We start from the raw sequence: 45,969 nt of genomic DNA, 5'->3' as shown, positions 1-45,969 counted from the left end.
GGGCGCGCCGCTGGCCTTCTTGGCCTTGCCCTTCGTCGGTTCCGCCGCCGTCGCCTTGGCGGCGGCCTTCTTCGTGGTCTTGTTCTTCTTGCTCTTACTCATCGATCTACTCCTTACAAAAGGTTCTGCCGCGCCTACGCGACGCGGCGTTGTTCACAATCATTCGCCGTAGATGAATTCTGCGAGGCCGGCAGCCAAGAGGTCGACGATCTTCTGGGCGAGCGGCGTGGCGGCGGGGATGTCCGCGCCGCGATCCCAATTGAAAACCGTCGCGCGGTCCTCGCTCCGCCGGAGCCACAACTTGGAGATGCGGCTGTCGTCCAGTTCGTAGGATTCCGATTGGGCGTGCTCGGCGAAGACCAACGCCTCGAAATGGTGTCCGGCAATCGCTCCTGTCACCCACGCCCCACCGCTGTGGGTGCGGCGCTGGAGCTTCTTGATCTCCATCGAGTCCAGCAGGTCGAGGGCGTCGTCTTCGTGTTCGGTTGGGTTGGCGTTCTCGGTCATCATCGTTTTTTCCTTCGCATGTACGCCCCATGCGTACAATCCCATGAGGGCGACTCTCGCGACCGGAAGCAAGGCCTTTTGGCCGTAATTCCGGCCGGAATTCGCAGAATCTTTATTGGTTATTTACGCCAGATCGCCGATCGTCAGGCGCGCCAATTGCATGGCTGCGGTCCCTGGCCACGCGCCCCGGCCCAACCGGCGTACCGATGCCACGGCCATGACATTGACCCGGCCTTCCCAAAGTCCTGGAGGGCGGCGTAATGGCGGCGGAGGTCGCAAGCCCGGCCCGGCCCGCGCTGAATCCCAATGCGCTTTCCGTGGATGATGCTGCGCGAATGCTTAGCGCAGCGGGTGGACAACTCATCACCGCCGAGATGATCCAGGCCGACCTCGCCGCCGGCGCGCCGGTGAATGGCGACGGCACGATCAATCTCATCCATTACGGGGCCTGGTTGGTGAAGGAGATGGCTGCCGATGCCAATTAACCCGGCCAGCCTCGGTCCGACGGAAGCGGTCATCCTCCTCAATAGCACGCCCGTGGGTGAAGTCGTCAGCGAGCGGCAACTCTATCGCCATCGCGAGCGAGCCGGCTTACGGATTACGGCCTCCGGCGACATCGCGAAGATCAATTTATTGAAGTACGTGGCCTGGCTGGTCTTTGAGCGCCACCGGCCCCGCCCCGAATTCGATGGCCTGAACAGCTACGAGGCCCAAAAGCAGCGGGCCCTCGATCGGGCCATCGTCCTCTCGCGGTCGAGCCGCGACATCGGCGAGCTGCCGGCCGTCGTCAAGCCCGAGCGCAAGGCGAAGGCCGAAAAGGACTTCCGGTACTTCTGCGAGCAGTATTTCCCCAAGACCTTCTGCCTGCCGTGGTCGGACGACCACCTGAAGATCGTCAAACTCATCGAGCAGGTGGTTCTCGTCGGCGGTCAGTTTGCCATCGCGCTGCCCCGCGGCGGCGGCAAGACCGTCCTGTGCGAGACCGCCAGCGTCTGGGCGCTGCTCTACGGGCACCGCCGCTTCGTCGCCATCGTAGGGCCGGACGAAGGCCACGCGATGGACCGGGTGAAGAACCTGCGGACGGAATTCGAACATAACGACCTGCTTTACGAGGACTTTCCAGAGGTTTGCGTGCCGATCCGCAAGCTCGAGTGCGTCAATCAGCGGCGATTGCTCTATCGGGACGTCTATGTTCACCTCGAATTCACGGCCAAACGGATCATTCTGCCATCGATCCCGGGTAGCAAGGCGGCCGGCGCCATCATCGAAACGGCGGGAATCACCGGCCAGATCCGGGGAATGAACTACAAGATGCGTGACGGAACCTCGCTGCGCCCGTCGCTATGCATCGTGGACGACCCGCAAACCCGCGAATCCGCCCACAGCCCGAGCCAATGCGCCCAGCGCGAGCGGATTATTAACGGCGACATCCTCGGCCTCGCCGGGCCCGGGGCCAGCATCTCCGTTCTGCTGCCCTGTACCGTAATTCAACCCGAAGACCTGGCCGAGCGGCTCCTCGATCGTGAGAAGAACCCGCAGTGGCACGGGCAGCGGACCAAGATGGTCTATGCGTGGCCGAAGAACGACGAACTGTGGTCTCGATACGCGGCCCTGCGGCGCGATGCGCAGCGAACTTGCGGCGGAAACCTGGTCCAGATCGCCGAGGAATGCAAGGCTTTCTACGCGAAACACCGCGAGCAAATGGACGAGGGAATGGCCGTCGCCTGGTCTCATCGCCGCAAGGATGACGAGCTTTCGGCCGTCCAGCACGCGTGGAACCTTCGAATCGACCTCAAAGACGAGGCTTTCATGGCCGAATATCAGAACGAACCGCTCAAAAGCGAGTCGGATTCACTGCCGGCACTGACCGCCGACTTCATCGCCGGCAAGACCAACGGCATCAAGCGGGGGATCGTCCCGCTGCAGGCCCACCACCTCGTGGCCTTCGTCGACGTCCACGACGCCCTGCTCTACTGGACGGTCGCAGCCTTCGGCGACGACTTCACCGGCTGGGTTGTGGACTATGGAACCTACCCGGATCAAAAGAAGCGGAGCTTCACGTTGGCGAAGGCGACCCAGACGATGGCCCTGCGGGCGCCCGGGGCCGGAAAAGAGGGAGCGATCCGCGCCGGGCTGGATGCCCTGGCGGCGAGACTGCTCGATCGCGAGTGGCATCGCGAAGACGCATCGGGCGTGCGGGTCGAGCGGTGCCTGGTCGACACCGGCTACGTCCCCGACGTGGTCTATGATTTTGTCCGTCATTCGGCCCACGCCTCGATCCTTCTGGGCTCGCGGGGCTTTGGGATTGGGGCCAAGAACCGGCCGATCACGGAATACAGCCGCAAGGCGGCGGAGCGGTTGGGCTGGAATTGGATCGTTGCGCCGACGGCGGACCGGCGGACGCGGTACATCCGGTTCGATACCAACCACTGGAAGTCGTTTCTGCAGGCCCGGCTCGCGGCAACCCACGGCGACCGAGCCTCATTGTCCTTGTTCGGGCGCGACCCGCGGGACCACGACCTGTTCGCCCAGCATCTGACCGGCGAGTACGCCGTGTTGGTGACGGCGAACGGGCGGACCGTCGCGGAATGGTCGCCGAGCCCGCAGCACGAGAACCACTGGCTGGATTGCGTGGTCGGCTGTTGCGTGGCGGCGTCCCTGTGCGGGGCGAAGCTGGAAGGCGCGTCGAGTCAGCGTGTGGTCCGCAAGCGCAAGAGCTTCGCGGAATTGCAGCAACAGGCGCAACAGCGCCGGGCGGCGATGGGGTGAGCGTGGCCAGGGGCAGGAAGCCGGTGAAAAAGTACTGCGTCGTCGGCGGCGCCGTGACCGCCTCCATCCAGGGCGAAGAGTTTAAGCAAACTGAGTTTTCGTGGGTGACTCAGCGAGGGTGAAGATAACGACTTTTTCGCCTGTGTCGGTGCTGATGTCGTGGTGCAGGCTCAACACCTTCGTTCCGGTTATCATTTCGATGATGGCTTCCAGCGCCGGCCGCGCCGCCTCGATCAGTTGAGCCCGGGCATATTTGAGCAAGTTCCTCCCCTTTTCGTTTGGGTGCGACATGACCAGGTGCTTTTCAGCCGCGCTCAAGAAGCCAATAAGGCGCACCACGATGAGATCGCCAATCAGGTGGGCGCGAATGTCTTTGGGGTCCCGGCCCATGTATTCTTGCTCGAACCGGCCGACCCCTTGGGATATGGCGGATTCGATTTCTTCTCGCGATTTGATAGAAACCTCCAAGCCTTGGGAATACTCAACCTCGCTTATCCCAACCTAGTTGATACAAACATGCAATAGCCAACAGGACCGGCACCCAAGCATCGGGAGCCGACGAGCGGCCATGGGCTCCAGGCGTGTTCTTGGGGTTGGGCCGTCGCCGCCTCCATCCAGGGCGTGGAGCGGGCGGAGATGAAGTTCAACGCGCACGTCTGATACTCCTTCTTATGTTGCGGCAATCGATCCCAGCGCCGGCGGGTTCCCCCCCGTGTCGATGGCCTCGACAACCACTAGGGACAGCCGATTAGCATGGCGTCTACGAATCCGGATATGTCCGCGGCGGTTACCATACCGTCACCATTCATGTCACCGCAAGCACATCCCGGCGGCGGGTCGGCGATGCAGACCATGAAGGGATGAATGTCGCCGCCGTTCAACTTTCCGTCTCCATTCATATCACCCATGCAGGGACACTTGCATTTTCCGCTCGAGCCGGCGGCGTAGATCGCATAGACCTCCGCGGGCGTCAGGGCCCGATTAAAAAACTCCACCTCGTCGATCGCGCCCTGGAACGCTGCGGAGGAGCTGCGGCCGCCGATCTTGAATGTTTCGCCGTTGGAGATGTCGCCGGCGGCATTCGTGGGATCAAACGTCGTCGGAACTCCATCGACGTAAACCTTCCCTCCCGTCGGACTGTTGCGAATGACGGTCATGGCCACATGATGCCATCGGGCATCGTCAATTTGGCCGGCCTGGGCGCCGGCATTGCCATTGAAAAAGATACTTGTGACGAGTGATCCATTGAGTCGCCCCTGTCCATCAATTCCCAACGTGTAGCCTATCATGTCGCCCGGATCGGAGGGCGGGTTTGGTGCACGGACATAGAGCTTTTCGACGATGGAATGAGAAACCTGACCGACCGGATTGGTTTTGACCCATGCGTCGATGGAAAAGTCGCCGGTTCCGGCATTTAGAGCGTCGGCATCAGGGTTCGGCACGATGCTGGGCGGGGGATTTCCGCCATAGTTTCGTGCCAGCCCGACCACGCCGGACACGACCGAGGGGCCGGGATCACCCGAATTGATCGCGTTCTGCGGCGTGCCGGAGATGTCGTCATAGACCGTCGCGCCGATTGCCTCATCCAGCGGCCACCAGCCGATCATTCCGCTGGGCGGCGTGACGCACGGGCACAGCGGCGACGGACAGCAGCGGCCGGTAGGGTCATTAAATGCTCCCTGAACGTTGATCCCTCCTGGTCCGCTATCGTGGTCGACGACTACGTCAATCTGGTTTTCACCAGGGCGAAGCAGCGGCTGAAGAAATGCGGCGGCATACACATGATTTGTACAGGGGCCAAAAGCAGGATCGACGTCGAAGAGAAAGTGTCCATTCAAAAACACCGAGGCGCCAAATTCAGAAGAGTCAGCCATCACGCAAAGAGACATGCTGGGATTGGAGAAGCGGGAGTCGAGACAGAATGAATATCGATACGTATACAACCCGGATGTGAGCGTTACGTCGTTAGGATTCTGCGATGCGGAAATCCACCCGCCGCCGCAGTTTGTGCACCACCCCGCCGCCTGCGCTACCGCATTGGGCACATTGGTTGTCGCGAAGGGCGTTAGGGGGTTTCCCTGAGCCGGTGCGGATACGACCTGCCAGGAATTAAGCAGCGGGCCAGATGGACCTCCGACTAGACACTCCGTACATCCCCCCCCAAGGCTCACACTCGAGGCGTTTGCCTGGCATGGGCAGTTTCCGAAGTCGATATTCGTTTGTGGTGCGCAACCAAGCGCCACCGTTCGTGCATTGCAACGCGGCAGCGTTTGGACGTAATTGGATTGGGCAGTTTCTAGGACTGAATAGGATCCGGTTGGCAGACCATTGATCGAATACTGACCGAGAGGACTGCTGCTTGTGACCGCATGATATTGGGCGCCGGTGGCTTCGTTGATGGCGGTGATGGTCCACCCCGCCAGGCCTGGTTCATTTGAATCGTGGACGCCGTCGCAGTCGTTGTCGATGAACTTGGTGCCGCTGATCGAAGGATTGCACAAGCAAATCTTGATGTTGTCGACCATAAAGTCGTTGTTTGTGGAATTCAACTCGGCAGCAAGTTGCAGGACCATGGAGGACGAGGTCGCTGTGAAAGTTTCGGAGAAGTGCTGCCACTGGAGCAGTGGCGTTGGTACATACGTCCAAGGGGGTAAATCGCCGATTGAAACCGAGAACGACCGTGTGTTGATCGAGCCTGGCGGGTTGTCATTGTAAAGTCGGCTCGCGTAGTCCCCCGATAGCTCATAGGAACGCCCGACCGACAAGGAGGTGATCGTCTGTGTAAGAATAGGGTCCGAATTTAATGCCCCGAAGAGCCAATAAGCGGCCGACTGATTAATCGAAGGCGGGAGTAATCCGCCGCTTGGATCGACGCCGGATGGTGTCCATCCAAAGTTGAAGTTTGGCCAGGGTTCTTCAAAAGCCCCATTGACTACATGCATGCAGTCCATCGTTGAATCGTGTGCGCGAAAGCAGACGTTATCGAGTCCTCCTGTGTCAAACCCGCTTGCGTATTCCCCTTTAATATCCAGCCATTTCAAATCCTTCAGCACGGAGAATAATTCGCCTGGGGCCAACGGCGATGAATCGCAGATATGATGCCAACCTGCGGACTCGTCCAAAGGAATGCGTACTCGCATCCACGTGTTCAGCGGGAAGCAAGAAGGGCCATGGTGGGCGATTGGGGGACCGGTATTGGGCTCAAGAATCAGAATGTTTGGCGAGAAGAGGAAGTAAGAGGGGTCGCAGTAATCCGCACCGCCAGTCTTGACATCGAACCATAAGTCCTCGCCAAAGTGCGCGGACTGATCTCCAACGAAAGCGGCCGGAGCACGAAAATAGAAATCCACGTTTGAGAAATCATCAGACGCACTGATGTAGCCTCCTGGATTCCCTTCAATGGGTTGGGGAAGCACTGTATGAGGATTGGGGGTATCGACAATTGCGCAATCATTACCCGGGCCGTTGATATTTTCGCGATCTATCGCGGTCCAATCTTGAGTCCCAAATCCGGAACTAAAATGGGAGCAAGGCGTGGCCGATGACGAATTATCAATGTCGATCACGTTGCGATCTTCACTTACGATGAGAAGTTGAGTGTCTTTGGTCACGAGCCGCAGCGTGTAGACCCCAGAAAATGAGGATGTATCCCAGGACGCCAGTACGCCAAAAGGCTGTGGCGCAGTTCCCTGCGGAGACACCAGGGTCCAGGTCTCCGGAAGATTACCTTCGCCGTACCAAACTTCATAAAACTCAAAACTGCTTGCCGTGGCCGAGCCAACGATTTCGATGGTTCCGCTGACGGTTTGGCAGTTGTATGGCGTAGTGATGGAGGCGACGGGTGGCGGCGTGTTTCCCTGCAATGGCAATGCTCGATTCAATGCCGCCTGGGCGTCAATGAGTCCGTAGCCAGAGTAGAGGTCAAAATCCGGAGGAATGATATTGGGGTTAGCGCTCTGCTGAATGACGTGTTTGACCTGCTCAGAGGTCCATGTCGGTTGCATTTTCCTGATAAGCGCGGCGAGGGCCGAGACGTAAGGAGCGGCCATGGAAGTGCCGGCATGGGGTTCATAGCCTCCACTGAGGACGGTCGAAAGAACGTCGGTCTGGGAAGTGCCTCCACCTGAGCCCCCCGGCGCGCCCACGTCCACCTTGACTCCAAAGTTTGAATAGGTCGCCTTGGAAACGGGTACGTTGGTCAACGCCGACACGCTCATACTGTTTTCACTGTTACTCGGATTAAAGAGGCATGTCTCGAGGTTGGAGTTTCCGGCGGCTGAGACAACCAAAACGTTGTTATCGCGCGCGTAATCCACCATCGAGTCGATCGTGGGGTTCCGTCCCAATCCCCCCCAACTGTTGTTGATCACGCTGGCGCCGTTGTCCACGGCGTACTTGATGCACGGGGCGAGGGTCGATGTGTAGCCAATTCCGTTGGCGCCTAGTCCTCGAACAACCATAATCCGGCAGTTGTAGGCCAGCCCCGCAATGCCGATGCCGTTGTTTCCTACGGCGCCGATGATCCCGGCGACGTGCGTGCCATGTCCCATGAGGTCCTGTATCGCGTTGTTTCCGCCTTGGATGGGGTTGCCATTGGCGTCGAATCTGGCGAAGTTCCAGCCGTTGGTGTCGTCTATGAAGCCGTTGCAATCATCATCAGCGTTGTTGAAGCCCGCGCAAGAGATGCCCGGCGGATTATCGCCTGGCGGGTCATTGTTAACCCAGATATGGGCGGCGAGGTCCGGGTGGGTGATGTCGACGCCCGTGTCGATCACTGCGACGATGACATCAGTCCCGGTCGAGTTGTCCCACGCCTGACTGGCATTGATCATGTCCAGAGCCCATTGAGAGCCGTCAACATAGAAGGGGTCATTCGGGGTTACGAAGGCTTCGGCTATGAAATCAGGTTGGGCAAAAAGTACATCGGGGTCGCCGCTCAGCGATACCACTGCCGCGGGAATATCCGTTTCTTTAGCGATGGAGATAGTGAAAATTTGATCGACTTCAGTTGCTGCGGCTTTGGACGACGGGATGAGAGGATCAACTCCAGTTGCCCTATTCTCGGTAAGCTTAGTTCTGAGTGCGGCCGGAATAGGCAGTGCCGGAAATGCGATTTTTTGTGCGACCGCTGCGCGAAGAGGATTCGCGGCCTCAGGCCGAAGCTTCACGATGACCACTCCGGGCCTAAAGCCTTGATTCTTGACGGGATCGGGTATCACGTCGCCCTTCGCGTTCCTCGCAGACACCGTCAAAATTATCGAAAATGACACGGCGAGAAATCCAAGCACGGAATAAAGCAATGGTCTGGATTGCAACATGGCGGAAACTCCTAGGACAGGCGATACGATTCCTCAGATGGTGGCCCGGCTACGCCATGCCCGGCACTACTTCCAATACTGGAGTCGACTTTGGTTCCTGACAGATCGGGCCTAGTTTTTTCAGTGGCCGCGCTTTTGGCTTTTTTTTCCAAGAAATGTGATGTTTGAACCCGGAAGAGGGCGGGGTAGAGTCCGAAGTAGCCCCCGAATCTTAGGCCGCACCAAAAAGCTTGGCGATTAGGGAAGCTAATTCGCGTTTAGAACGGCCGCTTTCGGCTATACCGGACAGAACAGTCCATACCCACCAACCCACTGTGCCCGCCGGCTTGAGGAAAACCTCAGGAGTTGCTATCATGCAAACCGCCTTTCCCCTTCAGGTCCGGGCTATGCAACTCACCTCACGAACCACGACCGCGCTGTTAGAAGATTTGCTGAACCCCGCCGCGCAGGAAGTCTGGGAAGCGCTCGATGCGCGGTTTAGGCCGATTATCCGGGGGTTTTCACTCAAGCTAGGCTTGGGAGAAGCGGATGCTGACGACGTCACCCAAGAGACCCTTACCCGGGTCGTAAAGTACTACCGCCAAGGCAGCTACGATCGCAGCCGCGGGCGTCTTTCGTCGTGGGTGATTGGCATCGCCCGAAACTGCATCCTCGACTGGCAAGGGGCGGCCTCGCGGCGGCGGGAGCGCCGCGGCGAATCCGCCTTGGTCCAGCTGTCAGATCACGAGACCTTGAACGGTATATGGGATGAAGAGTGTCGCCGGGTAATCCTCGAAAACGCGATGCGCGAACTGCGGGAGGAGACCCGGCTGGAGGCCAAGACGATCCGGGCGTTCGAGATGATTGCCTTCGAGGAACGCTCCGCCTCCGACGTATCCGCGGAGCTGGGGTTGAGCCTTGACTCGGTCTATGCCGCGAAGAACCGGTGCCTGACGCAATTGCGTGAGATCATGTCCCGGCTCACCGACGTTTATGAACTGGTCTGAGAGGAGCGGTCATGTCCGCCTGCCCGCCGCTACATGTTCTGGAGGATGCGGCGGTCGGCAAGGCGAACGGCGACGGGGGGATCTCCTCTCACTTGGCGTGCTGCGCGCCCTGCCGCAGCACCCTTGAAGACATCCGGCAGAACAATGCGCTGTTGACCCAGATCACGACTGTCGCGCGTGCCACGCGCTCTCGTCGAGAACGTCGGCTCGATCCGCTGGTCATGGATGACTACGAGATCCTGGAGTGCGTGGCCCAGGGCGGCCAAGGGGTGGTCTACCGGGCGATTCAAAAGAGAACCAAGCGGTGTGTGGCACTCAAGATGCTCCACGGCGGCCACTTCGCCACCCCGCGTCAGCGCGGCCGCTTCGAGCGGGAAGTGGAGCTGGCCGCGGGACTGCATCATCCCAACATTGTCACCGTCCATGACAGCGGCATTACGCCGGATGGACGGCCCTTCCTCTCCATGGCGTTCATCGAGGGCCGTCCGCTCGACCAGTGGGCACGGTCATGCCGAGCTGAAAGCACAGTTGGGCAGACTCGGACCCGGCTGCTCGAAGTCTTCATCAAGGTTTGCCGGGCCCTGAGCTTTGCGCATCTGCGGGGAGTTCTGCACCGCGACCTGAAGCCGGGCAACATCCTGGTCGACGCCAACCACGAACCCCACATCGTTGATTTCGGTCTCGCCAAGCTGGTCGATGGCGAGGCAGCCTTCAGCGCCACCTTAACCGGGGAATTCATGGGCACGATTGCCTACGCCGCCCCCGAACAGGTCAGTTGCGGGGGTAGCCAAGGCGATGCCCGCAGCGATGTCTATGCCCTCGGGGTTCTTCTCTACGAGGTACTGACCGGCCAGCTCCCTTTTCCCGTTTCCGGCGCAATTGCCGACGTGGTGCGCCAGATCACGACCACTGAGCCATCTGCTCCATCGCGGGTGATCGCGTCGATTCCGGCTGATCTCGACACGATCACGCTGAAGGCTATGGCCAAGGACATGAACCGTCGCTATCAATCCGCGCTCGACCTGGGCGAGGACCTACGGCGATTCCTGGCCAACGAACCCATCATTGCCCGCAGCGACAGCACCTGGTACGTGCTGCGCAAGGTCGCTCATCGTCACCGCAGAACGCTCGTCGCGGGAGCGGCCGTCACGTTTGCACTTCTCATGGGTGCGGTCGCCATGACGGCCTACGTGGTCTTCAGTGCCAGAGCCAGCGCCGCGCGATCCCAGGCCATTGCCGAGCTGGAGCGGGCCGATGCCCTGTCGCTAGTGATGCATTCGATCGTGCAGCCCCGCTCGGCAAATAGCGGAAGGGAAGACTACGCCTCTCGCGACATGAACCGTTTCGAAGAACAAATCCGGCTGGGATGGCTCGCCGGCAGCCCTCGACGCGAATCGATCGCGGCATCTTTACTGGCTGGAGTCTACCTTGAGGGCGGCGCCCTCTGGCCGGCCGAGGAATTGACGCGTAAGGCCAACATTTGGGCGCCGCATGAAACGGGAGCAAACCAACGAGAAGCGGCGCGCGGTCTGAGCAACCTGGCGGAAGTCCTCCTCGCCCGAAAGCGTCTATCAGAAGCTATCCATTATTGTGAAAGGGCACTTGCGATTGATAAGGAAAGCACCGGCAAAGGAGGCATTGAGGCCGCGCGAGATGCGGAGCTGCTTGCGCGTATTTATTTGGCAAAGGGCGAATTCGATACGGCCTCCGTCCTCGCCACTGACGCGGTGAGCGTTCAGTCTGCGAAGTTGGGCGAAGAAAGCTCCGACTTGGCCCGAAGCCTCGATACTCAGGCCGCGGTATTACTCGCCTTGGGCCGATTCGAGGCGGCCCAGTCTGCGTGTCTTCGGGCACTGAAGATTCGACTTACGGTACTCCAGGACGAAGATTCGGCGGTCGGCCAAAGCCTGCGCCGGCTGGCGGCAATTATTGAGCGCTCATCGGGAGACGCCGTTCATCTGGCGATAGCGAAATCGATTGGGGCCGAGACATATACCGAGTTGGGGGCTGGACTTCGTAGCCTGGCCGACGACCTCGGCCACCTCGAGATGCCTCGCGGCGCGGGCGCCACTTCGCCAACGCCGGTTTCCGTCTTGCACCGGATGCTGGCCTTGAAAGAAGCCCTCCTGGGGCCGCTCCACAAGGGGCTCCTTTCCACCTTGGCCTCCTTGGGAGTGGAAGCCCATTTTCTTCAGGACTACGCCGGCGAAGTAGACATCATGACCCGGGCGTTGACGGTCATCGAGAAAATCCAGGGACCCCGCAGCCTGGCCTTCATTAATTGCCTAGATGGGCGGGCGGACGTGTTGGCGGGGATGGAACGATATTCCGAAGCAATCCCCGACCGAGAACGATCGCTGACGATCTGGTGGACGCTGCCGGCCGACCAGCGCGACGACTTCCATGCGGCCGTGAACGAGCGGGCCCTGGCGCTATGGATGTCACTCGATGGCCGCTACGAACAGGCGGCACAACGTTTCGGCCACTGTATCGAAATTATCAGCCGCGCGCAAGGCACAGACCAACACGTGGTCGCGTACTGTCACGCCGGGCGAGCCTGGGCGCTTTCGCGGCTCGGTCGAACGGAAGGGGTTGAGAGCGAGGCAAGAGAAGCCCTCGAGCTTGGGGAACAGTTAAAGGAATCAATGCCGGTCGGCCAAAGGAGTTGTCTTACTTACTTCGCGGGAAGCGTTCTGGCCGCGCAGGGCAAGCTCGACGAAGGCCAGCAGCTTATCCAGCTGGCTTGGGAGGGCGACGCTTATCATGTCCCGTTGCAGAAAAGGCTTCCCGACGATCGTTTTCGCCGTCAGGTGGTCGAGGACATGATCCGGATCTGCGTCACCCGCGGCGATGCGAACGGTGAAGGCCGGTGGCGCAAGGAACTCCAGGGAAATCGGAAGTGATTTCTGCGAATCCTAACCACGCTGGCCAAACAGAGCGAGCCGATTATCGGCATACGCCCTACCGACAAACGGCCTCCGCGAGCACAAATACGCGCTAGGCTTCTTCAAGCCGCACGGTAATAGTGCCGGAGCAGACCGCCTAGAAAACGTTGGCATTTGATCGGCTTGTTATCAGCGATCGGCACCTCTTCAATGCCTACTGGCGGACCCGTCGCGGCCTCTGGGACCGTGCGATTCCCCAGGCTCTGATGCGGTCGATACGTGTTGTAGAAAGCTGCATAGGTCTGGGTGATGTGGTCGAGATGCCCACGACCGAAACAAGTGAAGTGATTTAGGCACTCTCGCCTAATGGAGGCAACCCAGGACTCGGCAAATGAATTGGCCTCGGGCACCAATCTGGGAATTTTGACGATCGTGACGTCGGCATCCTTAAAGAGCCGATCGAAGGAACCCGAATACTTGGTGTCTCGGTCGCGAATAAGGAACCTGGGCTTTACGCCCCGATCCTCCAGCCACATCATCACATTCCGGGCCTGCTGCTCGACCCATCGACCATCCGGGTTGTATGTCGCGGGACTTAGGAAGACTCGGCGAGTACCGACATGGATGAACATCAGGACATAGGCCAGCTTCGGGCCCAGGGGCGTAATCACGGCCTTGGTGAAGAAGTCACAGGCCACCATGGTCTCTAGGTGCAGGCGGAGGAACTTGCGCCAGACGGTCTCCTCCCCGCGGCTTCGTCGAGTCGGTGAGGGCGTCAGACCTGATTGTCTCAAGATTCGCTTGACCGTGGTCTTGGCCACTCTCAACCGTAATTTCCGGAGCTCGCCCACAATACGGCGATATCCCCATCCGGCATTCTCGTTGGCGAGGCGCTTGATCAGGGCCCGGACATTACGGGCAATCTTCGGCCGGCCGACCGGCTTGGGACAGCGCCCTTCTCTTTGTTCGACCAGCCAGCGGCGGTAGGTCTGAGGGGACACGATTCCAATGACACCAGCGACGTCGTGCTTGAGTTCAGCGCCAATGGCCAGGAGACGAAGGCGGTCGTCTGGACTGGGGATGACCCGGTTGCCACCCAGCTTTCGACGCAGTATGTCTACTTGGGCGTTGAGGAACCGAACGCGGGCGTCGCGACGGGCGGCGTTGGCTTCGAACAGGAGGTGCATGACGGCATAAATCCAGCGTGACATGACGAGCTGTGCCTCTTTTCCAGATGATCACAAACGAAGCAATGACAAGCCTCCGACATTTTGACACCCCTCTCACGCGATGCCAACCCGGCTTCGGCTCGCTCTGTGAGATCCGACCGATCCACCTCAACATTTCACAGCCCTCTTGGAGAGTATCCCGCGCCTCGTAACTTGATGGGGTTGGGTTCGCCCGAGTAAACACAACAGGAAAAGTGTCTCTGTTGCGCGCATCGCCTTTGTTCGAAGACGGTGTGGTCCCCTCTACGCCGGGGTACGAGTTTGGGTTCCTTGCGCAAAGCCGCCGATCAGATTCCCGTCCGCGGAGAGCACCGACGCGCGGTCGCCGCCGGATCCGACCGGCGTCAGGAATTGCAGTTCCTGCATCCCCGTCGCCTCGGTCCAGCGATATCCGCGGCCGCGGCAACCATCCCAGGATAAGCCGACCGCGACGCTGCCATCGGCGGAGAGTTCGTAGCCGTTGCTTCTGCTGGGACATTCGAGGGCGTTTGGCAAATAGCCGAGGCTCTGCCAGCCGCCTACAGCCGTCCAGATCGCCGCGGTCTCGCCAAGATCCGGGTCAGGGCTTTCGGGATCGGGGATGTCTCCGAGGACCGTTGTGCCGTCGTCCGAGACGGCTGTCGCCCTGGTCCCCTCCACTATTCTGGATGCGCGACGCATTCCCAGGTGCGCCACTACAGGAGTTTGAGGCCGTTGCGGTCGATGAAGCGAACAAAGTCATCTACATCGGCGACGAAAAAGGGCAGGGCGTTTTTGTCCTGACAGCACCGCCGCCGTTCTCGATCTCAACCATCTCCCCCCTTTCCCAGGGTACATCGAGTCAGCCCTATTCCCAGTCCCTCAGTGCGACGGGCGGTTCAACGCCGTATAGTTTCTCGCTCATCAACGGCTCGCTTCCGACCGGTCTAAGCCTCTCTCCGGCCGGCGCCATCTCGGGCGTGCCGACCACCTGCGGCAGTTACACCTTTACGGTCCAGGCACAGGACTCGTCAATGCCATTCCAGTCGGATTCAAAGTCGTTTCTTATGAATATTTCGTTTTCCGGCCCCGCCGGCGATGTCACGACCGATGGGCTCGTAAACGGGAATGACGTTCAGGGATTCACTGCCGCGTACCTCGACCCCAACTCGGGCATCTGCGGCGCGGACCTGAACGGCGATTTTTCGGTAAACGATGTGGATGTCCCTTTGTTTGTGAGCGCCTTGTTGGCTCCGTGAGCGGCTCACGAGATTTGCAATTGGACTCCATTCTTCCCGGAGAGATGCCATGCGAGTAATGGCAGTATGTCATGACAGTGTCGGAATCGGTCATATTCGCCGCACGATGGCCATTGCTGAACGGGCGACTCAGGCCATCCCCTCCTGCCGCGTGCTCGTCGTGAGCGGCGAGGCGCACACGCCTTTTTTTGCATTGCCGGAGCGTGTGGACTACGTCAAGGTTCCCTCGATTTGCAAGGGCCCCGACTACCGTTATACCGCTAAGTCGCTGGGGGTCAGCTTTCAGGACGCGTTGAGGATTCGATCGGCGATTCTGACCGCCACTACCGCGAGTTACCGCCCCGATGTTTTTTTGATCGACAAATCGCCCTTGGGCGTCCAAGGGGAGGCGGAATCGGCATTAAGGCTCGTGCGCGATCGCTCGCCCAACTCGCGCGTCATATTCGGCATGCGCGACATCGAGGATGCCCCGGAACGTACGATCAATGAATGGCGCAAGGGCCGGCATCTGGATGCGCTCAAGCATCTCGTCGACGAAATCTGGGTCTACGGTAGCCGTAACGTCTTTGATGTCGTGGAGGCTTACCAACTTCCGGACGCCATCTCCGAAAAAATACGCTACATGGGCTACATCGCGCGCCGATCCTGTCAACATACATCGTGCAGTGCCGGCCGGGGGGCATCTGAAAGAAGATTGCTGGTAACCGTTGGGGGGGGCACGGATGGCTACCGACTGATTGATCAGTACCTTTCGAGTCCCGTCGTTTCGGCCAACGGTTACTCGGTCCAAACGACGATTGTCGGCGGACCGGACCTGCCCAGACCCCAGGCGGAGAAGTTGCGTGCTCGTGCCGCAGAGTATCCGTCGATCCAATTCGAAGATTTCGTGCCCTGCATGGATTGTGCTTACAAAGAGTCCGACGCGATCCTGTGCATGGGGGGATACAACACGATGGTCGAGGTCGTCAAGTCGGGCAAGCCGATGCTGGTGTATCCGCGCGTCGAGCCTCGATTGGAACAGTACATTCGCGCGCGCCGTTTTAACAATCTCCATTACTGCCGATTGCTGGATCCGAATTGCATGACGCCGGCGACCATCCAAGCGGCCGTGCAGGACATCCTGGCGAATGGCAATGGTACCCCGACTAAAGAAATCGATCTCGACGGACTCACGGCAGTCGCTTCGCGGCTGTCGGAATTGGAGGCCTCGCTCCGTGACGAAATGGCTGTATTTGTCTAGCGATCTGGGAATTCCCCTCGACGGGACCAAGGGTGCGAGCGAGCACATCCGCGCGATTACGCGGGCCCTTGCTTTCGCCGGCGCCGACGTCACCGTGCTCGCTCCGCGGGGAGAACTGCCGCCCGATCATCCGGCGTCACGAAGGGAAGTGGCTGCTGGAATAGAGGCCCGCGTTATCGGCGATGAACTTCGGCGGTGGCTGGATGACGTTGACGCGAATACGGGCTTGGCCAGCGAATTTTCGCAGATGCTCTACGACGCCCGCCTGGCCGACGCCTTGGCACAGCCCGATTTCCTGCCGCCGGTCGATGTGGTCGTCGAGCGTCTCTCGCTCTTTGCCACGGCGGGCCGGAGGTTCGCGAAGTCGTGCGGCGCTTCCTACCTCGTCGAGATGAACGCCCCCCTGGCCCAGGAAGCCGCGACCTACCGGGAGTCGGGATTACAGGAACTTGCCCGCGACTTGGAGGCTCGCACTCTCCGCGAAGCCGACTTAGTCATGACCGTGTCGGACGCCCTGCGAGAGTACGTCGTGGACCGCTTTCATCTTCCGGCGCACCGCGTCGTCACGGTCGCCAATGGCGTGGAGCTGGAGATGTTCTCCGCGTCGCGAGACGCGGAGTCGGCGCGTCGCGCGGCGGGAGTCCCTCGCGAAGCGGTCGTCTTTGGATTCGTGGGGACGCTTCGACCGTGGCACGGCGTGGATGTGCTCATGGAAGCGTTTGCCAAAGTTTGCGTCGCAATGCCAAACGCGCACTTGTTGATTGTCGGGGACGGTCGAAAGGTGGAACGCTATCGTGCCCGCGCCGGTGAGCTACAGATCGGCGACGCCGTGACGTTTTATGGAAGCGCGCGTCATGAAGAAGTGCCCTCGCTCCTTGCGGCCATGGACGTCGCCCTGGCGCCGTACCTGCCTCAGCCGACCTTCTATTTTTCACCGTTGAAGCTCTACGAGTACTTGGCCGCCGGACTGTGCGTGATCGCCAGCCGAGCCGGGCAGATCGCGGAACTGATCCGCCACGATCACAACGGACTGCTCGTTACCCCGGGCGACATCAATGACCTCGCTCGCGCCATGCTGCGAGCCGGTCAGAGTCCCGAGCTGCGGAAGCGGTTGCAGCTTCACGCCAAGTCAAGCGTTTCAACGAGAGGATGGAGCCAGGTCGCGGCGACCATTATTGAACTGGCAAACACCGTACGCCGCGCATTGCCTTGCCGGATTCAGGAGCACGCCCATGTCAGCTGACAACGCGACATTGCGGGTCGGTGAGCCGGCGGTCGCCTACCTGTTGCAGGTGTTCCCAAAGTATTCGGAGACGTTTATCGTCAACGAGATTCTGGAACATCAGAACCAGGGCCGGCCCGTTCGGGTGCTATCCCTTCGGCTGCCGAGGGAAGGCCGTTTCCACGGCTGCCTGAAAGACCTGGAGAGCGCCTCCGAGTACATCCCCGAGAGTTTCTGGGACAGCCCCGCCAAGATTCGCGAGGCCGCGTGGACTGTGATGAAGCACTCCGCTTCCGGCCTCCCCCGCATTATTCGTCGCTGGGGGGCCGGGGACGTGACCTTTCGAGACCTATGGCAAGCGATGCTGGTTCGTCGCTGGGCGGCGCGTCGAAATGTCCGCCACGTTCACTGCCATTTCGGCGGGTTCGCGGCGACGGTGGCCGCACTCTCACGGATGATCGGCGGTCCGACATTCTCTGTAACGCTGCATGCCCATGAGATCTTCCGCGAAAGCGTCAACCGGCGGCTGCTCCGCCGCATCATCGAACTATCCGCGTTCTGCGTGACGGTGTCTCAGTTCAATGCCCGCCATCTCGAACAACATGTCGGCGCCGACCCCGCCAAGATTCGTGTGCTCTATAACGGTATTCCCCTCGATCGCTTCACATTCCATACGGGTTCTCGCGAACCCGGCACGATTCTCAGCGTTGGACGACTGATTGAGAAGAAAGGATTCGTCTATCTGGTACGCGCTTGCAGGTTGCTCGCCGACAAGGGTCTGCTCAAGCGGTGCGAGATTGTCGGCGAGGGACGTGAAGAGGATCGGCTAAGAAAGGAAATCAAACGGCTTGATCTCGGGAGTTTCGTTCAGTTGACCGGACCGTGGCCACAGGAGAGAGTTGCGGCCGCTCTTTCTCGATGTGCTGCGTTTGCGCTTCCCTGCATTCGCGCGGCAGACGGAAACATGGATGCGCTTCCGACCGTGCTTCTGGAGGCCATGGCCGCGGGGTGCCCTGTGGTCTCCACCCGTCTATCGGGAATTCCGGAAATCGTAGACGACGGTCGTAGCGGCCTACTCGTGGAGCCGAATGACGAGACCGCGCTGGCCACCACACTTGAAACGGTGCTTAAGGACGCAAGCCGAGCGCAAGTAATAGCCGAGGCGGGGCGCCGCCGCGTCGAGGAGTTGTTCGACGTCCGCAAGAGCGTGGCCACGCTGGGCGAGTGGCAGCATCGGGCCGCGGGACCCACGCGCGATTGCCGCGCTGCGCTTCCGAGTCACGCCGAGGCAGTCTTGGTTACGGAGCAAGCCCGGTGACAAGGTGGCGAATCAAAACCGTCCGCGGTTCACTTGACCTGCGGAAGTTCTGCGGAACGCTGATCTACTTCATCGGCATGTTGCGCGGTCATGGTTGGGTGTTGACGATCGCGTTTCTCGTCAATCTCGTGACCATCGGGCTGACGCTGGCCGCGCCCTGGCCCGTGCAGGTGGTCATCGATCACATCATTCTCGACAAACCGTATACGCGCTGGCTGACCACCGTGCTGAGCCACTCGAATTCCCCTGCGTCACTGTCGATCGATTCGCTACTACTGGTGAGCTGCATGGCCGTGGTGGGCATCGCCGCGGTCATTGGGTTTACCGACTACGTCGCCCAATTGCTCCAGGCCGGGGCGGCGCATCGGATCGGCAATTCGCTTCGCCGACGGTTGTTCAAGCACCTTCAGTGCCTGTCGCTCAACTTCCATCAAAGCGCCAGGACCGGCGATCTGCTACTTCGGCTGACGGGCGATGTGACGATGGTGCGCGATATGCTCGTGGATTCGCTCTTCGATCTCGCCCAGTCCCTCCTGCTGACCGCGGCCTACCTCTTCGTCATGTTTCAATTATCGCCGCGGCTCGCCTGGATCGCCCTTGGCACCCTTCCGCTAGTCGTTCTCATCTCGATGATCATGTCGATCAAGCTCCGCGCCGCTGTCAAGAAGGCTCGCGAGAAAGAAGGGGATCTGATCAGTGTCGCCGGAGAGGTCCTTGCAAGTATTTCCCTGGTGCAAGCTTTCACGCGCGAACAGGAGGAAAAAGAACGATTCTCGCGCATGGGTCGCTCCTCCCTCCGCGCCGGGCTTAAGACAGTACGGTTGGAGACACAGCTGGCCCGGTCGGTCCAGATCGTCACGGCCTTGGGCACCTGTGGAATCCTGTATGGTGGCGTGGGAGAAGTTCGGATGGGGATCCTGACACCGGGAATGCTCATCGTCTTCCTGTCTTATTTCAACGGATTACTCAAGCCGATTCGGCAGATTTCAAAAACCGCCGGTCGAATGGCCAAGGCCTCGGGTTGTGCCGAACGAATAAAAGAAATACTGGAAACTGAACCGGAGATCAAAGATAGCCGCGGTGCGGTGGCGGCGCCGCCCCTTGCGGGCCGAATCACATTCGACGACGTCTCGTTTGGCTATCGAAGCGACCGCGAGGTTCTCCAGGATATCCGCTTTGATATCCTGCCGGGGCAGCACATTGCCCTCGTCGGGCCCACCGGCGCCGGCAAGAGTACGCTGATCAAGCTCCTGCTGCGCTTCTTTGACCCAACCCATGGCGCCGTGTGCTTCGATGGCGTTGACATTAGAGATTACACGGTCGAATCTCTCCGTCGCCAGATCAGCGTCGTTCAACAGGAGACCGTGCTTTTCGGTACGACGGTTGGTGAAAATATCGCCATGGGCCGCGCGGGGACGACCCTCGCGGACGTTCGCGCGGCCGCCGGCACCATCGGCATTGACGACTGGATCATGGCCATGCCGAATGGGTACGACACCAAGGTCGGCGAACGGGGCGTGAACTTTTCCGGCGGCCAGCGCCAACTCATCGCTTTGGCCCGCGCGGTCGTGCGAAACGGCCGGATTCTGATTTTCGACGAACCTACCACGGGATTGGACAGCCGTACAGAAGCCACGGTGCGCGCCGCCCTGCGGACCGTCATGCGGGGCCGGACCACGTTGATCATTTCCCACGGTGCACGCCCCCTCGCGGATGTCGACCGGGTCTTCGTTATGCGCGAGGGTCGAATTGTTCAGGAGGGCACCGGCGCCCAACTGCTGGAACAAGCCGGGCTTTTCCGCGAACTCTTTGCAAGCGAAGAACGCGAGCCCGAAGACCTCCCCGCGGAGAAGGGGGCAACGTGGTGAAAACCCGCACGTCTACGATCTCAGAACTTCCGCACGACGTGGCCCTGCCGGGGCTCGCCGTCGCTGCTCCCGACCGCATGCTGGAGATCCTTCGGGATTCTCCGTCTTTCGCGCCCGCCAACGAGCGCGAAACATGGCAATCGTGCACTATGATGGAAGCAATCTACCAACCCGGTCGCGCGTGCCGGATTGCCTATGCACTGGGCCCGGACGGCGCGAACGAACGGCAAGATCTTCTTTATGCCCGTTGGGACCCGCAGACCCGCCAGCATGAAAGTGCGGTTCAGCTCTGGGGGGAGGGCCATGGTTTTGAGGTTTATCGCTATCCTCGTGATCGACGCATGAGGCAGATTCGCTCGATGCGGCGGGATACGTGGCTGCGAAGGGCATCGGAAACCTGGTTTCGGCAGGCATGGGGTGAGGGCCGCTTTGCTGACGAAGGGTGGAGGTGCACACCCATCAAGTATGTGCCCGAGTCACGCCTGGTGTGCCGTCTCAAGGGCCATTGGACGGGCGCGGGCGACGATAAATGGGCCAGGGCCTATGTTCGAATCTCGCGGCGCAACGATGCCGAACAGCACCATCGCGCCCTGATCAGGATTCGCGACGCCTTGGCGGCCGGAGGAGCCGCGGTCACGACGCCGTCCCCTCTGGGGTGCATGCCCAATCGACACCTTTTGGCCACAGAGTTTGTTCGTGGGCGTTCGCTCAAGGAGCTGGCCCAGAATGGTTCAGCGGATGACGTTGTTGCGACAGTAGGAAAGCTGGCCTCGCTTTACGGATGCCGTCCTGATTTGGAGGGACAGGAGTCTGCGTTCGGCACTGATCGAACCCAGGACATGCTGCGCGATCTTTCATACGGAGGCCATGATCGGGCCGACGCGTGCAGAGAATTGGATTCGTGGTCTGAACAGCGGCCTCCCCAACCACTTTCAACCGGACTTGTCCATGGCGACCTGCATTGTGGACAAATCATCCATCGCGGCGATCGGGTATGCGTGGTCGATTGGGAAAGGGCAGCGCTGGGAGATGGAACGCAGGACATTTTAAACCTCGCCTTGGAGCTTTCCGAAGCCTCTTGGTTGCAGACAGATTATCCCGACTCCGGCATCGATCTCGCCTCGGCTTGCGTTGAAGCATGGCGGTCCGCCGGTGGACCGTGGAATGAAAACGCCGTGCGCTGGTGGGCCGTTCGATCGCTCGTATTGCGCGCCTGGGGACTGATGCGCCACCTTCGACCTCAATGGCCATCGTCGGCGCGCCATCTGCTTGATCGAGCCGTACAAGTTTGGAATTGCGGCCTTGGATTTGTGGAGTCCTAGTTTTGAAACGGATTCTGGAAAGTCCAAAGTGCGATTCGGACGGTGATCACGCCGCGCGCTGGATCGAGCCGGCCGCCGTGCTGGATCGACTCCGACGAGAGGCACTCATCCCACGAGGGTGGAAGGTCCGGGAGCTACTTATTCAGCGCGTTTTTCCGGCCAAGCCCAGCAGCTTCGGGGTCCAGTATCGGCTCGTCGTGCACCATGCGCGGCAGGGGACGGCACAGGGCTCGGTCTATCTTTCACCCCTTGTGCAATCGGTCTCTCGGCCAATGCCTGCGTTGAAGATCGATCCGACCGGCGTGTTCACCCTTACGGGGCTCGCTGTTCCCGTCGATGGCGGCCGTATGCTCCTCCATACGGCGGACCGAGATCCACAACTCCCCGATCTTCGCGCCGCAACATCACCGCTCGCAATGTCGCGCCGTTTGAAGCTGGGGTACCGGGCGCGATGCAGATGCCTCAGTTACCGTCCAGGAAAGCGGTGCACCCTGGCCTATGTCGACAAGCACCAGAGCGAGCGCTTCGTCGTCGGCAAGGTCTTTAGCAACGGACTGTTTGATTCGGCGCCGGCCCTTCATCGCCGCGTACGGGCCGCTCTGCAAAAAGCGACATCGGACCCCTTCGAGATTCCGCGGGTGCTGCGGTCGCTGGCCGACCTTCGAATGATCGTCTTTACGGGCGTGCCGGAGGTAAACGGTATGTGCCGGACAGATCTTGCCGTCGCTGCCGGGAGGGTACTCGCCGGACTGCACGAGATTCGCAATGCCACGCACACGCCTTTTCGCATTGAGGACGAGACAAAGGCCGTAGAGCGTTGGATTATCCTGATCGACCGCCTGCGCCGGCTGGATTCGCGAACGCGGCGACTCCACTTCTGGATGAAAAGGGTTGGCCGTCGTCTACAGCAGGGTCCGCGGGTTCTCTTGCATCGAGATTTTTACGACGCACAGCTCGTGGCGACGCGCGGCGGCTGGGCACTCGTCGACCTCGATACGGTCGGCGTCGGCGATCGGGAGCTGGACATCGCCAATTACGTCGCCCATTTGATTTGGAATGGCATTCGGACCTATGGCCCGCGAAAAGCGCGGCGCGAGGCGGCCACCTTTCTCCATAGCTATCTAAAGCGCCAACGCGGCAAATTCCCTGGACTGAACGGCCGACGCTTGAGATTCTACCTCGTCAGCTCCCTCGTTCGGGTCTCTCTGATTCATTCGCTGCGCTCGGGCGAGCAGGTCGCTGCGAAATCACTCCTGCGCGTGGCGGAGCGCTGGGCTCGATGCCCCGCCCAGCGATGCCTTCCCCGGCTCGTCAACTCACGAAAGGATTAGAAATGAACCACAAACTACAAGCTCATTTTGGCGGGACGAGAGTGAACCGGTTCGGCTTTACGATCATCGAATTGCTAGTTGTGATGGCCGTAATCTCGCTCCTCACGACGATCCTACTTCCCGCATTGTCCAACGCCCGGCGCAGCGCGCGACGAACGGAGTGCAGCGCGCATCTGCGCGAAATTGGCCTCGCTGCGTCGATGTACTTGCAGGCTGAAAAAACCTTTCCATCGCTCAACAACGAACCCGAAGACGGACATTGGCAATACAATTATGTCATTTGGGATGGTCGGGACTTTGATCACAATTTCGGTCCGATGGTCCAGACGAACCTTTTTCCCGATATGCAAGTTCCCTATTGCCCCACGCAGGAATCTCCCTACCATCGCCTCAACACTTTTGTAAACCCCTGGCCCGTCAAACAACTTCTTGATACCCGCGCGGGCTACGGTCGTCGTCCCAGGGTGACGGGGATGGACGTGACGCAGATGCCTGTGGGCTGGGCCCTTTACGCCGACCTTTTCCACACGCCGGACTATATCGCTTCGGATCATCGATCCGGCATAAACGCCGCGCATGTCGACGGAAGCGTGAGGTTCGTGTCGAATTTCGAATCACTCATCGATAATGACATGACCTTACCCACTTCTCTCATCGATAACCCAACGATGATGAAAATTTGGACCCGGTTGGACTCCAAATAGGTCTGAGGAGGAAGCATGGCGGTCATGAAATCAAAACGAATCCTCGTCGCGTTCTTGGTCGGCATTTTGCTCCTCGGGGGCGCCATCGCCGCGGCTTTCGTCTCCTCTAATGAGGGCGCCAGCGACCCCGCACAACAATTCGCCGGCGGAGGAAAAGTCAGACGCCTCTCAGGGGATCGCCTCAAGCTCAGGGATGGTCGAGACGTGGAGTTTGCCGGCGTGCGACTACCCTACGACCATGAGCCTTACGCCGAGGACTCCCGCCGCGTCCTGGCAAAATGGGTGGACGATGAAGGCGTCCGTCTCCAGTTCGACGAGTTGCGGGAACATCGCAAGGACCGCATTCTCGCCTATGTCTACGCCAACGATACTTTTATCAACGAGCGGCTGGCGCGCGAAGGCTTGGCGTTTGTGAAATTGCGAGCCGGGAATCGGCAGCACGCCGAGTTACTCCTCGAGGCCCAAGAGAGTGCGCGGGCGGAGCGAAAGGGCATTTGGAGCATCCTAACTCCCACGACCCAGGGTGAGATCCGGGGCGACGAAGCAGGTGCGACCTTTCATCGGCCTCATTGCGACAAGCTCCCGCAAAGTGTGACGTTGATAGAGTTGCAGGGAACCGCCGCGGCGTTCTCCAAGGGGATGGCCCCTTGCGGGAATTGCCGGCCGTTGGACGACACCGCTAATTGAGTGACGAATGGACCCAATACCGAACCATGTCCCAAAGTGTTCTTTCGTCTCAATGTGTACGTCGAGGTTCAACAGCACACCCCTCGCGGTGTCCAACCACACCGACCCCCCTCCGCGAACCCCGCCGATTCCGCACATTGGCCGCCAAAATCTGCGATTACCCTGAATCACGACGATTAACAAGCTCTGGCACGTGTCTTGCTTCTATGGGGGTCTTCATAGTGACCGGAACGGACCAGGCATAGGCCTCGAAACTCTAACTTGGGAGAAGTCGAATGATTAAGACTCATGTAATGGCTTTGATATTTCTCGGAACAGGCACGCTCCTGTTTGGACAAACGCAGGGATGCGATCTGTCGGCGGTTTTCAATGTGCTCCGGCCGAATGCCACAGCGGGTGCAGATGACAACTCTCATGAATCGGGAGACGACACCGACGACACTAGCGGATCGCCGGACGATCCGAGTGGAAACTCCGAGATTATTCTCGTCGCTCAACTTGGCGGCGGCGGGGCTGAACACGGCGATGCCGAATACCGTGAACGATCGGGCCGCCTGAAGCTCAACGTCGAACTGGAGGATGCGGTTCCCGGGTCGAGCCACGAGATCCGGGTCAACGGCGTTTTGATTGGAACGCTGATGATCGGACCGCTGGGAGAGGCGGAAGCTGAATTTGATACGAACGTAGAGCCTGAACATCTGCCCTGGCCGGACGCCCTAACCGAAGGCCTGAACATTGGAGATGTTCTCCAAGTGGGTTCGACCCAGGGAGCCTTTTCCGCACTCTGATGGGAGGAATCAACAGGGGAAGCTCGCGTCAATTGAATTCGGACCATCGGAAGGGTCAAGCCGTCGAGCGTTCCGAAGGGCCGGGGAATGCCGGCCCGCGTCTTGCGTCCGACCCCCCGGCGGCGACGGGTAGCGTCACGCGGAAGATACTGCCTTTCTCGCCGGGGGGGGCGGACAAATGCTCGATTTTCCCCAGGAGCGCTTCAACCGTCCGTTTGACGGAGGCGAGGCCGATTCCGGTGCCATGTTCTTTCGTCGTGAAGAAAAGGTCGAAGATATGTGATGCGGATTGCTGCGGCACGCCCGGGCCTCGGTCGCGAATATCAATGATGACCTGCCGGCCCTTCTTGCGGCAAAGGGCTGTGACGATTTCGCCGGTCGGCGAGTGGTCCAGGGCATTCGACAAAAGCTCGATCAGTATCGTGGCGAGTTCATCGGGGTCGGCCAGTATCAGACAGTCGCTTTCGCCTTGGATCTCCAGGCGGATCCCCTTAGTGTCGAAGGAGGTCTGCACCTCCCGACACGCATCCCGAATTGCCGCGGCGGCATCCAGTCGTGTCCGCGCCCGCTCCTCGCTCCGAGCGAATTTCAGCAAGCGGCTCACGCGACGGCTCAACTGGCCGCAAGCAATCAGCACGTTTTCCGCGCGGCGGCGCGAGTCGCCGTCGACCTGGCCGAGGTCCACGATCAACTCGGCGGAACTGCGGATCGCAGAGAGTGGGTTTTGGATGCCGTGCGCGACACTGGAGCACAGTTCACCGATGGTCGCCAGCCGTTCGCGACGCTCCGCCGCCAGTGACGCGTCGGTCTTCTGCAACTTCATGAAGAACCAGAAGATGCCGCCCAGTACGAGGACGAGCGCGCCAACGAATACCAGTTCATACTGTTCCTGTTGAAGAAGGATTTGTTGATGGCTCAAGAGCATCGACGCCGTGTGGTTCATCGTCGCTTCGTGCTCGCGACCCACAAGCTTCAGTGCGCTCGCCTGGTGCGCATCCATCGTCGCCATCGACTTGCCGGCCTCGACCAACGCCTCCGCCTTGGCGGACGGGTCGTCCGTCGAGGCGGCTCGCTCCATCCATTCGAATATCTTCTCTTCGGCCCGGCACATCGAATCCACTTCATTCCAGAAATCGGCAAGCTCGTTCGGTTCGATGTGCCCCGTCCTTCGTTGGATGTCGATATCACCCCGCAACTTTCGATATCGAATGCGCTCCGCTTCGACTTGTCGCGTCTCGAAGACCCGGTTTCCGGGCGCGTTCAGCGAGACCAGACGAAGACTCAACGACGTCAGGTCTCGCTGTTGGGCATCCAACACAGCCGCCCGATTCAGAAGTTCGCCGAAACGTCCGAGGGTGCGATGATGGAGCCACAGACTACCAATGATCACCAAAACGTCGAAAGTCGCTAAAGCGATGTAGTAGTGATACCATTTAATCCGTGCCATGGTCTCTCTTTTCTATTCGGATGCCGGCGCCGTGGTGGGGCGGGGCAGGACAGTAGGGACGCATGATAACAGGATGTTCAATCGATGGCCCGAATTCTGATCGTTGAGGACGAACCGATTCTGCGGCAGAACATTGCGGATCGGTTGCGCGCCGAGGGGCATGAAGTTGTCGATACGGGCACGGGCGAAGCCGGCGTCGAATTGGCTACCCTGTTGGCGCCCGACCTCGTCCTTACGGATTTGCGCCTGCCCGGAATGGACGGCTTACGCGTCCTACGGGACGTGAAACGAATCAATCCCCGAACGATGGTGGTGATGCTGACCGCTCACGGGTCGGAGAAATCCGCCGTGGACGCCTTGCGTGAGGGCGCTTACGACTACCTTCACAAACCCGTCGACCTGAAGGAGCTCGCATTACTGATCGAGCGCGCCGTCAGCCATTGCCGCGCGCTCGACGGGTTGGAGTATCTTCGCGAGACTGAGCGGCAAAAGGGAACTCTCGCGGCGCTCATCGGCGTCTCCGCGAATATCCGAGACGTTAAGAATCTGGTCCGTCAATTGGCCTCGTCACCAGCCGTCGGCCTCCAAGACCCTCCTACGGTCCTCATCACCGGAGAAACAGGCTGTGGAAAGGACCTCATCGCCCACGCGATTCACTACGAAGGTCCGCGCAAAAACGGCCCGTTCGTTCATGTCAACTGCACGGCGATCTCCGAGACGCTTTTCGAAAGCGAGCTGTTCGGACACGTTAAAGGCTCTTTCACCGACGCTCGAACGAACAAGAAGGGCTTGTTTCAAGTCGCCGAGGGAGGGACGATTTTTCTCGACGAAATCGGTCACATGGGCCCCGCCATGCAGGCCAAGCTGCTGCTCGCACTTGAAAAACGCACCATACGGCCCATTGGGGCGACCGACGAAAGGCTCATCAACGTCCACATCATTGCGGCTACGAATCGGGACCTCCAAGAAGCGATTAACAAGAACGACTTTCGCCCGGACCTGTTCCACCGACTCCGGGTGTTTGAGATTCACGTCCTTCCGCTCCGGCAACGGCCCGAGGATATTCTCCCCATTGCGGAGACGTTCACAAAAAAGCACGCCAAGAGATTCTCCAAGCCGACTCCCGTCCTTTCCAGCGCCGCGTCCGCGGCACTCAAGCGGTTCCATTGGCCGGGCAATGTTCGCGAACTCTCCCACACCCTTGAGAGCGCCATCTTGACGTGCGACGAAACTGAACTCAGCGAAAAACACCTTCGCTTGGACGCTCTGTCAATTCCTTCCGCCGGACAATTCAAATCACCAGGGCGGTTCGTCATGGAAATGGACTTTGAAGGCGGGACCCCGACACTGGAACAGGCCGAACAGCAGATCATCCGCGCCGCTTTTGAATATTCCGGCCGCAATCTGCGCAAGACGGCGCGCATCCTCGGACTCAGCCGCGAAGCGATACGCTACCGGCTGGCGAAGGCCGAGGTTAAGCCCGCCGCGGAATAAAAGGACGCTACAAATCTGACGTCGGCTAATCTGGCTATGGGCAACGGCTGCGCCGAGGTTGAGGATCGTTTTTCCACGCACTGCCGCACCGGACCCTGCACGGTAGAATAATCACAGAATCAACGAACGATGCTGCTGCGAAGCCATCGTTCCACGAGACCAAAGGCAGACGGCATTTCTGGTGCAAGCGTTTCCATCGAAATCGACCGCTCGCCTGGCCAGCCAAATGGGCATGCGCACCACCCTGATTGGCATTGGCGTGAACGCCCTCCTCGCCCTTACCAAGGGCGCGGCGGGTTACTTCGGTCACTCGTATGCCTTGATCGCCGACGCCATCGAGTCAGCCTCGGACATCTTGAGCTCTCTGGTAATCTGGATCGGTTTGCGGATGGCGGGCAAGCCTCCCGATGACAACCACCCCTACGGTCATGGAAAGTTCGAGCCGATCGCTGCGGCTGTCGTCGCCCTGACTCTTCTGGCCGCGGCAGTAGTCATCGCGGTCGAGAGCGTTCACGAGATTGTCACCCCGCATCACGCCCCGGCTCCTTTTACCCTGGCGGTTCTCGTGTTGGTCGTAGTAACAAAGGAAACGCTGTTCCGGTTCGTGGTCAAGGTGGGAGCGGACGTGAGAAGCACGGCTGTCAAAACGGATGCTTGGCACCACCGCAGCGACGCCATCACATCCGCGGCGGCGTTTGTTGGAATTCTTGTCGCGCTGATCGGCGGCTCAGGCTATGAGAGCGCGGACGACTTCGCCGCGCTCGTCGCATCGGGGATTATTGCTGTCAACGCCGTCAGGTTGTTGCGACCCGCGTTGGCAGAGCTGCTGGATACCGCACCACCCAAGGAATTTGAAAGAGGTGTCCTTCATTCAGCGGCAAACGTAGACGGCGTACTCGGTACGCACCATTGTCGCGTGCGTAAGCTCGGGTTCGACCTTTTCGTTGATCTCCACGTCGAGGTAAATGCAATGAGCACGGTCGCGGAAGGGCACCGCATCGCACATGCCGTGAAAGACCGAATTCGGCTGGACAATCCGTCTATTACCGATGTACTGATCCACGTGGAGCCCGCGACCTTGCCTTCGCGAACCTGTACGACGGTGCACGAGTCCCCGCCAGCAAAGACATGAGCCCCAGTGTCCATGGAGGCCGAGGACGTTTTGACATACGCCGATCCTGAAATGGTCGCTATCCCGGCACCCGGGCACTATTGTGTTCGACGTCAGGGGGCGCGTGAGGGTCGAGATCACCAGGAGTCCATGGCTAACGGCGAAGTTCAGTCGGCTCCTGGAAACAACATCAACGGCGGTGGTTGCGGCGTACAAAGTCAGCAGAGAAACTTCGCGTTCACTGCTTTTTCGTGCGATGACGAAGCTCGTCGAGCGTTCTGATACCCCCAAGTCCCCTCGCCCCGCAATGCGGGCCGAACTTCCCTTCTTCCCTTAAGGCGTCGTTTGGCCCGCGTATGGTCAATAAGTGGCATGGGCCGCCGCTCCGAAAGAGTGCCGCCGGCTTTCCCAAGTGGTCTCGTCCCGGCCGAACAGGCGGATAAACGCTTCGTCAACAAGTGCGGTCGGCTGAAGGTTTGGGCGGCGGACTCTTGTGAGAAGTGCCGCGCGGACAATGTTCGAAGTTCTTCATAGATCAGCGGGAAAAGTTCTTGCAATGCCAGCGATCGCCCTTCTGGGCTCTCACCTGCAACGTCGTAACGTTGCCGCTGGTCTTGGGTTGCGAATTCGGCATCATCGTCGCCCCGCCCGCCTGACATATCCTGCCATGAATCGGAGCATAAAGACAAGGAGAAGGTGACATCCTTCCTTGAGTGGATGTCGCCAGTATTAGCATCGCTGGAAAAAAAAGTGTGGACTGGCACGGAACATGCTGAGAGGTCGCAGATCGTCGACAAGGTGGAACGCTTCTGCCTCAAGTAGATGGCGACCTTCCGTCAGTCGGAATCGTAAGGAAGGCCCGAAACTCGAAATGGTAGGTCTTGCGGGTGTGCGTATACTCACGCATCCATTCAAGAACGGCATGTCTCTCAATGCGTCAAAGTTGCGTGGTTTTACACTTTTGGGGGGGGAAATCACTACACCGTCTCAGGCTGTGATATCGGTGCCGGACGCGTGAGCCGCAGGCGGTGATAGAGCTGAATCGCACATTACAGGAAAGATTCAGCGCGATGAGTACTCGGAGGTATCGCCATGACAACACTTGTATCCGAAGGCGAGCGGCTGAACAGTGCGGCTTGTTCATCGAGGTCGGCATTCGATCTTGGCGAGCTTGCCTGTCATTCCAAATTGAGTGGAGGTCGCGTCATGACAAGGCAACTACTATTTTTAGCATCTCTGGTTCTTCTGGGCGAGTATGGGCCGCTCGAAAAGCGCTTGATCGCTGGGACCCTTCCGGGGGATGCAGCAGTGAGCGCAGCCGCAGGCGATCAATCCGCCCCCGCCATCGCTCGCGGAGGCGATGTACTCCTGGCGGTATGGTCGGATGCGCGCGCCAACGTCACTGGCGGTTACGAAGGCGAAACGTCTCGTGACATCTATGGTGCGCGCCTCGACACGGACGGCAATCTCCTCGATACCGTGCCGATTGCCATCGCGGCGGGCAAGTCTTCGCAGGAAAACCCCAAAGTCGCCTGGAACGGGACCCACTGGCTCGTGGTCTTCGAGAGTTGGGATCTCAACGGCACCGGATACTACTACCAGAAATCAATGGAGGCCGTCCGCGTGGCGCCGTCCGGACAGGTGCTGGATTCCACACCCATCAAACTCTACGGCCTGACCCCCAGCGGCGGTAGTTACTGGGCGCTGGCCAGCGATGGCACAAACTGGGTCGTCGTGAACCAAGGCAGCTCCTCCAGCGGAAACATCTTTGCCGTGCGCATCTCGCCGGCCGGCGTGTTGCTCGATCAACCGACGCACACCCTGGTGGAGGCGACTTATTATGGACGCTCAAACCTGAAGCTGGCCTACTCATCCGGCGTGTTCATACTGACATTTAATGATGAATATGTGAACGGCACCGACAACACCAAGGCCGTGCGGTTCGATAGCAATCTCAATAAACTGGATGGTGCCATGATTCCGCTGCTGTCGACTCCGCTCAGCGACATCGCCGCCAATGACACCGGTTTCTACATCGTCTGGAATCGCCAGGAACCGAACTTCTCCGTCATCGTCGCCGGCTCGCGCCTCAGCACGGCCGGTCAGACACTCGATGGCAACGGCGTCAATCTCTCCGGGACGAAACAGCCCTACGCCTACGCTTCCACGGCCGTCGCGTGGGATGGCGTCAACTGGCGCGTGACGTGGGGCGAGTACAGCACCACCTGGGTGGCCCGCGTGAATGCCGCCGGCCAGGTGCTCGACCCCGGAAGCGTCGCGGTTCCCGGTATACAGACCGGACCCACCGCTGGAACGGGACAAGGCGGCGTCCAACTCGCCTGGACGGAGTACGCGAACAACAACAACGACGTCTACAGCGCCGCCATCACCCCGAGCAGCACGGTCGGATCGGCCAGCACGCTTTCGGTCGGCACTCCCCGGCAGCAGCGCTCCGACATGGCCACCAATGGAGCGGGCTTCATGCTGGTGTACTTCAGCGCGACGGCAAACCAGAACCGCGTCCTCGCCCAGCCGCTCGATGCCAATGGAGAACCACTGATCGCGGCGCCCATTCAACTCGATTCCGGCAGTCCCGCCAGTGGTCCGAGTTATGCAAACGTGGCATGGAACGGCTCCTGCTATCTGGCGGCTTGGGGAAATCCGAGCGGCATCGTGGGCCAACGACTGCTTCCCGACGGGGCCAAAATCGACGCAGCGCCGTTTGTCGTCATGAGCGCGGCCAGCAAGGCGTTTGGTTCGGCGGATGTCGCGGCGCTGGGCGGTGACTTCCTCGTCGTGGGCCGAAAAATCGGAATCAACGCTCAGTACATCTTTCCGGTGGGCGCTCGTGTTCGCGGATCGGATGGCGCCGTGCTTGATGCCGCGCCGCTGGTGCTCGGCGGCTCTTATGTGGGGCGGGTGCCGGCCGTTGTCGCGCTTGGCGGGCGCTGGCTCGCGGCCTGGCATCAGAATTCCACACACGACAATCCCTATGCGAACACGATGGGCGCGTTCGTGGATTCGAACGGTTCGGCGACGCCCGCGTTCACTATTCACACCAGTTTTTCAACAGCCGGAGGCAACGGCATCTTCGAACTGGCGCTGGCCTCCAGCGGAACTGTCGCCATGATGGTGCAATCTCAGGAACTATCGTCGGGGGTCGAAACGGATTTGCTCGCGCGGCTGATCAACGCCGACGGCACCGTTCAGCCCACGATTAATCTCACCCCATGGGTCGGGAACCAATACAAACCGCGTGCGGCATGGGACGGCACGAATTTCATCGTCGCCTATCAGGACCAGAAGAACCGTCTTGCAGATTGGACTCTGGATCAGCTCGATGCGCGAAGCGACCTGTTCGCCATGCGCATTACCCCGACCGGTGCAATTCTGGACCCGCAAGGGTTCGTCTTCTCGGCGTCACCGACAGGCGAAACCGATCCGAACATTGCCGCCCTCAACGGCGTGTCCCTGCTTACCGGCTCGGTCGTGACCAATGACTCAGTCCACGCAAACTACCGCGTGATTTATGAACAGTTCGGAGTCGGCGGAAACAAGTGGCCCGTCGCTGTGACAACGGCCAACCCCACCGGCGGCGATGTGCCAATCGACGTCGCATTCAGCTCTGCGGGATCGGACGATCCCGACGGGGCGATTGCCTCGTACCTTTGGGATTTCGGCGATGGTGCGTCGTCCACGCAGGCCAGCCCAACGCACACCTATTTGGTCGCAGGCCCCTACGCGGCGAAGCTCACTGTGACAGACAACGGCGGAGCGTCGACAACACAGACGGTCCTGGTCAAGGTCGTTGCTCCCAACCAGTTGCCGGTTGCCGTCGCAACCGCTGACCGGTACGCCGGCGTCCTCCCGCTCGACGTGGTGCTCTCCGCAGCGGGTTCGTACGACCCCGACGGCTTCATCGGAAACATCGAATGGCTGTTCAGCGATGGCGGCAGTTACTGGGGGGCAACGGCATATCATACGTTTGACACGCCGGGTCCGCAGACCGTTACGATGAATTGTTACGATGCGCGCGGTGGTGTCGGCACGACAAGCCTGATCATAAACGCCGCAGGCGTCAACTTGCCGCCAGTCGCGGCCGCCAACGCGACACCGAATTCCGGCCATACACCGCTCGCCGTGCAATTCAACTCGGCCGGCTCGTACGACGCGGACGGCACCATCGTCACTTATGAGTGGGCCTTCGGCGACGGGACGGGCACCATTTCCAACGAGCCGAACCCGCTGCATATCTACGCCAACTCCGGTACATACATTGCCACGCTCACCGTGTGGGATGACGACAACGCCAGCGAGAGTGATACCGTCAACATCACCGCGGTGTCGTCGCATCATGTCGAATACGGCGTGAACCTATCGCTCGGGCCGAACTATATCGAGCATTACGAGCAGGGGGAGCAGCCGGTCGGGCCGATCGACCATGAGGACATCATCGCCGGATACGGTCGCGTGGCGGGAGTGGCGAATGTCGGATTCGGCGTGAACAAGGCGCGGGTGGACCTGGCCGGAACCAACGAGAACAATCCTCTGTTCTTTGAATATGGCTTTGCCACCTCGCGTTACTGGGATTCTTTCCAATTCGACGATCCGCAGCTCAATGGCACGCACGGCTTCTTCGACGTGACCCTTTACGTCGCAGGGTCCGGGTTCGTCAACATGAGCGATGCATATCTGCTGTCTCCGGATACCCAGTTCGACGCCTTCTGGCATGCGGTAATCAATGTCTCCGTCGATGGCGTGACCGATCCATTTGGAGGTCCCATTCAGTCGGGCTACTACGCGGGCGATTGGTACAAAGACTATGGTTCCGCAACTCTCGATTATTCTGGCGATCCGCTCAATACCTATCAGCAGACGATCACGTTCGAGTTTATCTACGGCCAGGCGATCTTTATGGACACGTTTCTCCAGTGCGACGTTAGTTTCGACAATCAAACCTCGCAGGTGGCCGGGACACTCGACGCCGTGATCGATCTCGGCAATTCCAGTTACTGGGGCGGTATCAGGAACCTCCGCGACGCGCAAGGCAATCCGGTAACTGCCGCGGGGTATTCCTCCAGCTCCGGCTTCGACTATCGCCAAAGTGCTTTCGCGGGCTCGCCCGGCGATATCGACGGCGACGGCACGGTGGACTCGATCGACCTGAACTTCTTCGTCGGCGTGCTGTTGGGGAGTAACCTGGATCCTGTTCATTTCAATCGTTCAGATTTGAACGGCGACGGCGCGGCCGACGGCGGCGATACTCAAGCGTTCGTCGATGCGATCATGCCGTGAGACACGCATGCATCTGGAGCCAGACTGCGAAATTCAGGGTATACGGCTGGAGCCTCATCGACGCCGGTTGTTTTTCAATTGCCCGTTTCAGGAGAAAGGAACATGCATGTTCGATTTATCAGCACGATCTGGGTTTTCGTAGCCCTCTCCGCCGGGACCAGTCGCGCCGAACCTCAGTATTCGTGGCGATACTACCGGCCGGGCAACACGGGCATCCAGGGAGACTTCAACGAAGCGCTCTGGATTGCGCCGGACGGGGATCCCTACATCGGCGGCTACGATCCGTCCTTCGAGGAAGGCGGGTTTGCGAAGTTCATCCAGGCGGAGAACCGTTGGGTCAACTACTCCAACGTCGACTATCCGATCATCGGCCATCCCGATGATACAGGGTGCACGCGCGCGAGAGACATCGTCCCCGAAATGGGCGGAAGGCTCTGGATCGGGACTTGGCGGGGAGCGTTGTCGTTCGACCCGACCGTCGGCGCGACCTCGCTCATGCGCCATGGTCCGGGCAACTCCGGGCTCAGCGCCGATTTCGTTTGGGACATCGACCGGGCTCCGGATGGTACGATGTGGTTCGCGAACAACGGAAGTGCTCGATACGACCCGGCGACCAACACCTGGACGCGCTGGGACAACATGGGGAACGTGTTCATCGCCGCGCAGCCCAAGCCGACAGGCGGGTACTTGATCTGGTCCTCGTCAAGAGCGCCGACCCGGGATTACACCTTCGTTTTCGACAGCGACACGGAGCAATGGACCATAATTTCCGTCGCGTACCCCTTCGACAAGCCCAATGAAGTGGTTGGGATGCCGGGAAAGGATTGCGTCGACGAGACCGGGAACTTCTGGGCCCTGCGGAGCACGAGCCCCGGCGACTTTGACAGCCTGGATTACCGCCAGCCGGACGGCTTTTGGGTCACGCCCCCTGAGCCTTTCTACGGGGTAACGTTCGACATCTGGGCCTTCAAGGCCTACGGGGATCGCCGGGCGCTGCTCGTCGACGGCAATGGAACGGTCTGGCAGTTCGACGGCTCAACTTGGGGAAACCTGGGGCAGTGGCGTCCCGGTGCTTACACATACTCCGCCGACATCGATGCAGCGGGCAACGTGTGGGTGTGCGGGAGCGGGGGCGCCGCAAGGCGGAACGCGCAGACCGGGCAGTGGCAGCGTTATCGCATTACCAACACGGCAAACTTTGACAGTTTCAACCGCGACCTCGCCATCGACCCCGTCAACAACTACGTTTATACGGGTGCCAATGCCGGCTCCGGCATCGGCGGAATGGTCCGCTTCGATGGGACGCGCTGGACCGCGTGGAATCAGCTCACGTACGGAATCGGGTACGACTGGCCGTTCCCCAACGACTATTGCGAGACCCTCGCCTATCAGCCCTCGAACGGCCGGATTGCGGTCTCTCCGCTCGAGTGGCTTTACGGAATTCACGAGTGGACCGGCTCGGGGTTCAACCCGCTGCTCCCATCCGGCGGCGCGGTGCGCATGTGCGAGGACTCGCAGGGCCGGCTGTGGGCCCTTGGAGAGTATTACAGCCTCAGCTACCTCGATACGCGCGGCTGGAACTCCGTGCCGATCATAGCATGGGGCAGCAAAATCCAGCGTGATCCCGAACGTCCGGGTACCGTCTGGGCCGCGACCGGACACGAGATCGTCCGCACCGACGGTGTGTACCGCTTCTCCCGCAACATCGAAGAATTCCCCGAGCTCCCCGCGTCAAGCGCCACGTTCTCCGGCTTGGCCGCCGCTCCCGGCGGCATTGCATGGATCGGAGCCTGGGTTCAGTTCAGTGATGGCACAGGCAGTGCGCTCATCCGCATCGACTCCAATGTCGGTACCTACCAGATGCTGCGTTTCGAGGAGGGCTGGCCGCTCCCGGGTCAGGCCGTGCAGCCATTGGCCGTCACGCCCGACGGACGGCTGTGGATGCAATACGACAGCGATTACCTGACAGCCCAGCGTGGTTTGTGCTGGTACGACGGCACCAACGTCGGGGTCTTCCCCGCGCCGCCCGGCGGCGAACCGCAGTGGGGCGGCCTGCCGCACGCTGCAATCGACGATCTGGAAGTTCGAGTCATACCCGGCGGATATGAATTGTGGATGAGCTGCGTGAGTCGCGGACTCGCCGTCCTGACCGTTCTGAACACCGTCCCAGCACCCGGCGACATCAATGGTGACGGGGTCGTAAACGACGCAGACCTGACGATTTTCGTAGCAGTCTTACTCGGCGTCGACAAGAATCCGACGCATTTGGCGCGTAGCGACTTGACGGGTGACGGAACAGCGAACGGCGCCGACGCGCAGATATTTGTCCACCAGATGCTCATGCCGTGAGTAGTCACGGTCAATGCATAGCAGAGGACAAAGACACGAGGCGAACGCCCTTCATTCTGATTGCAGGCGAGCCCAATATGCGAGGAGTCAAGATGGCGGCGAAGTTAATTGGCGAGGTAGTTTACCATTGGCGAGTGACGGTCAAAGATGTTAATGGTCCTCCCGTATTGTTGCGAAGGATGCTTTTTCCAAGAAACCGAATTTGGCCGACTCGGAAGTCGTTGCTGGTGCGGAGCGGCGAAATCGCCATGAGGGCGGACCGATATCCTACTCGATTCACGTCCAGCGATCTCTCTTGGAGGGTTTCGATCAACGAATTCTTCAGGCGGCGTGGTAATAGTGTCGCAGCAGCCCGCCCAGAAATCGTTGGCAGCGAGTTGATCCAAGGTCAGGAGTAGCCATTGTTACGTTGTCGTCGGGTGGTCCGGTTGCGGCGTGCGCGACGGTTCGATTTCCGAGTCCTTGATGCGGGCGATGGGTATTGAAGAATTGAGCGTATTCTCGAGCGATATGATCGAGATGACCAAGGCTGAAACACAGGAAATGACTCAAGCACTCCCGCTTGACCGCTCCGATCCAAGCTTCGGCAAACGCGTTGGCGTCCGGCGCCAATAGGGGCGTCCGCAGAGGCCGAATGCCTGCGTTGCGAAACACCTGATCAAACGCAGAAGAGAACTTCGTGTCGCGGTCGCGAAGTATGAATTTCGCCTCAATCTGGTGATCGTCGAGCTACATCATGACGTTTCGGGCCCGCCGCTCGACCCATGGTCCATGGGGGTGATACGTGGCCGGCGAAAGGAATACCTTTCTTGTGCCTATTTGGATGAAGACGAGGCAGCGGGCCAGCCGGACTCCAAGCGTGTGACCACCGCCTTGGTGCAAACGGATTTCCGGTATTGTGCTCCATGGACTATCGTTGAGCAGACGCCGGCTGCGTGGTTGTTTGCAATGTTGCAAACTTGGCGCGCCATTCGGCGGCCTTTTCGGGCTTGCCCCAGGCTCGGAAAACCTCATCTAGCAGCAGACCAATTCGCTCGCGCTCCGCATCGCTGTCCGTTCCCGTCCCAACGGAATGATCGAGACAGTCGTGAAGTATCCGTTCGGCATTTTCAAAACGATTGAGCTTGATGAGACAAGTGGTAAGTGAACGCGTGATGTCTAGTCGATCCCCGATACTCGGTCGAGTTAATGCCATCGCCTTCTCAAGCCATTCAGCGCCGCCCGCATAATCGCCTTTGGACATGCGGACGAGGCCAAGGCCGTGGGCCGGATCAGGAAACCTTTCTGGCGCGATTTCCAGCGCCTCTCTGAAGTAGGGTTCGGAATCGTCAAATCGCCCCTGCCGGAGAATTGCCATTCCAAGGCTTGCAAGGTAGCTGGCGACTCGCACCTGTCGGCCATAGGAATTGCGAGCGATCCTAAGTGCGTCGTGGAATTCCGATTCGGCTTTCTGATAGTTTTCCATTTTCATCAGCACCGAACCCAGATTGAGCAAGTAGATACCATGTTTGGGGTGATCGGGTCCGTCGATCTCCGCGGAGGCTTCCGCCACTTTCCTCGCCAAATGCTCAGCTCCCTCATAATCCTTTTTGTAAAAGAGCAGTCCCGACAAGGCCCCCATGCTGGCAAGCGTTTCGCTGTGCTTTTCGCCGAAAACTTTTCGGCGAATGGCCAGAGATTGTCGAAGAAGCGGCTCGGCCATCTCATGTTTCTTTTGAAGGACGAGGATCCATCCAAGATCGGCCAGCGCGAACGCGAATTCAGGAGTGTCCCCAGTTCGCGTACGGCGATACATCTCCACCGCCTGCATCATCATGGGTTCGGCCTCGGTGGCATTTGCCGTCCGCAGAAACCGGGTCCATGCAATATTCCGCAGGGTCCACGCGATATCCGGATGGTCATCGCCGTGGAGGGATCGCTCCGTCGCAAGTGCTTCATTCAGAAGCGGCAAAGCGGAATCCCAGAGATCCAGAGCGGTGTAGGCTATGCCGATCGTGTTCATGAGGTCGGCCTGGACGAGCTTTTCATCCTTCAACTCGCTTCGTATCCTTGCGGCAGCCTTGTCCAACATTTCACGCACCGTGTAGTCTTTCCCCTTTCCGATTTCGGGGTTGGCGGATTCAAAAAGGGCGACGAGAAATGAAGATACACGTTGAGCGGTTTTCGCCTTCTCGGCGGCGTGTTTTTCGGCATCCAGCGCACGCACCAGGTTTTTTTGCGAACGACCGTAGAGCAGACTCATCGAAATGCCGAAACCACCCAGCAACAGGAAGATGACCGTTGTGAGTGCGGCGGGAAGCGGATGGCGAATCACAAGTTTTCGCAGCTGGTAGAGTCCGCTCGGTGGATGTGCGAGGACGGGCTGACCTGTGGTGAAGCGTCGAATATCTTCCTTCAATTCGTTGACCGATTGATAACGCTGCGCCGGCTCTTTTTCGAGGGCCTTGAGAACGATGGTCTCCAAATCACCCCGGAGGGCGCGGTGAATCGTACTCGGCCGGCGCGGGGCCTCCTCGCAAATGAGGCGGACGGCGTGCGGCAGGGGCGCCGTCCGCACCTCGTAGGGCAACTGGTCGGTCAGCAGCTCGTATAAGACGACGCCCAAGGAGTAGATGTCACTGCGCAAGTCGATTTGATCGCTTGCACCGCGCGCCTGCTCGGGACTCATATACGCAAGTGTGCCTTGGATTTTGGCGGCGTCCGTGCTCAATGTGGTGAGCGCGACGTCCGAATCCGTGATCTTTGCCAGGCCGAAGTCCAAAACCTTGGCCAGCCCGTTCTCCGTGACCAACAAATTCGACGGCTTGATGTCGCGGTGAATTACGCCTCGCTGGTGCGCATAGGCAATCGCGTCGCAAATAGTGACGAACAATTCAAGCTTGCGCTCCGTGGACAACCCGTTCTTTCGCGCGAAATCAATGAGCGCCTTGCCCGGCACCAGCTCCATGGCGAAATAGTGGCGGTCGTCCTCGGTGCGACCCGATTCGTAGAGCGATGCGATATGGGGATGATTGAGCATTGCCAGGGCCTGCACTTCGCGGCGGAACAGTCGAATGACGCTTTGATCGACATAGCCCTGTCCGCGAACGACCTTGATCGCGACCTGTCGCTTCGGTTCATCCTGCATGGCCTCGTAGACCGTGCCCATTCCGCCGTAGCCGAGGATGCGCACGAGTCGGTAAGGCCCGATTTGTCTGCCGATCAGCGGGTCGTCGACGGGCAGACCGGCACCTGATGAATCGGGAGCGGGGGGCTCGAGGGACTGACTCTTTTGATAGGCCGAGAGGAGCGACGACACTTCCTGGTGGATCGACGGATCATCCGCGCAGGAGGCCTCCAGAAATTGCACCTGTTCGCGCGGTGGCCGGGCACGAGCCGTTTCGAACAAGTCCTTCACGCGATGTTGGCGTTCCGGCGTCATCGAAGATCTTTTCAACGATTCATTTCGCGCCAAAGCCAGGCCCGCGCCATCGCCCAATCCGTTTCCACCGTGCGTTTGGATACACTCAAGACGTCCGCGACCTCGGCGACGGAGAGGCCCGCAAAAAACCTGAGTTCCACGATCTGACTCTGCCAGGGATCACTGGTGGTGAGTTTTCGAAGGGCTTCGTCCAACGCGACCAAATCGACATCCGTATTCGCAACCTGCAGGAGGTTGTCCGACAGCGCGATTTTTTCAAATTGTCCTCCCCGCTTGATCGAGTTTCGGTCGCGGGCGTGCTTGACCAGGATATGGCGCATGACGACGGCGGCGACGCGGAAGAAATGCGCCCGATTCTCGAACGCGCCCGGCCTTTCCTTCATCAATCTCAAATAAGCTTCATGCACGAGGGCCGTGGGTTGAAGCGTGTGATCCTGGCGTTCGTTGTGGAAGAAGCTGTCAGCAAGCCGGCGTAGATCCGCATAAACCGCGGGCAGAAGCTGGGCGACGGCCTGACGGTCACCGGTGTCGAGGTCGTTCAGAACCCGCGTCAGGTCCGACTCCAGCCCGGTATCCATGATACCCATCCAAATATATTGAGAATTTGCTGCGGACATCGGCTCTCAAACGGACCTTTCCTAATGGAGCGCGGCCCGCTGTCCGGAAGCCGTGGAAATAGACAATCGCCATTCTACCACAAATGGGATGGCGTACTCCGTCGGCCCCGGGCGGGGGCCACGCTTCGTGCCGAAAAACGGTCAGTTCCGCCACGGGCGGCGGCCCGCAAGTACCGACATTTCAAGGAGATAGAAACATGCAATCGCGACGAAACAACCTGTCAATTATGCACCGAGCGGTTGTACCCATCGTGTTGGGATCGGCGGCAACGATGATCCTGGCGGTGCTGGCGGCCTGCAATGCGCGTCGGTCACAGGAGCTTCAGGCTGAGTCTCCCGTGAAAACCGCCCGCATCGAGCGTGATCCGTCACACGCCTTTGAATCAAACAAGACTCCGACCGCGCACCTGTTCGACGGCCAGCCCATGCGTTTTGAAGAGAACCGCGGACAGGCGCCGGAGGGCTATCCGTTTCGAGCGCGCGGCCGCGGCTACACCATGCTTCTATCGCCGACCGAGGTCGTCCTCGGCCTTCAGAGAAACGCAGATGGCGCCGCCGTTCACATGAAGTTCGTCGGATCGCGCTCCACTGCGGAACTCACCGGAGTCGATGAGCTTCCGGGCAAGGTCAACTACTTCATCGGTAACGACCCTGCCAACTGGCGGACGGAAATCCCGACGTACGCGCGTGTGCGCTGCGAAGGCGTCTGGCCGGGCATCGACGTGGAGTACTACGGTAATCAGCGCCAGCTCGAGTTCGACTTCGTGGTCGCGCCCGGTGTCGATCCGAGCGCCATTGAGATGCGATTCAACGGCGCGGATAGATTGAATATCGATGTAGACGGGGCCCTGCAAGTGACCGTCGCCTCGGGCGAGGTGGTCGTCCGCAAGCCGCTGATCTACCAGGAGATCGACGGGCAGCGCCGGGCGATCGCCGGCGGCTTCGTGCTGCGCGACAATCAATGCGTTGCGTTCCATGTCGACAGGTACGAGCCGACGTTGGCGCTCGTAATTGATCCGGTCGTAGTATATTCAACGTACCTGGGCGGGGCGGCTCCGTCGAACACAGGCGCCGCCACGTACGACGAGGCGTTCGGCGTTGCGGTAGATAGTACGGGCGCGGCCTACGTCGTCGGGACAACGCACTGCACCGATTTTCCGACGCTCGGCGCATTCGACAACACCGTTAGCGGACCGGGCGACGCGTTTGTAACCAAGTTCAGCGCGACCGGTACGCTGGTCTATTCGACCTACCTCGGCGGCACCTTCTCGAGCGCATCCGACCAAGGGTATGCGATTGCCGTGGATTCCTCGGGAAGCGCCTATATGACTGGGAGTACCTTCGGTGGTTTCCCCGCGACGGCCGGCGCTTTTGATACGTCGCACAACGGCTCGACGGACGTATTTGTTACCAAGCTCAGCCCTTCCGGTTCGGCGCTGGTGTACTCGACGTTTCTCGGGGGTCCCAACGGCGATCAAGGAAACGACATCGTCGTCAATTCGTCCGGCGAGGCGCACGTTGTGGGCGCCCCAAGCTCCGGCTTTCCGACGACGCCGGGTGCATTTGACACGACTCTTGGCGGCACGGGTGACGCATTCGTGGCCAAGCTCAACGCAGCCGGGTCCGCGCTCGTCTTCTCGACATTCCTGGGCGGATCGGGCGCGGATGAGGCCCAAGGCGTCGCCTTGGATTCCGCGGGTGCGGTCTATGTGACGGGAAGTACCCATTCGAGCAACTTCCCTGTCACCGCCGGTGTAGTCCAATCAACCATCGGCGGTTCAGGGGACGCATTTGTCACCAAGTTTAATCCGACGGGCTCATCCCTGGTCTACTCAACTTACTTTGGCGGTAGCGGCAACCTCGATGAGTGCAACGCCTTGCAAGTGGACGGTGGAGAGAACGCTTACATCTGTGGATTGACGAACTCAACCGATCTCTTTCTGGGCAGCCCCGGCTTCGATAAGACCAGAGCCGGCAATGACGCGTTCGTAGCCAAACTAAACAGCACAGCGACCGAGGTCACATTCTGCTCCTATCTAGGTGGCAGCAGCAGCGATGAGACTAATGCGATCGCGCTGGACGTGCTCGGAAGAGTGTACGTCGCCGGAACGACGAGTTCCGGTAACACGACCGGAGGCACGAGCAATCCGAGCAGTTTTCCGACCACCAGCGGCGCGCTTAAGCCGATTAAGCCGGGAACCGGCCCTTCGGACGCGTTTTTGTCCATCTTCGAGTCCAGTGGAACCTCATTGGCGTACTCGTCGTTCCTGGGCGGCTCCACCAACAGCGAATTCGGCAACGACCTCGCCGTCCTCGATTGCGATGTATGGGTCGTCGGCAGGACGTTGTCCTCCAATTTTCCGCTGGCCAACGCGTTTGACGGCACGTTTGGGGGGGCGGGGACCAGCGGCACCGCGGGGGACGCGTTCGTCACCCGCATGAACATCCTGTCCTGCAATCGTCCGCCAACGGCCACATGCCCGGCGCCGATCGCGCAGGAGTGTGCCTCGCCCGGTGGCAATACCGTAACGCTCAGCACGACCGTCGGCGACGCTGACGGTGATGCCCTGACCGTCATCTGGAAGGTGGACAGCGTTGTCGTGCAGACCGACAACGTTCCATCCGGTGGGGCGATCACGACGGCAACGCTTACGCTTACGCAGACGTTTACACTGGGCAATCACACGGTCGAAGTGATTGCCGTCGATTCCGGCGCCGTCCCGGCCGAGTGCCACGAACTGCACGTCATGATCGTCGATACCGAGGGGCCGACGGTGGTCTGCCCGGTCGAATTGGAGGCTGAGTCGGCGGATGAGTTCTGCCAGGCGGCCATTCCCGACGTGACCGGCGAGGTCAACGTCAACGACGACTGCACCCCGACCGGTTCGATCACCGTCACGCAGAGCCCCGCCGCCGGTACGCTGGTCGGCCTGGGCACGCACTCGATCACCGTTAGCGCCACTGACGGCTCGAACAATAGCAGCACGTGCAACGTCTCGTTCGTCGTATCGGATACGACCGGACCGCAGGTTGTCGATTGTCCATCGGGCGGCAGTGCCTCCGCCGACGCGGCCTGCCAGGCGATCGTCCCCGACTACACCGGGGGCGTGTTGGCAACCGATAACTGCTCCGCGGCGGCAGCCCTAACCATCCAGCAGGACCCCGTGCCGGGCGCCGTGGTCACGCTCGGACTGAACGAGGTCCTGCTGACTGTGACCGACGCGGCAGGCAACGCATCCGTGTGCGTCGTTCAATTCGAGGTCACCGACGACACTTCGCCCGTTCTCGCCCTGCCCGCGAATGCGACGGTGCAATGCGACCAGTCCAACGATGCCGGCGCAATGGGCTCGGCCACGGCTGTTGACAATTGCGATGCCGCGCCGGCCGTGTCGTCCAGCGATGAGATTGTGCCGGGCGACTGCCCCGGCGAGTACACCATTGTCCGCACGTGGAATGTGCTGGACGCGACAGGTAACTCGGCCTCTGATGATCAGATCATCGACGTAATCGACTCGATGGCGCCGGTGCTGGCGGGCGTGCCTTCCGACGCAACGGCGGAGTGCGACGCGGTACCCGCCGCAGCCGGCGTAACGGCCAACGACAATTGCGATCCGGCGCCGAGTGTGGCGTCCGGTGAGGACGTTACGCCCGGCGACTGTGCCGGGAATTACATCCTCACGCGGAGTTGGACGGCTACGGATGCGTGCGGCAACGCCAGCTTTGCGGAGCAGCACATTACGGTGGTCGACAACACGGCCCCCGAAGTCTCCCCCCCCGCGGACGTAACCGTCGAGTGCGGCCAGTCTACGGATGTTTCGGCCACGGGTCCGGCGACGGCAGTGGACAGCTGCGATGCCAGCCCGGCTGTGTCATCATCTGACAGCGTCAGCGGCGCGTGCCCGCAGATTCTTACCCGAAGCTGGTCTGCCAGCGACGGCTGCGGTAATGCAACAGCGCCCTACGCGCAGACCATCACGGTGGTGGACAACACGGCCCCGACGCTCTCGCTTGCCACCACCTCGGTGACGGTGATCGACATGGACAACAACGGCAGCGAGCCGGTGACTCTGCCGGCCGCTTCCGCCGCCGATACCTGCGATCCCAATCCGGCGATCACCTACGCCCCGGCGCTAAGCACCTTTCCGGTCGGCACGACGCTCGTAACGGTCGCCGCCCGCGACGCCTGCGGCAACGAGTCCACTGAGACAGTTGAGGTCACAGTGCAGCCGGGTGGGCCGGGCCCCTGCGCGACGCTCGTTGTCGAGGCCGCGCGGCACTCGACCGGCAGCGGCCCGCATCCGACCGCGAGCAAGTCTCCGCTCGTGGGAATCCTTGTCGGCGTGTACGACAAGTCCGAGGGAAGCTGTGCTCGCTCGCAGCCAGGACCCGGCGACGGCATCACTTGGCAGAAGTATCCGGCGATCGTGGCCAATTGCGCCCCGGTGGCCTCTCAGCCTACGAACAGCGAGGGCATCGCCTCCTTTTCGCTGCCTGCCGGCGACTATGTCGTCATCAGCCACTTCGACAGCGACGCGCCGCCCGACGGTGTGCGCGACCAGTACATTGGCGTCTCGGCCAGCGACCTGGCATGCGGCCAGACGATGAAAAAGCACCTGCAAATGCTGGTGGATGCCCAGGGTGTCAAGAAGCCAGGCAAGACCACGCGCCTGACCGGGTCGGAGCTACTCATCATTGAGCCAGAGTACGTCGTGTGGGACAACACCGTGCAGTTGTATCCATTCGTTCTCGAGAGTATCGGTGACTGGTGCATCACGGCCTCGGTTGCGCCGCCGGAGGGTTTCATTGCGGACTATTCGGCGCTATCCGCGACGGTGAACAACCAG

At 60.1% G+C, this 45,969-nt stretch carries 28 protein-coding genes (1 of these 28 cut by a window edge); 20 read left to right on the top strand and 8 right to left on the bottom strand.

Annotated elements, in window-relative coordinates; all coding sequences use genetic code 11:
* Positions 1 to 159: 159 nt before the first annotated feature.
* On the bottom strand, positions 160 to 510 hold the full coding sequence (locus VJZ71_16520) for a hypothetical protein (GenBank protein HKQ49679.1): 351 nt from the start codon (positions 508 to 510) through the stop codon (positions 160 to 162).
* 257 nt (positions 511 to 767) lie between these two features.
* Between VJZ71_16520 and VJZ71_16515 the strand changes: the two genes are divergently transcribed.
* Positions 768 to 992 carry a hypothetical protein gene (locus tag VJZ71_16515; protein HKQ49678.1) on the top strand — a complete coding sequence of 75 codons (225 nt, stop codon included), beginning with the start codon at positions 768 to 770 and terminating at the stop codon, positions 990 to 992.
* Positions 982 to 3,276, top strand: a complete 2,295-nt coding sequence (locus VJZ71_16510; GenBank protein ID HKQ49677.1) for a terminase gpA endonuclease subunit — start codon at positions 982 to 984, stop codon at positions 3,274 to 3,276. Before VJZ71_16515 ends, VJZ71_16510 begins: the two co-directional genes overlap by 11 nt.
* A gap of 81 nt (positions 3,277 to 3,357) precedes the next feature.
* Here the strand turns inward: VJZ71_16510 and VJZ71_16505 are convergent, their stop codons facing one another.
* Positions 3,358 to 3,744, bottom strand: coding sequence for a DUF2294 domain-containing protein (locus tag VJZ71_16505; protein HKQ49676.1), 387 nt, complete (start codon positions 3,742 to 3,744; stop codon positions 3,358 to 3,360).
* Between the two features lie 266 nt (positions 3,745 to 4,010).
* Positions 4,011 to 8,594 carry a S8 family serine peptidase gene (locus VJZ71_16500; GenBank protein HKQ49675.1) on the bottom strand — a complete coding sequence of 1,528 codons (4,584 nt, stop codon included), beginning with the start codon at positions 8,592 to 8,594 and terminating at the stop codon, positions 4,011 to 4,013.
* Between the two features lie 353 nt (positions 8,595 to 8,947).
* Here VJZ71_16500 and VJZ71_16495 point away from each other — a divergent pair, with 353 nt between their 5' ends.
* Positions 8,948 to 9,580, top strand: a complete 633-nt coding sequence (locus tag VJZ71_16495; protein HKQ49674.1) for a sigma-70 family RNA polymerase sigma factor — start codon at positions 8,948 to 8,950, stop codon at positions 9,578 to 9,580.
* Positions 9,581 to 9,591: 11 nt separating this feature from the next.
* Positions 9,592 to 12,483 carry a serine/threonine-protein kinase gene (locus tag VJZ71_16490; protein HKQ49673.1) on the top strand — a complete coding sequence of 964 codons (2,892 nt, stop codon included), beginning with the start codon at positions 9,592 to 9,594 and terminating at the stop codon, positions 12,481 to 12,483.
* Between the two features lie 104 nt (positions 12,484 to 12,587).
* On the opposite strand, the gene VJZ71_16485 is transcribed toward VJZ71_16490, so the two are convergent.
* Together VJZ71_16485 and VJZ71_16480 are read right to left on the bottom strand one after the other, a co-directional pair.
* Positions 12,588 to 13,676, bottom strand: a complete 1,089-nt coding sequence (locus VJZ71_16485; GenBank protein HKQ49672.1) for an integrase core domain-containing protein — start codon at positions 13,674 to 13,676, stop codon at positions 12,588 to 12,590.
* A 261-nt stretch (positions 13,677 to 13,937) separates the two neighbouring features.
* Complete coding sequence (locus VJZ71_16480) at positions 13,938 to 14,354, bottom strand: hypothetical protein (GenBank protein ID HKQ49671.1); 417 nt, start codon at positions 14,352 to 14,354, stop codon at positions 13,938 to 13,940.
* Here VJZ71_16480 and VJZ71_16475 point away from each other — a divergent pair.
* From VJZ71_16475 to VJZ71_16430, 10 genes are all read left to right on the top strand, one after another.
* Complete coding sequence (locus VJZ71_16475; GenBank protein HKQ49670.1) at positions 14,342 to 14,911, top strand: putative Ig domain-containing protein; 570 nt, start codon at positions 14,342 to 14,344, stop codon at positions 14,909 to 14,911. The genes VJZ71_16480 and VJZ71_16475 overlap by 13 nt on opposite strands.
* 49 nt (positions 14,912 to 14,960) lie before the next feature.
* Positions 14,961 to 16,151: a glycosyltransferase gene (locus VJZ71_16470; GenBank protein HKQ49669.1), complete on the top strand. Its 1,191-nt coding sequence runs from the start codon at positions 14,961 to 14,963 to the stop codon at positions 16,149 to 16,151.
* Positions 16,126 to 17,394 carry a glycosyltransferase family 4 protein gene (locus VJZ71_16465; protein HKQ49668.1) on the top strand — a complete coding sequence of 423 codons (1,269 nt, stop codon included), beginning with the start codon at positions 16,126 to 16,128 and terminating at the stop codon, positions 17,392 to 17,394. The genes VJZ71_16470 and VJZ71_16465 overlap by 26 nt, the downstream gene beginning before the upstream one ends.
* Positions 17,384 to 18,691 carry a glycosyltransferase family 4 protein gene (locus tag VJZ71_16460; protein HKQ49667.1) on the top strand — a complete coding sequence of 436 codons (1,308 nt, stop codon included), beginning with the start codon at positions 17,384 to 17,386 and terminating at the stop codon, positions 18,689 to 18,691. The genes VJZ71_16465 and VJZ71_16460 overlap by 11 nt, the downstream gene beginning before the upstream one ends.
* Positions 18,688 to 20,559, top strand: coding sequence for an ABC transporter ATP-binding protein (locus VJZ71_16455; protein ID HKQ49666.1), 1,872 nt, complete (start codon positions 18,688 to 18,690; stop codon positions 20,557 to 20,559). Before VJZ71_16460 ends, VJZ71_16455 begins: the two co-directional genes overlap by 4 nt.
* Entirely contained in the window at positions 20,553 to 21,881 is a 1,329-nt protein-coding gene (locus tag VJZ71_16450) for a phosphotransferase (GenBank protein HKQ49665.1), read from the top strand. The genes VJZ71_16455 and VJZ71_16450 overlap by 7 nt, the downstream gene beginning before the upstream one ends.
* A gap of 2 nt (positions 21,882 to 21,883) precedes the next feature.
* On the top strand, positions 21,884 to 23,212 hold the full coding sequence (locus VJZ71_16445) for an aminoglycoside phosphotransferase family protein (GenBank protein HKQ49664.1): 1,329 nt from the start codon (positions 21,884 to 21,886) through the stop codon (positions 23,210 to 23,212).
* Between the two features lie 2 nt (positions 23,213 to 23,214).
* On the top strand, positions 23,215 to 23,916 hold the full coding sequence (locus VJZ71_16440; GenBank protein HKQ49663.1) for a type II secretion system protein: 702 nt from the start codon (positions 23,215 to 23,217) through the stop codon (positions 23,914 to 23,916).
* Positions 23,917 to 23,940: 24 nt separating this feature from the next.
* Positions 23,941 to 24,603, top strand: a complete 663-nt coding sequence (locus tag VJZ71_16435) for a thermonuclease family protein (protein ID HKQ49662.1) — start codon at positions 23,941 to 23,943, stop codon at positions 24,601 to 24,603.
* A gap of 275 nt (positions 24,604 to 24,878) precedes the next feature.
* Positions 24,879 to 25,391, top strand: coding sequence for a hypothetical protein (locus tag VJZ71_16430; protein HKQ49661.1), 513 nt, complete (start codon positions 24,879 to 24,881; stop codon positions 25,389 to 25,391).
* Between the two features lie 55 nt (positions 25,392 to 25,446).
* Here the strand turns inward: VJZ71_16430 and VJZ71_16425 are convergent, their stop codons facing one another.
* A complete protein-coding gene (locus VJZ71_16425; GenBank protein HKQ49660.1) occupies positions 25,447 to 26,838 on the bottom strand; it encodes a HAMP domain-containing sensor histidine kinase in 1,392 nt (463 codons plus the stop codon).
* Between the two features lie 84 nt (positions 26,839 to 26,922).
* Between VJZ71_16425 and VJZ71_16420 the strand changes: the two genes are divergently transcribed.
* The 5 genes from VJZ71_16420 to VJZ71_16400 all read left to right on the top strand — a co-directional run bounded on the left by VJZ71_16420 (position 26,923) and on the right by VJZ71_16400 (position 37,702).
* Entirely contained in the window at positions 26,923 to 28,332 is a 1,410-nt protein-coding gene (locus VJZ71_16420) for a sigma-54 dependent transcriptional regulator (protein ID HKQ49659.1), read from the top strand.
* Between the two features lie 232 nt (positions 28,333 to 28,564).
* Positions 28,565 to 29,464 carry a cation diffusion facilitator family transporter gene (locus VJZ71_16415; protein HKQ49658.1) on the top strand — a complete coding sequence of 300 codons (900 nt, stop codon included), beginning with the start codon at positions 28,565 to 28,567 and terminating at the stop codon, positions 29,462 to 29,464.
* A 1,287-nt stretch (positions 29,465 to 30,751) separates the two neighbouring features.
* Positions 30,752 to 34,738, top strand: coding sequence for a PKD domain-containing protein (locus tag VJZ71_16410; GenBank protein ID HKQ49657.1), 3,987 nt, complete (start codon positions 30,752 to 30,754; stop codon positions 34,736 to 34,738).
* Between the two features lie 102 nt (positions 34,739 to 34,840).
* On the top strand, positions 34,841 to 37,087 hold the full coding sequence (locus VJZ71_16405) for a dockerin type I repeat-containing protein (GenBank protein ID HKQ49656.1): 2,247 nt from the start codon (positions 34,841 to 34,843) through the stop codon (positions 37,085 to 37,087).
* A 474-nt stretch (positions 37,088 to 37,561) separates the two neighbouring features.
* The gene (locus tag VJZ71_16400; GenBank protein ID HKQ49655.1) at positions 37,562 to 37,702 is read left to right on the top strand and encodes a hypothetical protein; all 141 of its coding nucleotides are present in this window, start codon (positions 37,562 to 37,564) and stop codon (positions 37,700 to 37,702) included.
* Between the two features lie 295 nt (positions 37,703 to 37,997).
* Here VJZ71_16400 and VJZ71_16395 read toward each other — a convergent pair whose 3' ends face one another.
* Together VJZ71_16395 and VJZ71_16390 are read right to left on the bottom strand one after the other, a co-directional pair.
* Positions 37,998 to 40,508 (bottom strand): tetratricopeptide repeat protein, encoded by a 2,511-nt coding sequence (locus tag VJZ71_16395; GenBank protein HKQ49654.1) that lies wholly within the window; start codon positions 40,506 to 40,508, stop codon positions 37,998 to 38,000.
* A gap of 11 nt (positions 40,509 to 40,519) precedes the next feature.
* Entirely contained in the window at positions 40,520 to 41,086 is a 567-nt protein-coding gene (locus VJZ71_16390; GenBank protein ID HKQ49653.1) for a sigma-70 family RNA polymerase sigma factor, read from the bottom strand.
* A gap of 236 nt (positions 41,087 to 41,322) precedes the next feature.
* On the opposite strand from VJZ71_16390, the gene VJZ71_16385 reads away from it, so the two are divergent.
* A protein-coding gene (locus VJZ71_16385; GenBank protein ID HKQ49652.1) for an SBBP repeat-containing protein crosses the window boundary here: on the top strand, positions 41,323 to 45,969 show its 5' portion. It continues 249 nt past the right edge of the window; only the first 4,647 of its 4,896 coding nucleotides appear in the window; the start codon lies at positions 41,323 to 41,325; its stop codon lies beyond the right edge, outside the window.

This window comes from Phycisphaerae bacterium (genome assembly GCA_035275405.1).
Taxonomy (GTDB): Bacteria; Planctomycetota; Phycisphaerae; order UBA1845; family UTPLA1; genus DATEMU01.
This window is presented reverse-complemented; position numbering and strand designations above follow the sequence as displayed.

Bases quoted from the DNA above. Each gene is read 5' to 3' on its own strand.
- VJZ71_16475 (HKQ49670.1), top strand. From the start codon at position 14,342: ATGCGCGACGCATTCCCAGGTGCGCCACTACAGGAGTTTGAGGCCGTT.
- VJZ71_16390 (HKQ49653.1), bottom strand. From the start codon at position 41,086: ATGGATACCGGGCTGGAGTCGGACCTGACGCGGGTTCTGAACGACCTC.
- VJZ71_16395 (HKQ49654.1), bottom strand. From the start codon at position 40,508: ATGACGCCGGAACGCCAACATCGCGTGAAGGACTTGTTCGAAACGGCT.
- VJZ71_16500 (HKQ49675.1), bottom strand. From the start codon at position 8,594: ATGTTGCAATCCAGACCATTGCTTTATTCCGTGCTTGGATTTCTCGCC.
- VJZ71_16485 (HKQ49672.1), bottom strand. From the start codon at position 13,676: ATGTCACGCTGGATTTATGCCGTCATGCACCTCCTGTTCGAAGCCAAC.
- VJZ71_16440 (HKQ49663.1), top strand. From the start codon at position 23,215: ATGAACCACAAACTACAAGCTCATTTTGGCGGGACGAGAGTGAACCGG.
- VJZ71_16405 (HKQ49656.1), top strand. From the start codon at position 34,841: ATGCATGTTCGATTTATCAGCACGATCTGGGTTTTCGTAGCCCTCTCC.
- VJZ71_16415 (HKQ49658.1), top strand. From the start codon at position 28,565: ATGCGCACCACCCTGATTGGCATTGGCGTGAACGCCCTCCTCGCCCTT.
- VJZ71_16435 (HKQ49662.1), top strand. From the start codon at position 23,941: ATGAAATCAAAACGAATCCTCGTCGCGTTCTTGGTCGGCATTTTGCTC.
- VJZ71_16430 (HKQ49661.1), top strand. From the start codon at position 24,879: ATGATTAAGACTCATGTAATGGCTTTGATATTTCTCGGAACAGGCACG.
- VJZ71_16460 (HKQ49667.1), top strand. From the start codon at position 17,384: ATGTCAGCTGACAACGCGACATTGCGGGTCGGTGAGCCGGCGGTCGCC.
- VJZ71_16495 (HKQ49674.1), top strand. From the start codon at position 8,948: ATGCAAACCGCCTTTCCCCTTCAGGTCCGGGCTATGCAACTCACCTCA.
- VJZ71_16510 (HKQ49677.1), top strand. From the start codon at position 982: ATGCCAATTAACCCGGCCAGCCTCGGTCCGACGGAAGCGGTCATCCTC.
- VJZ71_16515 (HKQ49678.1), top strand. From the start codon at position 768: ATGGCGGCGGAGGTCGCAAGCCCGGCCCGGCCCGCGCTGAATCCCAAT.
- VJZ71_16520 (HKQ49679.1), bottom strand. From the start codon at position 510: ATGATGACCGAGAACGCCAACCCAACCGAACACGAAGACGACGCCCTC.
- VJZ71_16420 (HKQ49659.1), top strand. From the start codon at position 26,923: ATGGCCCGAATTCTGATCGTTGAGGACGAACCGATTCTGCGGCAGAAC.
- VJZ71_16425 (HKQ49660.1), bottom strand. From the start codon at position 26,838: ATGGCACGGATTAAATGGTATCACTACTACATCGCTTTAGCGACTTTC.
- VJZ71_16470 (HKQ49669.1), top strand. From the start codon at position 14,961: ATGCGAGTAATGGCAGTATGTCATGACAGTGTCGGAATCGGTCATATT.
- VJZ71_16400 (HKQ49655.1), top strand. From the start codon at position 37,562: ATGGGTATTGAAGAATTGAGCGTATTCTCGAGCGATATGATCGAGATG.
- VJZ71_16490 (HKQ49673.1), top strand. From the start codon at position 9,592: ATGTCCGCCTGCCCGCCGCTACATGTTCTGGAGGATGCGGCGGTCGGC.
- VJZ71_16480 (HKQ49671.1), bottom strand. From the start codon at position 14,354: ATGCGTCGCGCATCCAGAATAGTGGAGGGGACCAGGGCGACAGCCGTC.